Below are 56,089 nucleotides of genomic sequence, written 5' to 3' on the forward strand. Positions count from 1 at the left end.
GACGGCCGACGCGGCGCGGCGGCTGGAGAGGGGGCTTGGCCGGGGCCGCATCTTCGGTGTGCTGCAACGCGCGGCAGCGGTCGCGGCTTTCGTCGCCGCCGGCTGGCTGGCCAACGGCATCGTTGGGCCGATGTCGGTGACCGAGGTCGTCGCCTCGCCGCAGCCGCCCGCCTATGTCGATGAGGCGGTACAGGCACACAGGACGACGCTGCTGCGCGAAAACATGCCCTCGCAGACCGAGGCGCCCAATTACAATGCCGGCGAGATCCGCGCCGCCACCGCCATCGTCATGCCGGCGCTGCCGAAGGGCTGGAAGGTCCGCGACGTGCAAATCTATCCGTCGCGCTTCGGCCCGAGTGTCGAGATTGCGGTTGAAACGAAGGAGATGGGCCTGGTTTCGCTGTTCGCGATTCGGCCGGGCACTTTCGATGTGGTCAAGCCGACCGTCGCGCCCTCCGGCGACATCTCCTCGGCCTATTTCCAGATCGGCGATGTCGCTTACGCGGTTGTCGCGAAGAGCGAGGTTCATGACCTCGACCGCGCCGCCGAAACGCTCGCCAGAACGCTTTACTGACCAATCCACAAAGGAGACCTCGAATGAATACGCCCAATCTTGGATACCGCGTGGGCACAGGCGCCCGGACTGGAGCCGTCTACGACGAGGGCCTGCGCCAGCACATGCTACGCGTCTACAATTACATGGGCCTTGGCCTGGTGGTTACCGGCCTTGTCGCCTTCCTCGTGTCGTCGACGCCGGCGCTTTATGTGCCGATCTTTTCCAGCCCGCTGAAATGGGTGGTGATGCTGGCGCCGCTCGCCTTCGTGCTCCTATTTTCGTTGAAGATGCAGACCATGTCGGCGGCAAGCGCGCAGGCGATGTTTTGGGCCTTCTGTGCCGTCATGGGCCTGTCGCTGGCTTCGGTGTTCCTCGTCTTCACCGGCACCAGCATCGCGCGCACTTTCTTCATCGCCGCCACCATGTTCGGCGCCACCAGCCTCTACGGCTACACGACAAGGCGCGACCTGACGCAGTTCTCGTCCTTCCTGATCATGGGCTTGATCGGCGTGGTGATTGCCAGCATCGTCAACATCTTCCTCGGCTCGACCGCACTGCAGTTCGCCATTTCGGTGATCGGCATCGCCGTGTTCATCGGCCTGACGGCCTGGGACACGCAGACGATCAAGGAGCAATACGCGGAGAATTTCGATGCGGAGTCGCGCCAGAAGCTCGCCGTCTTCGGTGCCTTCTCACTCTATCTGAACTTCATCAACATCTTCCAGCTGCTCCTGAATTTCACCGGCGAGCGCGAATAGTCCGGACCGTGGCAGGCAGCAGCTTTGAGTCTTGGCTGGCCGGAGGGAAACCTCCGGCCAGCCTCTTTCAAAGGTCCACCATCAAGGTTCACCGCGATCGCGTGAATGCAAATGCGGTGCGCCACCTTGAGTTCACGCCCGGCCATTTGCTAGCCTGCCGTCCACGCCGGACGAACCGCGAGGACATATGGAACAGGACAGTCTGACGCTTCATGGCGATGGCATATCGGCAACCATCGTGGCCCACGGCGCAGAGTTGGTTACCCTGCGGGATGCACGAGAATTTGAGTTCCTGTGGCAGGCTGGACCGGCCTGGCGGCGCCATTCACCAGTGCTGTTTCCGATCGTCGGCCGGCTGAAGGGCGATCAACTGCACCATCGCGGCCAGGCCTATCCGATGACGCAGCACGGCTTCGCCCGCGACAAGCCTTTTATGTGGGCGCAGAGGGGACCTCGATCCTGCACGCTGGTGCTCACCGACGACGCGGAAACCCGAACGCACTACCCGTTCGCATTTCGACTGGCCGTGACCTATACGCTCGGCGAGGGGCAACTCGACATAGAATTCGAGATTACCAACTCGGGCGACGAACCGATGCCGGCGTCGATCGGGGCGCATCCGGCGTTCAACTGGCCGCTTCTGCCCGATATGGCGAAGGACGCCTATCGCCTGACGTTTGCCCAAGCAGAGCCCGCGCCGATCCGCCGGCTGAAGGATGGCCTGCTCATCGCAACGCGGCAGCCAACGCCGCTCAAAGGCAATGTGCTCGAGCTGTCCGAACGCCTGTTTGCCGACGACGCCGTGATCCTGGACCGGCCGGCCAGCAACAGCGTTCGCTATGGTGCCGATGACGGTCCGGCGATCGAGGTCTCATGGCAGGGATTTCAGGAACTGGGCATCTGGTCCAAACCCGGCGGCGCACCGTTCCTGTGCATCGAGCCCTGGCATGGCATTGCCAGTCCGCTGGATTTCGATGGAGAGTTCACCGACAAGCCCGGCCTGATGCTGATCGCGCCGGGCGCGAAGCGTTCGCTGAGTTACCGGATCAGCCTGGAGCAGGGGCCTCGGTAAGTTTTCCTGCAAGCCATGAAGCGGGCGCAAAGCCGGACCGGGCCGTATTCGCCGGGCTATCACGGCGGGATCGTTCATTGAAATCCGTCCGACTAAATAGCTGCTACAAATAAAAGTCGCATAAGATAGATTATGGAACTTACTCATTGGGTGCCACGGGCACTTCACGCATGCTCGAGCGTTCAGACGACGATTTGAAACGCCAACTGAGCAGCAGCCCCTACGGGTTTGACTCGTATGGGATTTCGATCACCATGCCATCATAGGCTGGTTCGACACTGTCGGGCGTCTCGGCCATCACGGCGGTGTAATCGAGCGGCACGTGCATGTGCGTCAGCACGGCGCTCCCAGGCGAAAGCGCCTCGATCCAGTCCAGCGCCTCGCCAAGCGAAAGATGGCTTGGGTGCGTGTTGTATTGCAAAGCGTCGATGACCAGCATGTCGAGGCCTCGCAGCCGTTCTACGGTGGTCTTGGGAAAGTCGCTGACATCGGGACAGTAGGCGAGCCCACCGATGCGGAAACCCAGCGAAATGATGTCGCCATGGATCTGAGGTAGCGGCTCGAAGGTGAGGGCACCCCCCTCTCCTTTGATCACGACCGGCCTGGTATGATCGATGATGTGGGCGTCGACGATCGGCGGATAGGAACTGCCTGCCGGCGTCTGGAAGCAATAGCCGAACGCCTCGCGCAGCCGCAGCATGGTCGGCTCGTCGGCATGGATTGCGATGCGATGCCGTTGTTCCTGCACATAGCCGCGCAGGTCATCGATGCCGTGGATGTGGTCAGCATGCGGATGCGTGTAGATGACCCCGTCGATGCGCCTGACTGAAGCCATCAGCATCTGCTCGCGGAAATCCGGGCCGGTGTCGATGACGACGGTGGTGCGGCCGCCATTGGCGGCAATGCGCTCGACAAGTGCCGCCGTGCGCATGCGCCGGTTCCTGGGATTGGTGGGGTCGCAATTCCCCCAGTCGCCGGTGATGCGCGGCGTGCCTGGCGACGACCCGCAGCCGAGAATTGTCAGGCGCAGCCGGTCGCTCATGTCTCGAGCGCCTGCTGGCGAGACATTTTTCCAAACAGCTGAAAGAAATTGTCGGTTGTCACCGCCGCGATCTCAGCCTCGCTGACGCCGATTGTCTCGGCCAGCACCTTGGCGGTTTGCGCGACGTAGGCCGGCTCGTTGCGCTTGCCGCGGAACGGTACCGGCGCCAGATATGGCGCGTCAGTCTCCACCAGCAGCCGGTCACGCGGCAAATCGGCGGCGATGGCGCGCAATTCGATCGAGTTCTTAAAGGTCAGGATGCCCGAGAACGACACATAGCCGCCTAACGACACGCCAACCTCGGCGAGTCGCCGTCCCGACGAAAAGCAATGCAGGATGAACGGGAAGGCGCCCTTCCCTGTCTCGTCCTCGAGAATGGCGGTCATATCGTTGTCGGCATCGCGCGAATGGATGACGAGAGGCAGCCCGGTCTCGCGGGCGGCGGCGATATGAGCGCGAAAACCCTGCGCCTGCGCATCGCGTGGTGCCTTGTCGTAGAAATAATCGAGGCCTGCTTCGCCGATCGCCACCACCTTTGGGTGAGTGGACAGGCGGACAAGGTCGGCGGTGGTGACATCGAGCTCCTCGGCGGCATTGTGCGGGTGGGTGCCGACCGAGCAATAGACTTCGTCGAAAGTTTCCGCGATCTCAAGAACTTGCTGGAACCGCTTCACGCGCGTGGAGATCGTCACCATCCGGCTGATACCAGCCGCCTTGGCGCGGGCGACAATGGCCGCCCGCTCTTCGGCAAAGTCTGGAAAATCCAGATGACAATGGCTGTCGACGAGCATCAGGCGTTCGCGTCCGTCTGCTCGACATAGCGCGGAAACACGCCCTCTGGCGGAGGCAGCGCCGTCCCGGACACAAGCGCATGGTCGGCATGGACATGCACGAAATCGCGATTGTCCGCCCGGACCGCCAGCAGGTCGAGCAGCTTGCCGGCCGAGCCCGGAATGTAGGGCTGGCATAGAACCGCTACGCGCCGGACCACCTCGGCCGTCGTCCACAGCACCGTTTCCATGCGCTCGGGATTGGTTTTCTTGAGCGCCCAGGGTTCCTGTCCGGCGAAATACCGGTCGGCTTCCGCAACCACGCCGAAGATTGCCGCCAGTGCCAGATGGATGCCCTGTTCGGCCATTGCCTTGCGCGCGGTGGCGAGAGCATCGACCGCTTGATCCAGGATCACCTTGTCGGCTTCCGCCAGGTCGCCGCGCTTCGGCACGACGCCGCCGCAATTCTTCGCGATCATCGACAGCGAGCGCTGCGCCAGATTGCCGAGACCGTTGGCCAGATCCGCATTGGTGCGGTTGACGATCGCCTCATGGCTGTAGCTGCCGTCCTGCCCGAACGGCACTTCGCGCAGGAAGAAGTAGCGCACCTGGTCGAGCCCGTAATGCTCGACCATGGCGAACGGGTCGATGACGTTGCCGACCGACTTCGACATCTTCTCGCCGCGGTTGAACAGGAAGCCGTGGCCGAAGACGCGCTTCGGCAGCGGGATGCCGGCCGACATCAGGAAGGCCGGCCAATAAACGGCGTGGAAGCGCACGATGTCCTTGCCGATGATGTGCGCATCGGCTGGCCAGAACTTCCATTTCTCATCTTTTTCATCGGGATAGCCGACACCGGTGATGTAGTTGGTCAGCGCGTCGACCCAAACATACATGACATGCTTTTCATCGCCCGGCACCGGCACGCCCCAATCGAAAGTGGTGCGCGAGATCGACAGGTCCTTCAGTCCCGACTTGACGAAGCTCATCACCTCGTTGCGGCGCTCGGCGGGGCCGATGAAGTCGGGCTGGCCTTCATAAAGCGCGACGAGCTTGTCCTGATAGGCCGACAGGCGGAAGAAATAGCTCTCTTCCTCGACCCATTCGACCGGCGTTCCCTGCGGCCCGTAGCGGACATTGTCAGGACGGACCTCGGTCTCCTCCTCGCCGTAATAGGCTTCGTCGCGCACCGAGTACCACCCGGCATAGCCGCCCTTATAGACGTCGCCATTGGCGGCCATCGCCTTCCAGATCGCCTGCGAAGCAGCGTAATGGCGCTCCTCCGTGGTGCGGATGAAATCGTCGTTGGAGGCGTTGAGCGCGGTCGCCATGTGCTTGAACTCGGCTGAATTGCGGTCTGCCAGTTCACGCGCCGAAATGCCTTCGCGCTTGGCTGTCTGCAGCATCTTGATGCCGTGCTCGTCGGTGCCGGTAAGGAAGAAGACCTGCTTGCCGTCGAGCCGCTGGAAGCGGGCAAGAGCGTCGGTGGCGATCAGCTCGTAGGCATGGCCGATATGCGGCTTGCCGTTCGGATAGGAAATCGCGGTTGTGATGTAGAATGTGTCGCGTGACATGGATGAACCGTCATGAATGTCTGAATGGAGGCCGTGGCGGTGGATATCGCATCGGAATGGCGATTGCCATCCCGAGACCATGCATGCCGCCCAAAAGTGGCCCCGGTTTCAGGGGCAACGGCATGCACCAGAAAGGCCGTCACATTCGCATTGCAGAATTCAGGCGGTCGATCATGGTCAGGGCGTGCTGCTTTTTGTCGAGATTGTAGGTGTCCGTCTCAGATATCGCGTCCAGCGCCTCATGCCAACTATCCGACAGCGTTTTGGCCCGCTTGAGATCGCCAGCCCGCGCCGCCTGGCTTGCCGCATCCGACAGAAGGTCCAGCGCCCGGCGGTTGAAGATGTCGAACTGTATCGCCTGGTCCTTGCCCGCGACCGCTTCGGCCAGGCGATAGGCGCCGCCAATATCGCTCTTTCCCGTCGCCACCAGGCCATCCAGCGTCCGCGCGATCTCCAGCCCGCCATACTGCGTCAATAGGATCGCGTTGCGGGCGCTTCCCCCTGCCCGCTCGACCAATGCGGCCCTCGCGGCCGGATCGTCCGGCGGCGGCGGCTCCGCTGTCTCCAGCACCGACATCAGTTCGTTGGCGTCAAGCGGTGTCAGCCGCACCACCTGGCAGCGCGAGCGGATCGTCGGCAGCAGACTGCCCGGTGCATGGACGATGAGAATGAACAGAGTCCGTGCCGGTGGCTCCTCAAGATTCTTCAGCAAGGCGTTGGCCGCATTGGCATTCATGTCGTCGGCCGGATCGACGATCACCACCCGGTAGCTGCCGTCGTGCGAAGTCAGCGACAGGAAGCGGCTGACCTTGCGGATTTCGTCAACGGTGACGACGGTCTTGAAACTCTTTGTCTTGTCGTTCAGCGGGCGGGTCAGATGCAGTACGCCGGGATGCGCGCCGGTTGCGATCTGGCGAAACAGCGGCGAGGCCGGATCGGGAACCGCCAGGTTGCCAGGCGCCTGGTCGAAGGCCGGATGCTTCAACAGGTGGTGGGCGAGATGGAAGGCGAGCGTCGCCTTGCCGATCCCGACCGGACCGGCGAAGATAAGCGCATGCGGCAGCTTTCCCGCACGATAGGCGGCGGCAAGCATGGTGACCGCCTGTCCGTGTCCGACCAGACGCGGTGTTTCGGAGGGTTCCGGCACACCGTCCAGCGTATCATGCTGTTCCGGCGCGATGCGTTCGAAGATCATACGGGTGCGACCTGCCTGTTGCGCTCGGACGCCCTTGCCCCCAGTGCCGAGAACACGGTCGCCGTGACGACATCTTCCACCGTGTCCGGATCGGCGGACGCATCGACGACGATGCAGCGTTCCGGCTCTGCCGCGGCGATCGCCAGGAACGCTTCGCGGCGAGCCTGGTGGATGGCAAGCGTCTCCTTTTCAAAGCGGTCGGCGGCGGCATCGCTGCCACGCCGCAATGTCGCGCGCTTCAAACCCTCGGCCGGGTCGATATCGAAGATCAGCGTCATGTCGGGCATCATGCCGTTGATCGAGACCTGTTCCAGCATGGCCATGAATGCCGGATCGATCCCACCCGTAACGCCCTGATAGACACGCGAGGAATCCAGGAAGCGGTCACAAAGCACAATGGAGCCGCGTTCGACCGCCGGACGGATGACCTGCTCGACGTGGTCGGAACGCGCGGCTGCGAAGAGCAGCGCTTCCATCTTGGGCCCGAACGGTTCGGCGGCACCTGAAAGCAGCACATGCCGGACCGCTTCGGCGCCCGGCGAGCCGCCCGGCTCACGTGTCCGTACGACATCATACTTCTTGGCGCGCATCTTGGTGGCCAGCCGCTCGATCTGTGTCGACTTGCCTGCGCCTTCGCCGCCTTCGAAGGTGATGAAAAATCCGCGCGCCAACCGAGGGCCTTTGTTCGTGTTCGAGTGGATTGTTGCGCTCTAGATAGTCCGCGTTCGGGAAAACGTCCATGCCGTCGGTGCTATCGAAGCCAGCCGATCGCCAGTTCCTTGACGGCATCGAGGGCGCGTTGCGGCAAACTGCCGACGCTGATCGACTCGGCGGCGAACAACGGTGTTTCCTGGCTCAGCGTGTCGCCGATCCAGACGCGCAGTGCGCCCACCGGCTGCCCCTCCTCCACCGGTGCCGCGACCGGGCCGGTGTAGATGATCCTGGCCGTCAGCTTGTCGCGGTTGGTGATCGGCAGGAAGATGTCGATCGGACCTTTTGCCTTAAGCGTCACGCCGGATTTCATGCCGCCAAAAACCTGGGCCTCTCCGACCACCTCGTCCTTGGCGAAGATTTCGGTCTTCTCGAACGAGCGAACGCCCCAATCGAGCAGTTTGCGTGCCTCTTCTGCGCGCTCCTTGTCATTTGCCAGCCCGCTCATCGCCGCGATCACCCGCGTGCCGTTGTGGCTGACCGAAGCGACGATGCCGAAACCGGATGTCTCGCTCGCGCCGACAGCAAGGCCGTCGGCGCCGATATCCATCGCCAGCAACGGGTTGCGGTTCCTCTGCGAGATCTTGTTCCAGGTGAAATCCTTNATCGCAGCGATCACCCGAGTGCCGTTATGGCTGACTGAACCGACGATGCCGAAGCCTGACGTCTCGCTGGCGCCGACCGCCAGGCCGTCGGCGCCGATATCCATCGCCAGCAACGGGTTGCGGTTCCTCTGCGAGATCTTGTTCCAGGTGAAATCCTTCAAGCCGTAATACCGGTAGAAATCGGGGTATTCGCGCCATAAATGAAGGGCGAGCTGCGCCAATTCCCGCACGTTTGTCTGCTGGCCGTCTGCCGGCAGGCCGGTCGAGTTGACGAAAGTCGAGGTCTTGAGGCCGATCTGGCGCGCGCGTTCGGTCATCTCTCCGGCAAAGTTGTCCTCGGATCCGGCCATGCCTTCGGCGATGACGATACAGCCGTCATTGGCGGCTTGCACGGTCACCCCCTGGATCAGGTCCTCGAGCCGGATCGCCGATTTGAGCTTGGCGAACATCGTCGAGGTCCCCGACGGTGCGCCACCTTTGCGCCAGGCATTTTCGCTGACCACGAACGTATCGTCGAGTTTGAGGCGGCCGGATTTGAGGGCGTTGAAAACCACTTCCATAGTCATCAGCTTGGCCATCGAAGCCGGCGGAATGGGTTTGTCGGCATCTTTCGAAAACAGCACCGTTCCGGTATCGGCATCGATCATGAAGGCCTGCGCGGCCTTGGTCTCGAAGAGCTGCGCTTGGGCCGGCGAAAGCGTAAGCAGGAGGCTGAGGAGAAAAAAAACGGCGAAAGGGTGTAGCAAGCGAAACTGCATGAAAATCGACCCGTTGGCCGGCCCCTCCGGCGTGCCGAAACTATCGAGCTTTTTCGGTGAGGGATCAACTGCCGGGCGCAAAACCGCCGCTGGATCAGTCGCGCACGACCAGCGCGTCGGGCGCGCCATGAGACCACGCCGCCTTCAGCAACTCGTCCAGGCCGCCATGGCCGTCCGGATAGAGGTTGACCGCATACCAGTCATTGCCGTCGAGATCGGAGCGCTGGATTTCTATTCTGCCGAAGGGCTTTAGCGCCGAGGCCACATGTGTGGCTTCGGTGACGTCGTCGAACGTGCCGGCGGCGACATAGTCGGCGCTGGACGGTGCCGCTTGGCGGCCGGTCTTTTTCCACGACCGCAGGATGTCCGCGGGCGACATGCCGCTGTTGTCCAGGGCGGCAAAGACATCCGCGCGACGGACGCGTTCATCCGCATAGGACAGCGAGGCCATGGCGAACGGCGACTGCGGCGGCAGGCTGATCTGCGGCCGTTCCGGCACGATCGGTCCAAAATCGGGCAGCGCCAGATCGCCGAAGGCCGGCTGCGCGGCAATCCGTCCCTGTACCGGAGCCGCGGCATCGGTCAGCTGACCTGGAAACGGCACGGCGGCCGCGCCGGCTGGAAGGCTCGGCGCAGGCCCGTTCATGGCCACCATGACGCCGGTCGGCAGGCCATCCGATGGATCAGGTACGCGGTTGCCTGGATGGTAAGAGGCCATCAGGTACTGGTCGTCATTGCCGTCGAGCGGCGCGCGGCCGACATATTCGACCTTCACCTTCGCGGTGCCGACCTTGTCGTAGTCGAGCATCTGCGCGGCTCGCTCCGAGACGTCGATGATGCGGCCCTCATGGTAAGGGCCGCGGTCATTGACGCGCACGATGACCGAACTGCCGGTTTCGAGGTTGGTGACGCGGGCATAACTGGGCAGCGGCATGGTCGGATGCGCCGCCGTCAGATGCGCCATGTCGTAGACTTCGCCATTGGCGGTCAGCCGGCCATGGAAGGCGTCGCCATACCATGAGGCCAGACCCACCTTCGCGTACTTCTTGTCTTCCTTGGGATAATACCACTTGCCGCGCACCTGATAGGGCTTGCCAAGCTGGTCGCGACCGCCGCCGCGGCGCATGAAGGCAACGCGCGGACTGGCCTTCACTCCGTATTCGGTCTCGGCGAAATATTCCTTGGAGCGGGTCTTCTTGTAGACCATCCCCTTCGGCTCGGGCTGCGACGCGCAAGCGGCGAGCAATGCAGCCGACGCCGCGAGCAACGCACCCGTGGCAACGCGACGAAGACGCGGATGCGTCACAGCCTGCATTCTTGATCGCCCCCTAAGTCTCGATGAAGACGTCGCATCCACCATCCGAGGAGCCAAAGCACTCGCTCGACAATGTCAACGACGCTTCGAACCCCCGATCCTTTTTGCGCAGGAATTGTTTATCACGGTATTAACCGATTGTGGCCGGAACCGGGCAAGATTGTGACGCTGTTTGCCCTGCCCCTAGGTTCAGGGGGCGACCTGCTCACCCAAGCCGGTTGACAGGCCTTTGTCGGGCACACTAGAGCAGTGGCCAGCAGTCGCTGGAGGGATGGCCGAGCGGTTTAAGGCACCGGTCTTGAAAACCGGCGTGGGCGCAAGTTCACCGTGGGTTCGAATCCCACTCCCTCCGCCAGAATTTCTGTTATCGACTTGAAAAACCATCGCTTTCTGACTTTGCCTCATTCGCTTCCTAACTTGGTTCCTAACGTGCGCAAACGATGAAGCCCGCCAGGGCGAACCGTGGCGGGCTTGGGGTCTGCGGAAGGATCTCACTTCGATTCGCGGGGCGCCCACGCCTCGTAATGAGCAAGCTTGGCATTGCGGGAAGCATTAGTTGCCATGCAGCCGACAAAAAACAGGCGTTTGGCCTCGGGGGCGGTAAGGACAACGTTGGCGCCTTCCCCCTGCGAAATGTCGTTCCAGCATATCCATCAACACGTCCATCGTGTTGTCAGCGTCGCAAATCAAGGGCTCCAACGCCGAGAAACGGGTTTTATAGTTGTCGGCGGCGGTCATTTTGTACCGCCTTTCCCGGTGTCGATCATCGAACGCAGCAAGGCCTGCAAGCTGATTGTCGAGCTCGCCGTAGCGCCATGGGTGGAATTTTCTGAGGTACCGGCCTTTCGCGGCAAGGTCGGGCGGAGTGCGAGCAGGGAACCGGCAGACGTGATAGAGCGCCGAATACTCGCCGTCGCTGCCATCTTCCCACGTCTGATGTTCCTGCGCGGTTGCCTCGCGGCCGAGGATAGCGCTGTCAGTGCAGGCGCAAACGCTTTGCCAATGAGCCCAAGCCTTCCTGTGGTCATTGATCACGGCGCGCAGATCGGGCGACATCTTCGGTCGCCTGTCTCGTGCTGTCGACCTGCGCTGTCGGCGCCTTGCCAGCGGCGCCGACAGTTGCGAGTGCAAGGCCGGCACCGGTCAGGTTGATCATCATCCGGCGGCGTTTGAGTGTGGGCATGCCTTCGGCGGCAGCCCGAATAGTGATGTTCGGCATGTGGGTTCTCCTAGTTGTGTCTCACACATGATGAGCTGTGTATCATTAACCTAAACGGATTTTGTCGCTTGTCAACGGCTTTCTATTTGTGATACACAATTTGCTCAAAGAGGAACTTGGATGCTCACCACTGGAAATCAGCTAAAAGCTGCACGCGCCCTCATCGGCATGGAGCAGCAAGAGGCCGCGAACGAAGCCGGCGTTCACGTCAATACAATCCGAAGCATGGAGGCGGCCGGAGCCTCTGCTATAGCTGGCCGAGCACAAAACGTTCAGGCGGTGCAGCGGGCGCTTGAAGCCGCAGGCATCGAATTCCTGAACCACGGAAGTCCAGGCGTTCGGCTAAACAGGAAGTGAAGAAGTCATGCTCAAAGTCCTGCTTATCGCGAGCGCTGTCCTGGTCAATCCCGCTCGCGCGGATGACATAATCTACAAGAACCTTGGCGCAGGGCTAAAAACATGCGGCGATTTTCTCCGCAGTAAGGAAACCACACGCACCTACTATGTCAGCTGGATATTAGGTTTTCTTACTGCAACGAACCTCACGCGAGCTGTAGCAGGCGGAGACGGCTCGATGCCAAAGTTAGGCAGCCCCAGCGACCTCGAGCTTTGGATGACAAATTTCTGTGCTTCCCACGCACTAGAGACGGTCGCGAATGCCGCAGTGAATTTGTCTATCGAGATCAGCAAATGACTGAACTGGTCGCTCGCCGCGCTATGTCGGCCAAGCCCCGGCAAGCCATCTTCAAGGAGCATTACATCAGCTGGGCGGAATCTTCAGTATGTGGCTGTGCGCCTGTGGATAAGTAACCGGTCATTCACCATGACGTTGTGTTGTGCATGAAGGCGTTGCATCGGGTCCCCAATCCCGGTGTGGCCCTGCCCTAAATGGCGACCGACGCTTTCAAGTGGTTACTCAGGCGTATGCGTCGGTCGCCAACTCTTTCAGTGCTTCATCATCCGAAAACGTCGTGCCGCCTCCGCCTTATCAGCGATTCCTCGTTCTGCTGGGTCCGCCTCGCAGTCGTGCTGCTCCTCGATTGTCTCGGGTTCGAAGTCGGCTTCGCCATCCATCTGAGCAAGCGTGTGAACAGGTGCTTGATCGCGCTTCGATTCGCTTGCGAAAGAACGCGCTCATTCATCACCCCATTGGACGCTGAGCGTTCCGCCAAGGACGCGAACGGCGCGGACTATGGCGGCGTAGTTTATGAAGCCTCGGGACCCGTTCCAATTTTTTCGTTTGAAATAGCCGCGCGCTCGAGCGTAGTGGTCAAGATCTACCATTGTAAAGCCCTGATGCCTGCTGCGCTCTCGTACTGCGTCGAGAAGAGGGTTTCCGGTGCTGCGGTCGGACCAGTCCTAGCCGCGCCCCTCGGTCGCGCAGCACTCTAGACCCCGTGTGTGGGAACGCCTTACGCATTTCTTCGGCACTGGCGGTGCGGTACATTTTTCTAAACTGTGTGTCTTCCCGAGCCGTCCATATGTGCCGCTTGATAGTTAGGTTTTCGGCTCGGCAGCGATGCTTCAACGCTTCTAGGGTGCGATGAGGGAGCGCCTTCCTCATCGCCTTGTAGTCAGGATAAAGCGACCGACACTTTTCAATTTCCGCGGTAGTCCAGATCGGAGATCCGCGGCCATGATTGCCGGCGTCAGTTCAAAGGAGCCGATGATTTCATCGGTGGTCGGCGTGGCGGTGCCGCTGAGGTCGACGACCTGGCCGTCGCGAACGTATTTGAGCGGGCGGCGATAATAGCCGGCGCGCCCGCCGTCGCCCGGGTAGAGCGGCACCTGGAACACCGTCTGGAAGGCGTCGTTCTGAAACGCATTGGTCTGGAAGGCGGTGAATGACATGGCCTTTAGCTTCCCTCAGTCGCGTCCGATGCACTCCATGTTCTGGCGATGCCGTTACCTAAGCCGGCAGGAATGCCAGATTTTTCGCCGGTTGTCGGATTGTCAGCCTCTGCCCGAGCCAAACGCCGCCTTGTTCAAACAAGCGCTCCGAGAAAGCTGCCAGCGGGATCGTGAGTAGTAGGACCACGGTCCCAACAACCATGCCGGTAAAAAGCGGGTGCGTCGTTTCCACGCCGAGTGGAACAACAATCGACCAGGCGACAAATAGCCATATGACGTTAAGCAGATAAAGGCTGTAGCTGATGCGGCCCAAAAACAGGACCGGATGCCAGTTCAAAAAGCGGACGACGGCCAACTTCGGCGACGCGTAGTAAACTGCGCCGACCAGAGCGCCGCAGAGCGCGGTTTGCCCTACGGCGCTCTGGATGCCATTCATGTCGGTTGCAGCTCTCAGGACGAAGAAGCCTACACAAAGCAAAACAAGTGCTGGCCCCGTCATCTCCGAGAAGAACGGCTTCAGCCGCTTATCAGCGACGAGCATTCCGACCATGAATGCGGACAGCCAGCTGTGCATGTTTGGAGCCCACAAGACCATTGCCGGATTGCCGAAGGCAAAGATCGAATAAGCGACGCAGGCGAGCACGGCGATCGGACCGAATGTTCGACCAATGAAGAACGCAGCCAAGATGAAGGGTACCGCCAGAAACTCTGCTTGAATGGTGCCTGACGGGCCGTGCCACGTAATCTTGAAAAGCGAAGCATTTACGAGCGCAGCCCCGAGGTTAGGTACCGGAAAGCCTGCCCAACCTAGCTGCTGATAGAGAATCGCTACCGCAAGGAAACAGCCCATGCAGAAGAACATGGCGGGGTAGAGCCGACATAGCCGACGAACGACAAAATTGACAACCACCACGATCGGCCTAGCTTTGTCTCGCTCCAGCGACAGCCGGAGCACAAACCCGCTAAGAACAAAGAACAGCAAGACTGCGCTGTTTCCGTTGACCGCCGCAAGTACTATCTTGGTCGCTACGTCGCCAAAGGTACTTAGGCTCTGGATCGGCGGGATTAGAATAGTATCTATTAGAACCTGATGGTGAAGGATTGCGTGGTAAAAAATCACCGACGTCGCAGCAATGCCACGGAGACCGTCGAGAGCGTTACTGCGATAAGATTCGCTATCCATGTGCTTGAAATATCGGCATTTAGCGAACCCGTCTAGCCCGCAGCAGACCATGCGCTGTACATGTGCTTGTTCCGAAGGAAGCCTGGGCTACCGCTCGAATGGTTGTCGTCGCGTGTATATCAGCAAACGTTGAAGGACTGAGGTTTAGAAGACACTCCCTCCGCCACAACGTCTATGAATCAGATAGGGACCACCGCTATCCCGCTGCGGTGGTACCAAAAGACCTTCACCAAATCATCTGCCGGGGCCATGGTCGAGTTCGAGACGGGCATCTGGGCCGATTTGAGGGATGCCGATAAGGGGTGACCGCAAGTGCCGCAAAGCGCCTCGCGGTCACCATCCACGTTGACTTTGAGCGTGGTGGGCACAGGGAACCGGTAGCTATCCACCGCGTTCTCTCGGCATGCTCAAGAAAATCGCCTTTGCCGCCGTGCTTGTTCAAGTTGCAGCCTTGTCAGCCCTGCTAACGCAAACATTCCTCCTTGCATCCACGCCCACCCAAGCGGCCAGTGTGCGAGGCGAGCCCGTGGTGGCCGTTACGGCATCGGAATGCGCCAAGGCGACATGGCCTGATATTCCCGTTCAGTGCCTTGAGAGGGTTGAGGCGAGAGTGCAATAAAACGGGAGAAATCCAAGCCGGCGGGCCGCTGCCGAAACACGGAATCGTTCCATTGCGTCCAAGGCGGTCATTGCTAAACGTCGCAAGTTACAGGTTACTGCTGACGCCCGGCCGGCGAAACTGTCACGATTAACGAATCGTTGACCGCGCTGTCCTATTCTGAGACAGCGCGGTCAAATCCCAACCGGACTGCGCAGGCGGCTCCGGCAACCCAGCCCCCGCCGCACTGTCGGAGCCGCCACCATACGATGAATAAATACCAGCAATGGTTGAATCAACCGTTACTGCAGTTGTTGCAACTAGAACGAACGACATCCACCGTTCCGCACCATTCCACCTTTTGCGCCTGGTTCAAAAAACCGCAGGACCTCATAAGGGCCAAAAAAGCCCGCCGGGCGGAGCCAGCCCGCTCAGCGTGACAAACAGAAGACTGATAGCGAATCCGTTTCGATTGATGCTCTGAGCATGGAATGCGCCTTCGATGGCATCGCCAGCGCCCAGACAGCCCGGCAAACGGCAATGGGAAGCGCTATAGCAGCGAGTTCTGCTAAATCTCTCTCGCAAGCGTGAGCCGTGCTACAGCCGGCTAACCACTCTACAGAAGAGCCGAGCAGTCTATCTGATCGCGCATCGAGGCTAGATCGTCGCGAACGAGCCATTCCGAGTAAGCCCTCAATCGCCTGAGGCCAGCAGTCTTGGCGTCTCGCTCGGTTCGCTCCGTTTCCAGCGTTGCGGACGCTGCGATCCACGCGATGCATTTAGGCTTCGGATGGTGTCGAAATGATCCGACAATTTGATCCTTCACCGGCCATTCCCCTCGTGCGACCTGTCAAGCTTTTCACATATGGCAGGGTACGTCGTCCGTCATTGTGATGATGTGGCACGGCCAACTGCGATGCTATGGCAATCGCTTGGTCCGTCTGAACTATCGCCGTGCCGACCGCATTGTTTCCCGGCTGTTTCCGATGGCGGCAGCTCCAGGCCGCGTGGCATGCAAAAAGGGCCTTCAGCCGGGGCAGGAGGCAATTCAAAAGGGGGGAACCGACAGCAGGGTAAGCCGACCAGTCCCGCACCTTCATGACCGGCACATATTTTCCAACCCACCCAGCAAAAGGCCCGCCAGGTGGGAACCGGCGGGCAAGTTCTGGAGTGCTGGGATCAACCAGCATAGGTCAACGATGGGCGGCGAAGTTGGTTGCGGGGACGACCCCAACCGTAGACGGCTATTTCGACTCCACGCCCGGCTCAGGCTGAATGTCGATCGTGTCGCCATCTCCATGCACGGCGTCACGGTCCCAGTCATTGGTCTTGTCAGGTGTTTCGGCAACCGCTTTTCGGGTGTCCCTTCCTCGGTCCTTGCGGGGTTCTGGACCTGGCACTTCGCGTGATGACTTCGGCTCCACATGCGCCTCCTGTTCTCGAACCAAAACAAAGTCGGGGGGCTCGGGTTCCAACAAAGCAAAGCCCGCCGCCTCCGGGAGGAGCGCGGCGGGCGATTCGGCTAGGAGTTGAGGGGACATCTCCAAGCTACCAAAACAACAGATCGACAGCCGCCGCGACCGCTCCGCCCCGGCTGCGAACGATTGGCGTTTGCTATTTGGCTTTTAGCCGGAGACATATCAGCCAGATTTTTTCGCTCGGTTTTTGAAGCCGCTTTTCGTTGCGCGCGTTCGTCTGGTGGCCCCGACGGTTGATGCAGCCCGGCCGTCTCCGCCGTTTGAATGATGCCGTTTCTGGAAGCTGGCGTATTAACGGTCAAGCTGGCGGGTAATCATCCCAACCCAACACCGCTGGTCAGGCCCGGCGGCGTCCCACCCCTCCTCGCCGGGCCGCCCGCATGTTGCACAAAGCGAAGGTCGCCACCTTGCTCAGTCGGACTGCTGTGTGCGCTCCGCGATGGCAAACGCCTGCAGGTTCCTGGCCTTGCCGATGTCCCGGTCGGCGTTTGCGATGATCGAAAAGAAGGCTGCTCTCGCAATATCCTTCTTGGAGGCCTTGGGGTGCGCTTTCCGGGCAGCTTTGACAAGCTGCTTGGGAGACATGTCGGGCGTGACGATCCTCATGAGGGTATCGCCGATCGCACTCATTTCGCTTGCATCCATGATGGGCGTCCCTGTGCTGACCGCAATGCCACGATAGCAAGGACAACTCGCGACCGACAATATGGTTCTGAAAATGAAAAACCCCGCCGGGGTTTGTCCTGGGAGGACCCGCGTTGAGCTGCGTTCGACAAGCGCGCGCCGACCAAGTAGCGCCAGATCGCGACTAGGATGTGACCCCCGGCGAGTGCGTTTGTCACATGGCAAGCCATGAGCACGGCAATGCAAACGCCCCTGTCGTGTCGCTTGATGGCAGCAGAAATTCCCTCGCGGGTTGGTATTGGCGGTTGCCGACGGTAAATCTAGGCGTGCGCGTTTGGAGGCTGTTAGGCAATGGATTATCGCGACGACGACCTGGCGAAATTCGAAGCGAATGGCGCCGCTCCTTTGCCGGCTGCGGCGGATGAAGGCCAGGTCGAGCACGAGGGTGCAAGGATCTGGTACGCGACGTTTGGGACGGGTTATCCCGTGATCCTGTTGCATGGTGGCCTTGGCCATAGCGGCAATTGGGGATTTCAAGTCCCTGCTTTGGTCAAGCACGGTTATCAGGTCGTCACCATCGACAGTCGCGGCCATGGGCGCAGCACCCGCGACGAACGGCCATACAAATACGAACTGATGGCTTCGGATGTCCTGGCGGTAATGGAACGCCTGCAATTGAACAAGGCTATCGCGGTGGGCTGGAGCGATGGCGCCTGCGTTGCCCTGATCCTTGGCATGAAGGCCGCCGATCGGATCGCGGGCGTGTTCTTCTTCGGCTGCAATATGGATCCCAGCGGCACGAAGGATTTTGAGGCCACTCCGGTCATCGAGCGGTGTTTCGGCCGGCACAAAAAGGACTATGCCGAGCTGTCGGCCACGCCAGGTGAATTCGACGCGTTTGTCGAAGCTGTGGGCCTGATGATGAAGAGCGAACCCAACTATGGCGCCGCCCAGTTGCGAGAGGTTCGCGCGCCCGTTGCGGTTGTCCAAAGCGAGCACGACGAATTCATCAAGGACGAGCACGCGATCTACCTGGCCCGCAGCATACCGGCATCGGAATTGATCGTGCTGCCTGGCGTCAGTCACTTCGCGCCCTTGCAGCGTCCCGACCAGTTCAATCGTGCGCTGTTGGCCTTCCTGGCAAAAATTCATTGTTGAGCCCTGCCGCATCGCTTCCGAAATCCGGCTCTGGGCAGGCACGCGCCACCATTCGCCTGCGAGGCTTTTCATCTCGAATCAGCTAGACCTTGCGCTATGAACGAGACCTCACTCTACGCGCCGGTGAAGCGTTTCCTCGAAAACCTCGACTTCGTCGTGAAAGGGGAAATCGGTGGTTGCGACATCGTCGCTTTGCGCGAGGGAGAGCCGCCGATTGTCGTCATCTGCGAGCTGAAGCTGCAGTTCAATCTCGAACTGGTTCTGCAAGGCGTCGACCGTGCGGCTGCTTGCGATGAAGTTTGGCTGGCGGCGCGCATGTCGGCGCGGGGCAAGGGACGCGAAAGCGATGCCAGGTTTCGCAATCTCTGTCGCCGGCTTGGCTTCGGCCTGCTCGGCGTGACCGCCAATGATAGGGTCGAAGTGCTTGTCACTCCGGTCGCCCCGGCGCCGCGCAAAAATGCGCGACGGCGTTCTCGCCTCGTCGACGAGCACCAGCGCCGCCGCGGCGATCCTGTCGCTGGCGGCGGATCGCGCACTCCGATCATGACCGCCTACCGGCAGAGCGCCCTCACCTGCGCCGCGGCGTTGGCGGACGGACCCAAGCGCCCGCGCGATCTGAAGGCGTTGACGCCGCTCGCGCCGAAAATTCTGCAGCACAATGTCTATGGCTGGTTCGCGCGCGTCGATCGCGGCGTCTACGACCTCACCGACGCCGGCCGCGCCTCCTTGATGCGTTGGCCGCAGGTCGAGCAGATGAAGGCCGACACGAGATTTTGATTGCGCCGGACCTCTGAATACCGGGTTTGCCGAGCATGAACCGCCGCTATTGGTTGATTCTTCAGACAAAACATGTTGCTTGTCCCGCCCATGAAGACACTCTGCATGATGGCCATTGCGTCCCTGACGCTGGCTTTTCCGGCCAGTGCGATGGACAACGCCTTGCGCGCCGGGCTGATGAAACTTGACCCGCAAACTCGCCTCGAACAGCGTTGCGATGCCGAAATCCTGGACCGGATCACCCACGATGATCGCAAGTTCAAGGCCGACCGCGTCGTCGCTTACGCCTTCGCGACGCCGGAGATGAGCGCCGACGCAATTCGGAGCTCCGGTGCGGCGTTCCGCAGCAAGGGGCAGTGGTACCGGCTGAAGTTCAAATGCCAGACGGGGCCGGATCATATGGAAGTTCTCCAGCTCCGCTATCGGATCGGGGACGAGATTCCGGAAGCCGACTGGCCGAAATACAATCTCTACGATTAGGTTCTCGCGAGCTTGCGACCGTCTCTGGCTTGCGCGCGGCGGCTGTTGAGAACCTCCTGTAAGTCCACCGCCACGAAAATGGTTTCCAGCGTTGCCCGTTGCCGCGACTTGACGCCAGTGGACCATGCCTTTAGGCCCGTTCGGACGATCGACGACGAACACTCGACGAAGGGCTTCCATGTCGATGGAAATATTTACCGCCGCGGGCTTTTCGGCTCTCCTTCAGGTCATCGCCATCGACCTTGCGCTCGCGGGCGACAATGCCATCGTTATCGGCCTTGCCGCGGCCGGCCTGCCGGCCAGCCAGCGTCAGCGAGCCATTCTTGTCGGCATCGCGGCGGCTACCGTTCTTCGCATTTTCTTCGCCCTGATCACGCAATGGCTGCTGACCATTGGTCCCATGCTGCTTATCGGCGGCGGCCTGCTTTTGCTGTGGGTTTGCTGGAAGATGTGGCGCGAATTGCGTGTCAGCCACGACGATGAGCGCGACGCCACCGAAGCGCTGTCGAACGGCGACTTCGACAAGGATGGCGTCATTGGCGGCAAGGGGCCGAGCAAAACCTTCTCGCAGGCCGCCTGGCAGATCGTCATTGCCGACGTCTCGATGTCGCTCGACAATGTTCTGGCCGTCGCGGGAGCGGCTATGAACCATCCGACGGTGCTGATTGTCGGACTGGCGCTGTCGATCGCGTTGATGGGTTTTGCCGCGTCGTTCGTCGCGCGCTTGCTGCACAAATACCGCTGGATTGCCTATATCGGCCTGGTCATCATCCTCTATGTCGCGGTCAAGATGCTGCTGGACGGGGCCGTGCAGCAATTCCCCGATCATTTCGCCTTCCTGTCACCCTGGTTCGGGTCAAGCGGGCACTGACACACATGCCGGGCCGCGGGGCTCCGTTTGCCTGATTGAGCAAGCCGTGCTATTGCGCCGCCCGAATTGAGCTCCTGCCAGGAGCCATGCAAACCGTCATATGTTGAGACTGCGGGCCGGATCGGTGTTTCCGGTTCGCGTCCATTGGAAAATTGCCCATGTCCGCCCCGCGCGTCAGCTTCGTCAGTCTCGGATGTCCCAAAGCCCTTGTCGATTCCGAGCGCATCATCACGCGTCTGCGGGCCGAGGGCTACGAGATCGCCCGCAAGCACGACGGCGCCGATCTCGTTGTCGTCAACACCTGTGGCTTTCTCGACTCCGCCCGCGACGAGTCGCTCAACGCCATCGGCTCGGCATTGTCGGAAAACGGCAGGGTCATCGTCACCGGCTGTCTCGGCGCAGAGCCGGACGTGATCCGCGAGAGGCACCCCAACGTGCTGGCGATCACCGGCCCGCAGGCCTATGAGAGCGTGATGGCCGCCGTCCATGAGGCAGCCCCTCCCTCACACGATCCCTACATCGACCTGCTGCCGCCGCAAGGCGTCAAGCTGACGCCACGCCATTACGCCTATTTGAAGATTTCGGAAGGCTGCAACAACCGTTGCACCTTCTGTATCATTCCGGCACTGCGCGGCGATCTCGTCTCGCGGCCGGCCGCCGATGTGCTGCGCGAAGCCGAGAAACTGGCCAATGCCGGCGTCAAGGAACTGCTCGTCATCTCGCAGGATACCAGCGCCTACGGCATCGACATCAAGTACCAGACGTCCATGTTCGGCGACCGCGAAGTGCGGGCGAAATTCCTCGACCTCTCGGAGGAATTGGGCAAGCTCGGCATCTGGGTGCGCATGCATTATGTCTATCCCTATCCGCATGTCGCCGACGTCATCCCGCTGATGGCCGAAGGAAAAATCCTTCCTTACCTGGACATCCCCTTCCAGCATGCCTCGCCACAGGTGCTGAAGAACATGCGCCGGCCCGCCCATGGCGAAAAGACGCTCGAGCGCATTCGCGGCTGGCGCGACGTGTGCCCGGATCTCGCCATCCGCTCGACCTTCATCGTGGGCTTCCCCGGCGAAACGGATGACGACTTCGAGATGCTACTCGATTGGCTGGATGAAGCGAAAATCGATCGCGCCGGTTGCTTCAAATACGAGCCGGTCAGAGGCGCCCGCTCCAACGAGCTCGGGCTCGAGCAGGTGCCGCAGGAGATCAAGGAAGCGCGCTGGCATCGCTTCATGCAGCGCCAGCAGAAGATCTCGGCAGCGCAGCTGGCCAGGAAGGTCGGCAAGCGTCTGCCGGTGCTGATCGACGAAGCGCACGGCAAATCGGCAAAGGGTCGCACCAAATATGATGCGCCCGAGATCGATGGCTCGGTCCATATCCAGTCGCGCCGCCCGATGCGCGCCGGCGACATCGTCACCGTCAAGATCGAGCGTGCGGACGCTTACGACCTCTACGGCTCGGCTGTCTGAGCCTTCCGTCAAGTTGTCCATCCAAATGAAAAAGGGCGCCTCGCGGCGCCCTCTCCCAATCGAGACGTGGCGTGCTGTCTATTGCGGCAGCTTGTCGTCGACGCCCTTGACGTAGAAATTCATGCCGAGCAGCGTCCCGTCGTCGGCGACTTCGCCGTCCTTCAGCCATGCCGAGCCGTCCTGCTTGGCGATCGGCCCGGTGAAGGGGTTCCAGCCTCCGGCGATCTTCTTTTCGGTCGCTTCGGCCATCGCCTTCACGTCGTCTGGCATGTTGGTGTACGGCGCGAGCTTGACCGCGCCGTCCTTGATGCCGAGCCAGACATTGTCCGGCTTCCAGCTGCCGTCGATGGCTGCCTGCACGCGGCTGATATAGTAGGGCCCCCATTCGTCGGTCAGCGAGGTCAGCTGCGCGTTGGGCGCGAACTTGATCATATCGGACGACTGGCCGAAGCCGTGCAGCTTGCGCTCCTCGGCCACCTGCAGGGCAGCGGTCGAGTCGGTGTGCTGGACGATGATGTCGGCGCCCTGGTCGAACAGCGCCTTGGCGGCGTCGGCTTCCTTGCCCGGATCGAACCACGAATTGACCCAGACGATCTTGGCCTTGAAGTTCGGATTGATCGACTGCGCGCCGAGCATGAAGGAGTTGATCCCCATCACCACTTCCGGGATCGGGAAGGAGACGATGTAGCCGGCGACGCCGGACTTCGATTCCTTGGCGGCGATCTGGCCGAGCACATAGCGGCCTTCATAGAAGCGGGCATTGTAGATGCCGAGATTGTCCCCGGTCTTATAGCCGGTGGCGTGCTCGAACATCACCTTGGGAAACTTCTTGGCGACCTTCACTTCGGCGTCCATGAAGCCGAACGAGGTGCCGAAGATGATCTTGCAGCCTTCGCGCGCCAGGCGCTCGAAAGCACGGTCGGCATCGGGGCCTTCGGAGACGTTTTCCAGGTAAGCAGTCTCGACCTTGTCGCCAAGCGCCTTCTCGACCTGGAGGCGGCCCTGGTCGTGCTGGTAGGAATAGCCGAAATCGCCGATCGGGCCGGTGTAGACCCAGCAGGCCTTCAACTTGTCGGCTGCCTCCGCGGACGCGGCTAGCGACAAAGCCGCTGTCGTCGTCATCAGGGCAATAAGCAGTTTTTTCATTGTGTTACCTCTCTGAGTTAAGCCTTGGAGCTTCCCGTCTTGTTCTTGTTGTCAACGATCCGGAACGAATGGCTGCCCCAGGGATGCCGGCGTGTTCATCATCGTCAGACGCTTGTTGCGCGAGATTAGAACGAGAACCACGACGGTTGCCAGATAGGGCAGAGAAGAAAGCATCTGCGAGGGCACTGGAATGCCAAAAGCCTGTGCATGAAGCTGGCCGATCCACACCGCGCCGAAGATGTAGGCACCGGCCAGCACCCGCCATGGCCGCCATGACGCGAACACCACTAGTGCGAGCGCGATCCAGCCGCGGCCCGCGGACATGTTCTCGACCCACTGTGGCGTATACACCAGCGACAGATGCCCGCCGGCCAGACCGGCGCAGGCACCGCCGAAGATGACCGAGAGATAGCGGTAGCGGATGACCTTGATGCCGAGCGCATGGGCCGAGGCATGGCTGTCACCAATCGAGCGCAGCGTGAGGCCAGTACGCGTCTTGAACAGGAACCACATCACCGCGGCCGTCAGCGCGATCGAAATATAGAAGATCGGATCCTGGCCAAAAAAGAGCCTGCCCACGATCGGAATGGAACTGAGGCCGGGAATATCGAGATTGGGCAGCCTGACGCCGGGCTGGCCAACGAAGCCTGTTCCCATCATGCCGGAAAGGCCGAGACCAAGCAGCGTCAGTGACAGGCCGGTTGCCACCTGGTTGGTGGCCAGCGACAGCGTCATCACGGCAAAAAGCAAGGAGAACAGCGCGCCCACGACGATCGCCGCCAAAAGGCCGATCCAGGGCGATCCCGTCAGATAGCCAGCCCCGAAGCCGCCGACGGCGCCCATGACCATCATGCCTTCGACACCGAGGTTGAGCACGCCGGAACGTTCGACCACCAATTCGCCAATCGCCGCTATCAATAGCGGCGTCGCCGCCGTGGCGATGGTCAGGAGGATGTTGACGGTAATGTCCATCAGCGGGCTTCCTTCAACTTTGGCGCGGTCTCGAGCTTCGCGGGCGTTTCCTGTTTCGTCAGCGCCAGACCGATCAAGCGAATGCGGTAGTGAATGAGCGTGTCGCAGCCAAGCACGAAGAACAGCAGCATGCCCTGGAACACCCTCGCCACCTTGTCGGAAATGCCGAGCGCGCTTTGCACGGCCTCGCCACCGAGATAGGTCAGGGCCAGCACCAGGCCCGCGGCGACGATGCCGAGCGGATTGAGGCGGCCGAGGAATGCCACGATGATAGCCGTGAAGCCGTACCCGGGCGAAATTACGGGCTGAAGTTGCCCGATGGCGCCGGAGACTTCAGAGATGCCGGCAAGGCCGGCCAGCGCTCCCGATAGCAGGAAGGCAAAGAACACCATGCGGTTGAGTCCGAAGCCGGCGAAGCGCCCTGCTCTCGGGCTGGAGCCCAGCACGCGGACCTCGAAGCCCTTGAGCATGCGGCCCATCAGGATCCAGATCAGCACCGCGGCCACCAGGGCGAACACAAACCCCCAATTGGCGCGTCCGGCATCAGGCATCAGTTCCGGCAGCACGGCCGAGTCGCCGAACTGGATCGTCTGCGGAAAGCCGTGGCCCTGCGGATCGCGCCAGGGACCCCGCACCAGCCAGTCGAGGAACAGCTGCGCGACATAGACCAGCATGAGGCTGGTCAGGATCTCGTTGGTATTGAACCGGGTCTTCAGCAAGGCCGGGATCGCCGCGTAGGCCGCACCGCCGACCATGCCGAGCAGAAGCATCAGCGGCAGCACCAACGGGCCTTCGAATTGCGGGAACAGCACGGGAATGATGGAGCCGAAGATCGCGCCGAAGATGAACTGGCCCTCGGCGCCGATGTTCCAGATGTTGGCCTTGTAGCAGACCGACAGGCCGACAGCGATCAGGATCAGCGGCGCCGCCTTGATCGCCAGCTCATGCAACTGCCAGACCTGGCTGACCGGCTCGATGAAATAGATCTGGAATGCATTCAGCGGATTGACGCCGAGCAGCGCGAACAGAACCGCGCCGGCAATGATGGTCAGCGCGAAGGCGATGAACGGCGACAGAGCCGAAAACAGCGCCGAGCGCTGCGGGCGTTTGACGAGTTCGAGGCGCATCATGCCGTCTCCAGCGTATGTTCGGCGTGGCCTGGCTCGGCGCCGCCCATCAGCAAGCCGACCTTCTCGAAAGTCGCTTCTGCGATCGGCATCGGCCTGGACAATTCTCCATTGTGCATGACGGCGATCGCGTCCGATATTTCGAACAGCTCGTCGAGATCCTGGCTGATCACCAGCACCGCCGATCCGCCGCGCGACAGTTCGATCAGAGCCTGACGGATGTGGGCGGCGGCACCGGCGTCGACACCCCATGTCGGCTGGTTCACCACCATCACGCTTGGGCGGCGGTCGAGTTCGCGGCCGACGATGAATTTCTGCAGATTGCCGCCCGAAAGTGCTGCCGCTTCAGGATCCGGCGCGCTCTTGCGCACATCCATCGCCTCGATGATGCGTTGCGAGGCGGCATAGACGGCGCCGCTCTTGACCATGCCGCCGGTGCCGACAAAAGCCTTGCCGTCCGTGGCATGGCGCGACAGCAGTAGGTTTTCCGAGAGCTTCATGCGCGGCGCGGCGCCATGGCCGAGACGCTCCTCCGGCACGAACGCAGCCCCCAACAGGCGCCTTCCGGTAATGGTGAGGCCGCCAGCGTTCTTGCCGCGGATGCGCACCGAAGCGGCATCCTGCTGCAAAACCTCGCCGGAGACGGATTCGAAGAACTCGCCCTGGCCATTGCCGGCGACACCGGCAATGCCGATCACCTCTCCAGCGCGGACATTGAGGCTGATGTTCTTGAGCGGAATCGAAAACGGCGTTGCCGGCTTGCGGTTGAGGTTGAGGATTTCGAGCAGCGGCTGCGCGGTTTCGATCCCTTCGACCGGCGCCCGCACCACGGCCTGTACTTCGTTGCCGACCATCATGCGGGCGAGCGATGAGGCTGTCTCCTCGCGCGGGTTGCAGTGACCAACCACCTTGCCGTGCCGCAGCACCGTGGCGCGGTCGCAGATGCGTTTGACCTCTTCAAGCCGGTGCGAGATGTAGAGGATCGATTTGCCTTCCGCGCGCAAGCGTTCCAGCGTCTCGAACAGCTTGTCCGCTTCCTGCGGGGTCAGCACCGATGTCGGCTCGTCCAGGATGATGAGCTGTGGCGTCTGCAGCAAGCAGCGGATAATCTCGATGCGCTGGCGCTCGCCGACGGACAGATCGCCGACCAGCGATTCCGGATCGAGCGGCAGGCCATAGCTGTAGGAAAGCGCCCTCGCCTTGGCCGCGATGCTGCCGATCGGCGAGCCGTCATCCAACGACAGCGCGATGTTCTCGGCGGCCGTCAGGGCTTCGAACAGCGAAAAATGCTGGAAAACCATGCCGATGCCCAGCTTTTTGGCAACGCCTGGGCTGGTGATCCGCACTGCCTGGCCGTTCCAGAAAATGTCGCCGGAATTGGGTTCCAGCGAGCCGAACAGCATCTTGACCAGTGTCGATTTGCCGGCGCCGTTCTCACCGAGCAAAGCGTGGATTTCACCTTTGGCGATGTTGAGATCGACATGATCGCACGCTGTCAGCGTGCCGAATATCTTGGTCAGGCCACGAACCTCGAGCAGGTTCGCCCCATCATGATTTGCACTCACAGTGCCTCCCATCCGGATTACCGGACATGTTCTGTGTTCCCGCAAGCATCGTATGCGCGGCCGCCTCTCGTGCGAAAGCAGCACCCAACTTGAAAGAGCTTCAAGAATTTCAGCGGAAACTCAAGGACAAAGATCAGCCTTCCTTCGCACAAGCATATGGCGGGCCGGCTTTTCGGGCAAACCATGCCTGCGGCTGCGGCAGCGCGCTGGAAACCCAGGCAGATTGTCGTCAGGGAACCAGGATAGTCGTACCTGTCGTTCTGCGGCCTTCAAGGTCCGCATGTGCCTTGCCGGCGTCTTTCAGCGCGTAGCGCTGATTGATCTTGATCTCGACGGCGCCGCTGAGCACGACCTCGAACAGTGCGGCGGCGGAGGCATCGAGGTCCTCGCGCCTGGCATTGTAGACGAACAGCGTCGGCCTGGTTGCGAACAGCGAGCCCTTCTGCGCCAGCAGCGACATCGAGAACGGCGGGATGGGTCCCGAGGACTGGCCGAAGCTGACGAACATGCCGAGCGGCCTCAGGCACTCGAGCGATGCCGGAAATGTGTCGTTACCCACCGAATCGTAGACGACGTCGCACTTCTTGCCGCCGGTGATGGCTGCTACGCCGGCGACGAAATCCTGCTCCTTGTAGTTGATGACATGGTCGAAGCCGTGCGCCTTGGCGAGTTCGATCTTGTCGGTGGAACTGGCGGTGCCGATGACAGTCGCGCCGAGATGCTTCGCCCATTGGCCGAGGATCAGGCCGACCCCGCCGGCCGCGGCGTGAAACAGGATGGTGTCGCCCGCCTTCACCTTGAAGGTGCGGCGCAGGAGGTATTCCGCGGTCATGCCTTTCAGCATCATGGCGGCGGCCTGCTCGTCGCTGATGCCGTCCGGTATCTTGACGACCTTGCTGGCATCAATGACGCGTTCTTGCGCGTAAGCGCCCGTCATCACGGCATAGGCAATCCGGTCGCCCGGCTTCAGCCAGTCGATGCCCCCGCCGACTTCCAGCACCACGCCGGCGGCTTCACTGCCCGGAACGAGCGGAAATCCGCCGGGCGGCGGATAAAGACCCGAGCGATGATAGACATCGATGAAATTGAGGCCGATCGCGGTATGCCTGATCAGGATCTGCCCCGAACCAGGTTGGCCAGGATCGGTGTCCTCATGGATCAGGACTTCCGGACCGCCATTGGCGTGGATGCGGATGGCTTTGGACATGGAGAGGATTCCTTGAAGAGCGGCGGGTCAGGCCTTTTTGGCGCCGAGGTTCGGAAAGAACTGCATGAGGCCACCAATGGTTGCGAGGTAGAGCCCGGTAACGGTGATGCCGATCTTGGTGAAAGTGCCGACTTGCTCGCCCAGCACGCCGATCTGGTCGTAGAAAGCGGCGAGTGCGGCCTGCGCAAGCGCGAGCGCGCCGAAAGCACACCACAACAGCGTCATGCCGAGATTGATCGGCCGCAGCCTCTTCACCCGCACCGGATGGATGAAGTTTATCGGGACAAAAGTCAGAATGCCGGCCACCACCACCACCGCGAACGAGACCCATTGTCCCGGTTCGATGACAAACAGCGTGAACACCACCATGTTCCAGACCACCGGGAAGCCCTTGAAGAAATTCTCCTTCGTCTTCATGCCGGTGTCGGCATAGTAGATCGCGCTGGAGACGACGATGATCGCCGCCGAAAGGAACGACAGGCCTTCGCCCATGAAGCCCCGTTGGTAGAGCGCGAAGGCCGGGATCAGCACGTAGGTCACGTAGTCGATGATGTTGTCGAGGAGTTCGCCGGACCAGGTCGGCAGGATTTCCTTGACCTCCAGCTTTCGGGCGATCGGCCCGTCGATGCCATCGACGAACAGCGCCAGGCCTAGCCACCAGAACATAGCCGTCCAGCGCTCCTCGCTCGCCGCCACCAGCGACAGGAAAGCCAGGAACGAACCCGAGGCGGTCAGCAGATGCACCGAAAACGCACGCGCTTGCGGCCAGGTGACCTTCTTCTTCGGCCGCGGAATCCGGTCGGTGATCTTCCCGGCGATCTTGCGGGCTTTTGTGTTCTTGCTCACGGGCCCCGCCAATCAAGCTTGCATATCTCGGCCGAGCGGCCGGCGAAGTTCCAGTTGCGGCCAAAGGCGCGCATCTTGCTCTTGTCGGACCTCGCCACGATGATCTCCGGTGCGATCCAGTATTCCGAATTCGTGATCACCGTATCCTTGTCGCGGTCCTTGCCCGCGATTGGCGTGACCGCTCCGTCGATGATCTTCGGAATCTGGAAGATGCGGGTCTTGTCCCGTGTCTCGTAGGTGATCGGCACCTGTTCGACGCCCAGGAATTTGCCGACGAGGATCGAGAGCAGCGACGTGGTCCCGCCGGCCTTGCCGGTGAAGATCCTGGTCAATGCCTTGACCGCGTAGACCGAGGCTCTGATGTCGATGAACAGGCCCGCGGTCCAATTGCCGCGGCTCATGTAACCGGGGATTTCCATGATCAGCCCAAGGTTGAGGCCGGAGAGGTCGACTTCGCCGAAGTGACCCGCATCGATACGGAAACCCGCCCATGTCTGGCAATAGCCTTCTGTTGGCGGGTGACTGCCGAGCGACAAGACGCAAGGGCAAAAAACCGTGCAATTGCAGGAGAGTACGAGCTCTCCTTTCATTGCCCAGCCCGGGTCAGTCATCGAATTCCCCCCCAATCACAGTGAGACTACTAGCAGCACGGCTGCCCAGACAAGCAGTATCGCACCGGCCAGCCGGGTTGGAAGACTGCCCGTCGTTTGTTTTTCGATCAGGGTGAACACGCCGATCAGCGCCATCCAGAAGACGTTCATGACGCCGACTGCGAACATCACCAGCATCAGTGCCCAGCAGCATCCCAGGCACCAGACGCCTTGCACGAAGCCCAGCCGAAAGATGCGGAAGATCTCGGCACTCCAGTTTGAAAACAAGGTCGAGAACGGGTTCCGGCATTTCGTCAGGCAGGCCTCCTTGAGGCCGCTGAACTGGTAGAGGCCGGCAACCAGCAAGGCCAGTCCACCCGCAACGCCAAGCACCGGATCGAATACCCCTCCGGACGCGGCGCCGGCGTGGACGGCAAGTGTCAGTGCCGCAAACAGCAGCGAGGCGGCGAGCCAGGCGCAGAGGTAGCCGGCAACCAGCACCAGCGGATGGACGACCGGCGCCCGCTTGATCCGCGCCGTATCGGCGATCTCGCAATAGGTGCGGATCATCGGCGCCGCCGACGGCAGCATCGCGGCGATCGCCATCAAGAACCACATGAGGATGAGTGCCAAAGCGCGCGGGCCGATGCTCGCGTCCAGCGGTGCTGGCGAAAGGCATAGAACGAAAAAACGTTCCAGGAAATCGGGCAGCGGCAGCTGTGGCAGGTTGCGCAGGAGACCGTCGCCCGGCGCGCTGATCCGCGCCTCGGCGCCGCGTATCGCCATCGCGGCAAGCAGCAGCCAGGCCACCCCGATGCTTGCACAGACGACGACATTGACCGTCAAACGCGGGTTGCGCGCGACATTTGCCGTGGCGCGGCCGGCGCGGTCGAGATGGCTGAAATCGTCCTGTTGGCCGGTCATGACACCCGAATGGGCCGAATCGCCGCGTTGATCAAGCCGCATCATCTGCCCTATATGCCTCTTTCGACTGGCGGGTCTGGTGGCCGCCTCTCAACTGCAGACCGGAAGCCGATCTTGGAGCATCAGGAAACAGCGCGGATACTGATTGCGGGCACGGGGCCGGCCGGGTTGATCGCCGCGCTTGCCTTCGCCGATGCCGGCTTTCGGGTGACGATTGTCGGGCCGGACATCTCGGCTCCCGACGGTCGCACGACGGCGCTCATGGCGCCTGCCCTGAAGATGCTCGAACGGCTGGGCGTGCTCGAGGGCATCAGGCCCAAGGGCGCGCCCCTAAAGGTGATGCGCATTGTCGATGCGACCAGCCGGCTGATCCGCAGCCCCGTCGTCACCTTCCGCGCCAGCGAGATCGACGAGGAACAGTTCGGCCTGAACCTCCCCAACGGCGTCCTTGGCCCGGCGCTTGCCGGCAAGGTGACCGCGCATTCCGGGATCGAATGGCGCAGATCCATGGTGAAGGCATGGCACCTCGGCGCCGTCAAAGCGCATGCCGCGCTGGCTGATGGCAGCGAGATCGATGCGTCCCTTGCGGTCGCCGCCGACGGCCGCCTGTCGCCCGCCCGCGAGGCCGCGGGCATCTCGACGGCGGCGCGCGCCTACCCCCAGGCGGCGCTCGTCCTCAATTTCGGCCACAACCGCGAACATGGCTTCACCTCGACGGAATTCCATACAGAGACCGGCCCGTTCACGCAGGTTCCACTGCCGGGCAATCGCTCCAGCCTTGTCTGGGTGGTCAAGCCCGAGACCGCCAAGGAGCTTGCCGCTTTGGACGATGCAACGCTCTCGCTCCGGGTCGAGCGACAGATGCAGTCGATGCTGGGCCGGGTAACCGTGGAGCCGGGCAGCCAGATCTATCCATTGTCGACGGTTACCCCCCTGCGTTTCGCCGCACGACGGGTGGCGCTTGTCGGCGAGGCGGCGCACGTGTTCCCGCCGATTGGCGCGCAAGGCCTCAACCTAGGGATCAGGGATATTGACGATCTGGTTGGAATCGCGCGGGAAAATCGTGAGGATCCGGGGGCTGTTGCGGCCCTTGCTGCATACGATTTCAAGCGCCGGCCCGATGTTCTGGCGCGCAGCAGCGCTGTCAATCTCCTCAACATGTCGCTGCTTTCGGACATGTTGCCGGCGCAGATGGCGCGTGGCGTTGGCCTGGGTGTACTTGGCGGCTTTACACCGCTGCGTGCCTTCTTCATGCGTGAAGGGCTTCGCCCGGGCAGCGGCTTTGCGGCACTTGCGGGTGGCCTTCGGAAGCCGGCTCGGCAGCGCTAGCGATTTTGGGGACTTTGCAGCGGTATCGCGACGTTCACCAGAACCTTTGTTGCGCGTACCGCGTATCTTGAAGGCGCTCAGACGCTCGGGATTGAATTGATGCGGAGTCTGCGCCAAATAAAGCCAAGGAATTCAGTGGTGAGTACGATGAAAACGGCCAAATTCGCGATCGGACAGGTGGTTCGCCACCGGCTGTTCCCGTTCCGAGGCGTTATTTTCGACGTCGATCCGCAATTCGCCAACACCGACGAATGGTACGAGGCCATCCCCGCCGACGTACGGCCGCCCAAGGACCAGCCGTTCTACCACCTGCTCGCCGAGAATTCTGAAACCGAATACATCGCCTATGTGTCCGAGCAGAATTTGCTCGAGGATCAGTCGGGAGAACCGGTCCGCCATCCGCAAATCAAGGAAATGTTCGACAAGAAGCCGGATGGGTGCTACGCGCCGAAACGGCAGTCCAGGCACTGACTTCCGGCATGCTGAGTATGGCCAGAAATGAAAAAAGCGGGGCATGACCCCGCTTTTTTGACTCGATATGTTGCCGACGCCGGATCAGTTGGCGGTCTTCGCCTTCTCCTGCTCGTCCTTGAGCTTCTTGGCGAAATCCTGGTTGTTCTTGGCGACGAAGTCCTGAAGCTTTTTCTGCCGGTCCTCGATGTCGGACTGCTGCAGCGGCGGTCCGTCATAGGCGCCGCTGAAGCCCTGCAGCGCGATCTTGATCGGGTTGGCCTGGTTCTGGAAATTGATCGAGGTCAGCGTGATCCCCTGACCCTTCTTGAACGAAGCGACGAGCTGATCGGTCAGCGGCACTTCCGCCACGCAGCGATCCGGGAAGCAGATGACATAGTCGAGCTTCTGCGCCTTGCCGGTGTCGATTTGCAGGCCAATGCCGGGAGGCACGAGGCGGCCGGTCGGGACCGTCACCTGGAACACTTTGCGGTTCACCTTGCCCTTGAGCTCGATCAGGCTGACGCCGGTGACGAGTTGGCCATTGCCAGCGGTGACGATGTTCTGGACATTGCAGATGTCGACGTCTTCCTGCTTGGTGCAGGCCTTGAACCAGCCCTGCGGAATCTGCGGCTGCTGCTGCGCGGAAGCAGAGGGAAGTCCTGCGCCGAGAAAGCCAACCACGCCTGCGGCCATGACCGACAGGCGGTACGCGTTGCTGTTCAGGCTCGTCATGTCGTGCACTTCCTCTCAATGATCCCGGGACCGGCTTCTTCGTGCCGTGTGGTCCAGCTACCTGTTGCCGAAATGAGGCAACAGAATGACTTCGGACGGCGTGTTACACTGCATGCGGCGTCGAATCCAGCCCGCCCACCGGTAATTCTTGACGACGCCATTGGCCGCCACGTAGGTGCCCCATGCTAGGGTGCGCACCGAATCATCAAGCCGACCTGTTAAGGAGACGGTCATGGGCCGCGTTCTTGTTTGGCTGGTCACCGCATTGTCGTTTTTCAGCCTGTCGTCGCCACCGGCGCTGTCGGAGCCGAAACACGCGATTGCGATGCAGGGCGAACCGGCCCTGCCGCCGAACTACGCCCATTTCAGCTACGTCAATCCCGACGCGCCGAAGGGTGGCAGCATTACCTATTGCGTCGTCGGCAGCTTCGACAATCTCAACCCTTTCATCCTGAAAAGCCTGCGCACGACCGCGCGCGGCATGATGGACACGATTTACGGCAATCTGGTCTTCGAACCGCTGATGCAGCGCAGTGCCGACGAGGCCTTTACCCTCTACGGGCTTCTGGCCGACACCGCCGACCTGGATCCCGAGCGCAAGAGCGTCGAATTCCATCTCAACCCGAATGCCAAATGGTCGGATGGTCAGCCAGTGACGCCGGAAGACGTGCTGTTCACCTACGATGCCTATGCGCAGAAAGGCCGTCCACCCTACAGCGACCGCATGGCCAGGATCGCCAAGCTCGAAAAGACGGGCGACCATAGCGTGCGCTTCACCTTCAATGACAAGGCCGATCGTGAGTTTCCCCTGATCATCGCGCTGACGCCGATCATCCCCAAGCACGCTTTCGACATCGACACTTTCGACAGGACGACGCTGAAGCCGCTAATCGGCAGCGGTCCCTACGGGATCGCACAGGTGACGCCCGGCCAGCGCATCGTCTTCAAGCGCAACCCCGATTATTGGGGCAAGGACATTCCCGCCAAGCGCGGTTTCGACAATTACGACCAGATCACCATCGAGTATTTTCTCAACGCCAACGCCAAGCTCGAAGCCTTCAAGAAGGGTCTTTGCGCCATCGACGACGACAGCGATCCGGTGAAACGCGAGCGCGATCTCGACTTTCCGGCGTTTCATAGGGGAGACGTTGTCTCTGAAACCTTCGATACAGGCATTCCACCCGTCGTGACAGGTTTTCTGTTCAACACGAGGCTGCCGAAGTTTTCCAACCCCGTGGTTCGGCGCGCGCTCGGCATGCTTTATGATTTCGAATGGGCCAACAAGAACCTGTTCGGCGGCAAGTACACCCGCACGATGAGCTACTGGCAGAACTCGGAGCTCTCCGCGCTCGGCCATCCGGCTGATGACAGGGAAAAGGCACTGCTGGCACCCTATCCCGGCCGCGTGCCGGCCGACGTCATGGATGGCACCTGGAAACCGCCGGTGACGGACGGTTCGGGGCAGGACCGCAAGGTGCTGAAGACCGCTTTCGATCTTCTGAAAAGCATCGGCTACCATGTGCAGGACGGCACGATGATCGATTCCGACGGCAAACCTTTCGGCTTCGAGATTCTGACCGCCTCGCAGGATGAAGAACGTCTGGCCGGCATCTATCAGCGCACGCTTGAGAAGATCGGCATCAATGTCAGCATCCGCGGCCTGGACGGCGACCAGATCCAGTCGCGCAAGCAGCGTTTCGATTTCGAGGTCCTGATCGGCTCCAGCGGCTTCAACAATTCGCTGTCTCCTGGGATCGAGCAGATCGGGCGCTGGTCGTCCGCCGCGGCCAGGACCGAGGGATCGTTCAACCTCGCCGGTGTCGCCGATCCGGCGATCGATGCGGCCATCGACGCAATGCTGCGAGCCCGTTCGAAAGAAGATTACGTCGCCGCGGTTCGCGTTCTCGACCGGCTGCTGATCTCCGGCAATTACATGGTGCCGATGCAGTACAATACGCAGCAGTGGCTTGCTTACTGGAATTATCTGGAACATCCGCGCAAGACGCCCATATTCGGTTATCAGCTGCCAACATGGTGGCGCAAACCGAACTGAAACCCGGAGATCGAGATGAGCGAAGCGAACGCCATAACCGTCGATGTGGTGTCGGATGTCGTCTGCCCGTGGTGCTTCATCGGTCAGAAGCGGCTGGACAAGGCGATCGCCGCGGCCGGCGATGTCGAAGTGCATGTACGCTGGCGGCCGTTCCAGCTCGATCCAACCATTCCGCCGCAAGGCAAGGACCGCCACGACTATATGCTAGCCAAGTTCGGCAGCGACGAGCGCATTCGCGAAATTCACGCCCGCATCGAACCGCTTGGCGACGCTGAAGGTATTTCCTTTGCTTTCGACGCCATTAAGGTGGCGCCGAACACGCTCGACGCGCATCGGCTGATCCGCTGGGCCGGTGCCGCCGGCGAGGACGTTCAGAACCGACTGGTGCGCCGCCTGTTCCAGCTGAATTTCGAGGAGGGCGTCAATATCGGCGATCACACCGTCTTGGTCGAAGCTGCCCGCGAGGCCGGAATGGACGCCGCTGTTGTTGAAACGCTCTTGCCGAGTGACGCTGATGTCGAGGCGGTTCGCACGGAAATCGCCACCGCGTCGCGCATGGGCATCACAGGCGTGCCGTGCTTCCTGCTCGAGGACAAATATGCCGTGATGGGCGCGCAGGATGCCGACACGTTGGCCGATGCGATCCGTCAGGTCGCGGCGGCCAAGGCGCGTGGCGAGTTGGAGAAGGTTGTCTGAGGGCCAGCGGACGCCACTTCTCCTCCATTTTGGCGTAGCTGATGAAAGAGCCGCTTGCCATTGGGCCGGTGCGGATCACCCATTTGATCGACGAATGGGCAAGAGAACGATCCTGCACTCCCGCTGTTCCAATGCGATACTGGCGACTTCGCCGCAGCACGGAATCGGCGTTGATCCCCGGCCCTCATGATTTTTTTAATCACGAAACCGTGTGCCAGGTTTCCCCAGGGGAAGATCGACAGCAGCCCCGTTCGCCGCGTCCAAGCTGCTGAAACCTTTCAAGATTTCTGATCGTTGGCCTTCCGTTTTGCTGGCGATTGATCTTCAATCTGTTGCCTCAGTGCAACGGCCGCGAGAGCAATCCCATAGGCCTGGTTTAAAAATTAATGGAAAATGATCAATTGGTGTTACCATCCGTAACAAAACAAAAAAGGTTTGGGCGGGATCGTGATTCGGATCGGCAGGCGATCGCAAGAGTCAGTACCGGATGGACTACGCAGCGACGCCGCAGGGCGGTCGCATTTGACGCCGGTATCCTCGATGCGCAATTTCTGGGGGCTCGTGCGAGCCTACTGGATCTCGGACCGCTGGAAGGAAGCCTGGGCGCTGACGCTGGTGATAGCCCTGCTCACAGCGCTATCCAGCAAGGCTAGCGTGTGGTTCGCCATGGCGTCGGGCGAATTGGTCAATTCGATCGCCTTCCTGCACGATGCGGCCAACACCAGCCCCTTGGAGACAATCCTGACCAACGCCGGCATACTGGTGCTGCTGGTCATGCTCAAGGATGTCGGCTTCACCGGTGTGCGCAATCTCGTCTCGGCAACTTTGCATCGCAAATGGCGTGGCTGGCTGAACGACCAATTCAACCAGGCCTTGCTCGACGGCAACCATACCCATTTTCACGCTCAACATGGTTCCGCGGACGGCGGCATCGTTGCGCCCGACAATGTCGACCAGCGCATCCAGGAATCGATCAAGGACATGACCGGCGGTGCGATCGGCCTCGCCATGGGCGTGCTGGGGTTGGCGACTTCGCTCTACTTTATAGGCCAGAACCTGTTGCAGTCGTCAGTGGAGGTCAAAGGCCTGGAGTTCCTTGGGAGCTATGGGAGCGCTGTTCTCGCCCTTCTCGCGGTTGCCACATACGTCCCCCTCAACACCTGGATCGCCGTCAAGCTCGGCAGCCTGCTGGAACGGCTCAATATTCGCATGCAGAAGGCCGAGGGAAGTTATCGTAGCGAACTGACGACGTTCCTGCGCCGCAGCTTCCATGTCGCCGCCTCGCATGGCGAGGGCGTGCAGAAGAGGATGCACGACCGGCTCTATGTCGACATCGATCGCACCTGGGGGCGGCTGAATGTCGTCAACACCAGCTATATGTCGTTCGAGCTGATCTACAACTTCGTCGGCGCCCGTATCGTCGCCTATGCTCCAGGCCTTGTGCCGTTCATCCACAGCCGCTTGGACTATAAAGGCTACATCACCGGCTCTGAAATGGTCGCCCAACTCATCAGCCAGTGTTCCTGGTTCATCCATGTCATGCCCGCCATCGCCACGCTGCGCGCCAACAGCCAGCGCGTGACGGAGCTCGCCAACGCGATCGAGAAAGTCCAGTACCCGCAGGAATTCTACAGCCAGAGCGGCCGTTCCGACTTCCACTACGCCAGCCAGAATCCGGTCTTCGGCCTGACCATCCAGAAGCTGGAGCTGGCGCATCAGGGTGAGGATGCGACACCGTTCCTAAGTTCCGCCAACCTGCGCTTCCGGCGCGGCGAATGGACCTTCCTGAAAGGCGAATCCGGGTGCGGCAAGACCTCGCTGATCAAGGCGATCAACGGCCTCTGGCCCTATGGCCGCGGCACCATCGTCTTCCCGGAGGGAGTCAAGAGCTTCTATGCCGCCCAGGAGGTCAAGCTGCCGCAGGTGTCGCTGAAACAGCTGGTCTGCCTGCCAGGCTCCGAAGGTGACCATGGCGATACCCAGGTCGCGTCGGCACTGCACAAGGCTGGCCTTGGCGATTTCATCGAACACATGGCCAATGAAAGCCGCGAGGGCAAGAGCTGGGATCAAGTCCTCTCGGGCGGCCAGAAGCAGAAGCTGGTGGTGGCTCGTATCATCCTGCAGCAACCGGGCCTGCTGTTCCTTGACGAGGCCACCGGGGCTCTCGACCCTGACGGCAAGATTGCCTTCCACCAGGCCATCAAGGACAACTGCCCCGATGTGACGGTGATCAGTGTCATGCACGAAGCCGTGGCACCGAGATCTGCGGCCGGGACCGAGTTCTACCACTCGATGGTCCTGATCGCCGACGGCGTCGCAACCAAGAGGCCGCTTGCCCCGAGCCTGCCGCTGGAACTCACCACGATCCTGGCCCAGCCAAGGCCGGTCGAGGACAAATGGACGCGTTTCTCGCGCCGGCTGAAGCAGAAATAACGGCGATGTCACCGTGGCTTGCCACGGTGACCGATCCACGGTGATCACAGTCTCGCGAATAGAGCCGTTCGGCACTGTTTCCTTCCTCACGGCGATTGACTCGGCAAGGCGCGCTCTTATGTTGCGCCGGCTTGCAGCAGTCAAAAGCGAACCCGCAAGCAGAAAGGTCACCGCGCCATGCCTGGCGACAGTCACAGTCGAACGCAACCGCCGTCCGCCTAGACGTGACCTGAATGGTTCATGTCCTGCCGGACGGCAAGGAGTGAGCCATGAACGATTTTTTCCCCGTAGCGGACGACGAGGCCGTCGCCATCGCCCGCATCCTTGCCAACGATCACGTCGCCGACCTTGTCGACGTGCTCAACCATGAATCGCGCGAAACCGCGACGGAGCTGCTTTGCGCCGTACCCTTCGAACGGCTGGTCGAGATTTTCGACCAGCCTGAGCTCGAAGGCGCGGCCGAACTGGCGGGGGCCCTGCCCCGTCCCAAGGCGAGCAAGCTGCTCACAGCCATGTCCGTCGACCGCGCGGCCGACATCCTGCGCGAGCTCGACGAGCCGGCACGCTCCGAGCTGCTCGGTGCGCTGGCGCCGCCGCTGCGCGCCACCCTGCTTTCCATTCTGGGCTATCCCGAAGGCAGCGCCGCCTCGATCATGACGACGGAGTTCGTCAGCGTGCCCTCCGACTGGACCGTCGGACGCACGCTCGACTACATCCGCAAGGTCGAACGGACGCGCGAGACCGTCTATGCAATCTACATCGTCGATCCGCGGACAAATCTCCTGGTGCGGTCGACGGGCTTGCGTCGGCTCATCACCGGTGAACCGGACGACCCGATCCTGTCGGTAGCGCCGGATCGCGTGCCGGTGACGGTCACTCCGCTGACGGATCGTGAACACCTGGCGCAGACGATCTCCAAATACGATCTGCTCGCCGTCCCGGTCGTCGACAACGGCAAGATCCTCGGCATCGTCACCATCGACGACATCATCGACGCGATGATCGAGGAGACGACCGAAGACGTGCATCGCTTTGGCGGCATGGAGGCTTTGGACGAGCCGTATATGAAGATGAGCTTTCTCGCCATGATCAAGAAGCGCGGTGGTTGGCTCTGTGCGCTGTTCATCAGCGAGATGCTGACGGCCAATGCCATGCAAAGCTATGAGGGCGAGTTGGAGAAAGCGATCGTGCTGACGCTGTTCATCCCGCTGATCATGAGCTCCGGCGGCAATTCCGGCTCGCAGGCGACCTCGCTGGTCATCCGCGCGTTGGCGCTGCGCGAAATCGGCCTTCGTGATTGGTGGCGGGTGGCGTTGCGCGAACTGCCTACCGGTCTCGTGCTCGGCGCCATGCTGGGCGTGGTGGGCGTCTGCCGCATCGCGCTCTGGCAGTATGTGGGCTTCTATGACTATGGCCCGCACTGGCTGCTGATTGCCGCAACGGTTGGTGCCGCACTGATCGGCATCGTCACCTTCGGTTCGCTGTCGGGATCGATGCTGCCTTTCGCCCTGAAACGGATCGGTTTCGACCCAGCCAGTGCATCCGCGCCGTTCGTCGCCACGCTGGTCGATGTCACCGGACTGGTGATCTATTTCTCGGTGGCGCTCGTCATCCTGCGCGGCACCTTGCTGTAGCGGTTCGACCGCCGCCGCCGGCCATGGCTGGCGGCGGCAGAGCCGCGTCAGGCACGTCAGACGCGCTCGCCGTCCTTCACCCGATAGGTCGGCTTGTACATGGTGACGAGCTCTTCGGAGGCGGTCGGGTGCACGGCCATCGTGCGGTCGAAGTCGTCCTTGGTCAGTCCGGCCTTCAGAGGGATGCCGAGCAGCTGTGCCATTTCGCCGGCATCCGGCCCCAATATGTGGGCGCCGAGAACCCTGCGCGAAGCGCCATCGACGACCAGCTTTATCAGCATCTTTTCGTCACGGCCCGACAACGTGTGCCGCATCGGCCGGAAGCTGGCGCGGTAGATTTCGATATCGGCGAAGCGCTTGACGGCTTCGTCTTCCGACAGGCCGACCGTGCCGATTTCCGGTTGCGAGAAGACAGCCGTTGCGATCGTGTCGTGGTCGGGCGCCGTCGGATTGTCCTTGAAGGCCGTCTCGACGAAGCACATGGCTTCGTGAATCGCCACCGGGGTCAGCTGCACGCGGTTGGTGACATCGCCGATCGCCCAGATATTGTCGATGTTGGTGCGGGAATACGGGTCGACCTTGATCGCACCGGTCGCGGCGGTCATCTCGATGCCTATGCCTTCGAGGCCCATATTCTCGGTGTTGGGGATGCGGCCGATGGCCAGCATCACCTGATCTACCGTCAGTACCTGCCCCCCGATGAGCTGCGCGTCGAGCCGCCCGTCCGGCCGCTTGCTGACCGATTCGGAGACGGAATGGCAAAGGATCTTTATCCCCTTCTTCTCCATCGTCTCATGCAGCGTGCGCCGCAGGTCCATGTCGAAGCGGCCGAGGATTTCCTTGCCGCGATAGACCAGCGTGGTGTCTACGCCGAGGCCATGGAAGATGTTGGCGAACTCGACCGCGATATAGCCGCCGCCCTCGATCATGATCGCCTTTGGCAGTTCCTTGAGGTCGAAAGCCTCATTGGAAAAGATGCAGTGTTCGTGGCCGGGCAGCGCCGGATGCGCCGCCGGACGGCCGCCGGTGGCGATCAGGATCTGATCGGCGGTGACGGTGCGATCCTCACGCAGGAGGTGGATCACGTGCGGGTCGACGATCATCGCCCGCGTGTGAAACGTCTCGCCACCCGAACCCTCGACATTCTTCTTGTAGATCGCTTCCAGGCGGCTGATCTCGCGGTCCTTGTTGGCTACCAGCGTCTGCCAGTCGAAACTGGCTTTCGGCACTGTCCAGCCATAGCCGACGGCATCGGCGAAATGCTCGGGAAATTGCGAGGCATAGACATAGAGCTTCTTCGGCACGCAGCCCCTGATGACGCAGGTCCCACCGAAACGGGATTCTTCGGCAATGCCGACGCGTTTGCCGAGCGCTGCGGCGACCCGCGCTGCCCTCACCCCTCCAGAGCCGCCGCCGATGACGAAGAGGTCGTAGTCATAACCGGCCATGAAGCGGCTCCTTGAACGCCAAAATGCGACTGACAGGTAGGCCGCAAACCGTCAAAAGAAAAGCCCGGACAAGCCGGGCTTCACAGATGGCCGCAAGGCCGTCGAAAAGATCTCGATCAGTTCTGCGTGCCGTCCGCGGGCGCAGAACCGTCGGCGGGGGCTGCGCTATCCGCCGGAGCAGCACCGTCCGCGGGAGCGGTCGCATCGGCGGGTGCGGCCGGCGCCTTGGCTTTTGCCGCCGCAGCCAGAGTCTCGCCGACTTGCTGGGCGAGATCGCGCGCTACGCCGTTCTGCCAGATGTCGGCGGCCTTGACGAGGTCACGCGTCACGGTCGGGCCGCTGTCGAGCAGCTTCTTGCCGGACTCGGAGCTGTAGAACGCCGCGATGTCGGAGAGCTCCTTTTCGGAAAACACCTTCGCATAGGCAAGAGCCGCTTCCTTCTCGAGATCCGCACGGCGCGAGGCCATCGCCAGTGCCTTCTCGTTGATCGTCTTGCCGATCAGTTCCTGCATGTCAGGGTTCTTCTGGATAAGCTGCGATTCGAGCGCCGCGGCGGCCTGCGGCAGGATGTTGTCGAACGGGTCGGTCGCATGGATCGCGGCGACCGCGGCGCGTGCGGCCTTCAGATGCGATTCCGTGACGTCCTGCGCGAAGACAGGCGAGGAGAACGCGAAGACGGCCGAAGCCGCCACAAGGACGGAAAGACGGCGAACCCGGTTATGCAACATCATGATCGGTAGAACTCCCTGGTTTTCGGGCGGCATGGACAGTTTGGATACCGTCGCCGCCGGCGATGATGGCCGCTGACGCCAGCCCGATGAAAAGACCATGCTCAACCACGCCAGGAATGGCGTGGAGAGCATTCGAAAGCGCTCTTGTATCCGGAATGCGGCCAAAAGATGCATCCAGGATAAAATGGCCGCCGTCTGTAACAAAAGGCTGGCTCCCCGTCATCCTCAATGTCACCGCACCGGAAAGGCCGAGATTTCCAGCCGCCATGGTCACGGCGATCTCGGTCGCGCGCAGGCCGAACCGGTTGACTTCGATCGGAAGCGGAAACCGGCCGAGTGTCTCGACCATCTTCGAACGGTCGGCGATGACGATCATGCGCTGCGAGGCCGCGGCCACGATCTTCTCGCGCAGCAGCGCGCCGCCGCCGCCCTTGATCAATGTCAGTTCCGGGTCGACCTCGTCGGCACCGTCGACGGTGAGATCGAGCTCGGGCGTTTCCCCCAGCGTCGACAGCGGCACGCCGAGTTCGCGGCACAGCGCGGCAGTGCGTTCAGAGGTCGGCACGCCTGTTATGGTCATGCCGGTGGCGACCTTGTCGGCAAGCAGCCGCACGAACTCCTCGGCAGTGGTGCCGGTGCCGATGCCGAGCCGCATGCCGTCGCTGACATGGGCAAGGGCCGCCCGCGCGGCCTCGACCTTCAATAGCCTCGCATCCATGCTGCTTTGCTGCCCCGAAACCGAATGCATGTCGCCCAAAATGACCTCGGCTTTGGGAAAACGACATGCATGAAAGATAAAGACCAGAAGCGCGCCGCATGAGTCCGTTCGACGCGACGCGCTTCAGCGTTTTCGGCTCCTAGCATTTTTGCAAGCCGGGTCAAAGCCCTTGGGGCCGTCTCGCCGGTCTGCTTGCCTTAACGCGTCGCAGCCGCTATCGCCTGCCCATGCACAAACCTGCGCAGGATGGATCATGACTCGCCCGATCATCGTGTTCGACCTCGATGGAACGCTGATTGACACGGCGCCGGACCTGCTCGACAGCCTCAACCACAGCCTGGCGGCCAGCGAACTGTCGGCGGTCGACGAAGCCGGCTTTAAACGCTTCGTCGGCCATGGCGGTCGGGTGATGATCGAACGGGCGCATGCCGCGCAGCAACGATCCCTCAAGGTCGAGGAGCACGACCGGCTGCTGAAACTGTTCCTCGATCACTACACCGACAACATTCCGGGCAAATCCCGCCCCTACCCCGGCGTGATCGAGGCGATTGCCCGTTTTGAGAAGGCCGGCTATCTGCTGGCCATCTGCACGAACAAATACCAGGCCAATTCGCTGGCGCTGATCGAAGCACTCGGCTTGACCAGGCATTTCGCGGCAATTGCCGGGCAGGACACGTTCGCGTTCCGCAAGCCCGATCCGCGCCACCTGATCGAGACCATCAAACTCGCCGGCGGAGATCCGCACCGCGCCCTGATGGTCGGCGATTCGCAAACCGATATCGACACCGCCAAGGCCGCCGGCATTCCTGTCGTCGCCGTCGATTTCGGCTACACCGACCGTCATGTGCGCGAGTTCGAGCCCTCGGCGGTGATATCGCATTTCGATGCGTTGACACTCGATCTGGCGCAAAGGTTGATCGGCGCCGCCGCACACTGAGCGCCGACGATGAAAACTCTACGGAACGGGCCTTGGCGAGACCGCAAATCCGATCTGTGTGACAACACCAGACGCTGCCTTGACTTAATGGGTCGGCCTCCCTTATATCGCGGCTCGCTTGGCCTTCGGGCAACGAGCGGGCGATTAGCTCAGCGGGAGAGCACACCCTTCACACGGGTGGGGTCGCAGGTTCAATCCCTGCATCGCCCACCATCTTTGCTGAACATCACATCGGCAGCTACAGCCCGTCTTTTCCCTTTGGCGCGGGGCCTTTCTGCACAGGCGCTCAACGCCGGGACACCCACGTGCGGAACAAACCTGCATGACAGCGAGTTTCCTTGCGTCGAAACTTGAGGGAAAACCATGTCCAGATTTCTGCTTGCGGCCTCCGTCGCCGTTCTTTTCGCCGCCGGACCCGCCTTTGCCGCGGACGAAACTGCACTGCCGCCACCCAATGCCAAGAAGCTGTCGGAGATCATCGCCAAGGTCGAGCAGCGTGACGGGTTTCGCTACGTGAAAGAGGTCGACTGGGACAAGGACGGCTACACCGTCACCTACTATACCTCGGACAAGGCGAAGGTCGAAATCGTCTTCGATCCTGTGACGGCCGAACCAAAATAAGGTTCGTATGACATCCCCGTCGCGAATGCGCTGCGTCCGCGTATTCTCAAAGACGAAACCAGCGTCAAAATTGTCCATCCCTGGAGTATGTTAGGCTCCGGCGCCGGGTCGCGCCTTGGGCAATCCTGCTGGCTTGGGGGCCATGATGCGATGTTTCGTTAGACCCTATCTTCTGTCTGTATTGGCCATCGTCCCAGCCGGCGGCTTCCTTGCCGTTTCTCCGGCATCGGCGGACGGGCCGTCCTTCGACTGCGGCAAGGCAAACCTGCCGGCGGAAAAGGCGATCTGCGCCGACACGCAATTGTCGGCGATCGATCTGCTGGTTTCGAAGGCCTACAAGGAATTCGAGCCGGCGTTCGGCGGCGACAAGCGCAAGATTGCCCGCGGGCTGATCGCTGATCGCAATGCTTGCAAGAGCGATACCGCCTGTATCGCCAGCGCGCTCAACAACGCCTTGCAGACCTATGGAAATGTGCCGTCTTGGATGCAGGACTACACCATCGCGCTGATCGGCAAGAAGGCGCTGGACGCCGCCGCGCGGAACCCCGGCAATAAGGACCAGCCCCTGCCCTCGGTGATCGGCCAATGCGCGTCGACGCATATCGAGACGCTGACCACGCGGCTTGGCGACGATCCGCTGGAAACGGCTACTCCCGAAGCGGGCAGCGCGGCCACATTCACCAATGGCGGCGGGGCCGTGTCCTATGATCGCGAGGCTGGCCTTGCCGCCTCGAAGGTGGGTGAACCCGTCGTCATGTGCTTGATCTCCATTCCCAGGAACTGTCCCAAGGACGACGACCGTGGCCGGGTTTATTATTCCGTCGACCTCGTCGCGAAAGGCTCCTGGGCTCTCCCGGATTCGCAGCATATGTGCGGCGGCGCCTGAGCTGCGGGATTTCACCAGCGGGCCCAGGCGTGTTCCGTCTCCCCTTGCGTCAATTCGCCATTGATGGCTGATTGTGGAAGGACCGGGCTTCAGGGTGGGGTGGGCATGTCGACTGCGAAGCACTTGATGAAGCGCGTCCTCATGATGCTGGCCGGCTATCTCGTCGCCATACTGGTTGGTCTGATCGCCGTCGTGGCGATCTATGCCGCGTTGAGTTCCCTGCCCAACGCGCCAGCCTATTTCGACCTCTTGGGGGTCTCGCCGATCGCCGCCTTTGTGGTACCGCCGCTCGGCATGTTCATCTATTTCCTGACCATCGTGGTAACCGCGCCTCAGACGCTGATTTTTGCGCTGATCGCTGAATTCTTCTCTCTTCGCAGCGCTCTGCTGCACATGGTCTTCGGCGCTGCGGCTGCGGCCGGAGGTTTCTTCCTGATCTGGCCGAGCGCGGCGGAGGCAGTGGATCTGGAGCGCTGGGCCGACATCGGCATCATAGCCGCCGCCGGTCTGGTTGCCGGGCTGATCTATTGGCTGATCGCCGGGCGCGACGCCGGTTTCAGGCGCTCGCTGTCGGAGCGATAACGACTAGCTCGAGGGTGAGCGCACCGCCTCGGTTGCGTCCAGGGCCTGCTTCAGCCGGGAATCGCGATCGTAGACGTCGCTGAAATACTCTACCTTGCCGGACATGTCGGGCCAGGCGGTGAAATAAGCGACATAGACTGGGATATCGCGTGTCACATCCTCGGTCGAGTGTCCATGCTTCAGCTTCTCCGCGATATAATCGACCGAGGTGCCGAGCACTGCAGCCGCCATGCCGCGCGGATCCTGCAGGCGCACGCAGCCATGGCTGAGCGCGCGCATATCCTGCTTGAAGAACGATTTCTGGGGCGTGTCGTGCATATAGATCGCATGCTTGTTGGGGAACAGGATCTTCAGTTCGCCCAGCGCATTGGCCTCGCTCGGCTGCTGGCGCACATTATAGGGAATGTTGGCGCCATAAGCGCCCCAGTTCACCGCCGACGAAGGGATGCGCTTGCCGCGTGAATCCGTCACCTCGTAGCCGGCCCGGTCAAGATAGCCGGGATCGCCGCGCAACCTCGGCAGCATTTCGTTGACGATGATCGACTGCGGCACGCCCCAGTAGGGGTGGAAATCGACCTGCTTGATCTGGTCGTAGAAGAAGGCGGTCTGGTTGGTGACGCGGCCGACGACCGCGCGCGTCTTCAATTTTTCCTGGCCTTCGTCGATATAGCTCGCGGTGAAAGCAGGCTGGTTGATGAAAACACGCGGGCTGCCGAGATCGGAAGGCAGCCAGCGCAATTCTTCCAGCGCCACCTCCACCTTCAGCAGCCTGTCGGCCTTCGACGTCCCGGCTAGTGTGGCGACCGTGCGTGGACCGATGACGCCGTCGCCCTTCATGCCTTCCTTCTGCTGCACCGCCTTGATCAGCGGCACCAGCTCGGGAACGTAGACTTCGCTGGTTGCCAGCCGCGACAGGACCTCGCCATATGTGCCGCCCATTTCGTCATCGAGATTACGCGCGATCAGCGACAGCAGCTTCGGCAATTCGGGGCTGGTTTCGCCTGGCTTCAACAGCAGCTTGGGATCGACGACGATTTCGTTCTCGGCGCTCGCCTGCAGCGCTTCCAGTTCGACGCGCAGCGCCTGATATTCCGCATTCTGCGGATGGCGCGATTCCAGATAGGTGCGAACCTCCTGGGTATGCGCCAGAGTCTTCAGCGCGCCGATCATGTCGAGCGGCTTGGCCGGGAAATCGTAGTAGCCGGTCATGCGGTTCGGCTCGACACGGCCATTCTGGGCGTCATGCGCATAGCGCAGGGCACGTGCCGACAGCGCCATCTCGAAACGCACGAGCTCCTTCAGCTTGGCTGCGTCATCCGCCGAGGACGAACTGGCGGCTGGCACATCGACCGTGTAGTCGGCAGGCGTGAGGCCGTAGCTTGCAGCCTCGCCAAGCACCCGCACCGCATCCTGCGCGCGGTTGTTCGGGGTGGTCCCGGTCACCCAGATGAAATCCGGGTTGGCGGAGTAATAGGCGATCAGCGCCTTGGCAATGTCGGGCTCGGCATAGAGTTCATAGTCGGCGAGCCCGGCAATGGCTTCATGGAAGGCAGCACCCGTGGCCGAAGGCACGAAAGCGGCGTCTTGCGGCGTAGCCGGCTGCGGCGCCGTCGCCAGCGTCGAGAAGTCGACACGCACCAGCTTGTCGGCTTTGTAAGTATAGTAGGACGGACTGCTGATCCTCACGCCGCCGCCGGCCGGAGCGTTCGGCTGGGGTTTGTGCTTTGGCGGAGGAGGCGGAAACTCGCCTTTCGGCTCATGCCTGATGCCACCGCCGAATAGCATGTCGAAAAATCCCTGGGCCCCTGCCTGAGGCATGCCGAAAGCCAGCGTCGCCGTAATCGCCACCAGCGGCATCACGGTTGCTTTTTTACCGAGGAATTTCATCGATCACCCGCTCCGGTCGTAACCGGTTCCCGTTCCGCACGCTAGACCGTCCCGCTCACCGCATGGCGGATGTAAGGCGCGACTATACCGATTCATACCGATTTCGTTAAGCTTTCATAAATTTCGGCTGGGCTGTTGCCGAACGGTTTCACAACATCGTGACGGCTGGCGCGACCGAACTGTCGCGCCGGCCGCGGGAATCCCGGCGCCTCACGCGTTTGCGCCTCTGTCGATGGTCAGCGCGGCTCCGGTGACGAACCGGCCCTCCGGCCCGGCGAGCCACGCAAACATGCCGGCGATATTGTCCGCTTCGCCGAATCGCGGGGTGGCCATCTTCTGGCGCTGATGCTCGGCATGCGGGCCGTCGGCCGGGTTCATGTCGGTGTCGGTCGAACCGGGATGGACGACATTGGCGGTGATGCCGCGTGACCCGAGGTCGCGGGCCAATGCCTTGGTCAGGCCGACCGGCGCCGCCTTGCTGGCCGAGTAGGCTCCCAGGCTGGAGCCTCTATGCCGCCTATGGCAGCAAGGAGGCCCTGTTCCTCGAGGCGACCGACCTCTATCCCCGCGTGGAGGGCGCCGACATCTGGCTCGCGCTGGAAAAGGCGCCAACGGCACGGCTTGCGATCGAGCGGTTCTTGCGCCGGACCGCGAAGGCCTATTCGCAAAGCGATCGTCCGCAGGGCTGCCTGATTACGCTGGGGTGCGCTGCACGAAGACTCGAGCCGAGGCGCGATCTGCGCGGATTTGCGGCGCCCGCGCGCCGAGAATCTTACCGCGCTGAAGAAGCGTCTGGAGCGCGCAGTGGCCGAGGGTGAATTGCCTGCCGACTTCGATTGCCGTGCAGCCGCGATCTTTTTCGCAACGGTCCAGCATGGCATGTCGATTCAGGCGCGTGACGGCGCTTCCCGCTCCGCCCTGATGGCGACGGTAGCCGGGGCACTGGCCGCTTGGAAGACCATGGCCGGCACCGTCGAGGCGTGACAAACACCATCCGTTGTGCTCGAAATCCGTCTTGCAGCAAACCCGCGGCCGGAGGGGACCATGTGAAAAAAGGATATCGCGAACTGCTGGATGAGGCCAACGCCGAGATCGAAGTGGTTTCGCCCGAGGAAGCGGCAGGGCTGCTTGAGGACGAAGACACCATTTTCGTCGATCTGCGCGATCCTCGTGAAATCGAACGCGACGGCGGAATTCCCGGCGCCAAGCACGTCACGCGTGGCATGCTGGAGTTCTGGATCGATCCCGAAAGCCCCTACCACAAGCCCTTCTTCGCTTCCGGAAAAAGCTTCGTCTTCTTCTGCGCCGGCGGCTGGCGTTCAGCGCTGGCCACCAAGACGGCGCAGGACATGGGTCTTTCCCCGGTCAAGCACATCCTCGGCGGCTACACGGCCTGGAAGGCAGCTGGACTGCCTGTAGCACCCGGAGACAAGAAGAAATAGCCTGATGACCGCTCAGTTGAGCAGCGACGGGTTCTGCTGCGTGGTCATGAAGCCGACGGCGCGTTCAACCACGCCCTTGTCGGTCAGAATGCGGCGGTGGCCGAGCCCCTCGGCCCAGTGCAGCCGCACATGGTCGCCGGCGCCGGCATAGCGTCGTGCATGTTCAGCCGGCACCTCCCGGTCGTCGGGCGCGTGGATGACCAACGTCGGCACGGGCGCCTGGGCGAGCTGCCGGTCACCGGTGAACTCGTGCAGCGGCCGGCCGGAGAGATATTCGACGCGGTCAGCCATGGCGACCTGCGAGCGGGGACCGACATTGAGCATCCGGCTGAAGTCGGCGAAGATTGCCGGCAGCGAGCTTGGTGCCGCGATTAGCACAAGACGTGCGGCCGACAGCGGTGGGATGTCCTTGACGGAGCCGGCGATCGCATTGGCTGCAACGGCGCCTCCGAAGGAATGGCCGACGGCAGCCACGAACGGCCCAAACCATTCGCCGGCCATTGTTGCGGCCTCGACGGCATTGACCATGTTCAGGTGCCTGCCCTGCGAATGGCCATGACCGGGAAGATCGAGCGAGACGACCTTGTAGCCGGCAGCGCGAAAACCTTCGATCAGCACGCGCATATATTCGGTACGCGAGCGCCAGCCATGGATGACGAGGACGGTGCCGGCGGACTCGCGGCCCGGCTCGGGGCGGAATTCATGAACCATGACGCAGCCGGTCGCGGTCTTCAGCCGGTGATGGCGCGCCTCGGCCATGAACTCCGCGGCGCGGTCGATGGCGCGGCGCTCGCCGTCGGTCAGTGTCCTGGTGCTTGGCGTACGGCAGAACAATTCGAAAGCCGCGCGCCCGGTGATGCGCGGCGCGACATGTTCGGCCGCACCAAACACACCTCGGATGACCTTCAGCCCGAATGATGCCATAGTCAGAATCCATCCATACGTTCAAGCATGAACATAATAGTTCAAAGATGAACAATAAACAAGAGCTACCCTGGGACAACCCGCGTTTTCGCAACTGGGTCGCGGTGGCGCGCGCCTGCCATGTGCTGGAGCGCACGCTCGCGGTGAAACTTGCGCCGCTCGACCTGAAGCCGGCGCAGCTCGACGTGCTGATGAACCTCTACCGTCACCCAGGCATGTCGCAGCACGACCTCGCCCGCAAGCTGCTCGTGGGCCGCTCCAACATCACCATGCTGTTGCCGCAGTTGGAGACGCGTGGCCTGCTGCGGCGCGAAGGCGATGAGAAGGACAAGCGCATCTTGCGGCTTACGCTGACCGAAACCGGCGAGGCGCTGCTGATGCGGGCGCTGAAAGTGCATATGGCGCTGATCGAGAAGGCGATGAGCCAGTCGACGCCGGAACAATGCGACATGATCGGCGAGCAGATGCGCAAGATCTATGACGTGCTGAACGAGGCGTGATCGCCCTTTCAGGCGATCACCACATCGACTTCTTCGCCCGCTCCGGCCACTCCCTGTCGTAGGTTTCGCCGTCGATATTCTTGCGGCTGGTGATTTCCAAAATCCTTCCGGGTGTCGGCAGCGACTTCGGGTCGACATGCTTGGCGGGGTCCCACAGTTCCGACCGCACGATGGCGCGAGCGCACTGGAAATAGACCGAATCGACATCGATCACGGTGACCGAACGCGCCGGCTTGCCGTCGACCATGAACGACGCGCACAGCGCTGGGTCCGTGGTGATATGGGCTCGTCCGTTGATGCGCAGCGTCGTGCCGGAGCCCGGCACCAGGAACAGCAGGGCGACGCGCGGATCCCTGATGATGTTCTTCAGCGAATCGGCACGGTTGTTGCCGCGCCGGTCCGGCATCATCAGCGTTTTCGCATCGACGATGCGCACGAAGCCCGCGAGATCGCCGCGCGGCGAACAATCCAGCCCCTCCGGACCGCTGGTGGCTAGCGCGACAAAGGGCGAGGCTTCGATAAAGGCGGCGTATTCTGGGATGACATGGTCGAGTTCCTTGACCACCGAGGCCTCGCCCGGCAATCCGTAACTGGCTTCGAGTTGTTCGACTGTGGTGATGACCGACATTTTTCGTCTCCCGTTCCGCCGCCCTACTCCCGATCGGTGACGTTTTGACGACGCAATGGCGGCTAACGATCGCGGCTCAAGCCCTTCTCGGCGAGTTCCGCGAGATAGCCATTCCAGCGCGCATGCTTCTCGTGGCCGAGCGTGTGCAGGTAATTCCAGGTGAAGATGCCGGTGTCATGGAAGTCGTCAAAGGTGATGCGCACCGCGTAATTGCCGACCGGCTCGATCTTCAGGATGGCCACATCGCGTTTGCCGGGAACCGTCACCCGCTGTTCGGGCGAATGGCCCTGCACCTCCGCGGAAGGGGACGCCACGCGCAGCAGTTCCGCCGGCAGCTCGAACGGCTGATGGCCGGGAAAGGTCACGGTGAGCAGCTTGCGGTCCTTGGAGACCCTCAGTTCTTTCGGCGCCGTCATGGTCGATCCTGCATGAATTTGCCCTTCCCTACGCTGCTTCGCGCCGTGCGAAAAGGTATGGGATCGTGCCGACACGCGATGTCGGTCGCGGAATGTTACCAAAGATCTAGGCCGGCTATCTTGAATGGCGGGCTGCATCGTATCACATAGCTGTATATAACGGCGCCGTTAACGGCCACGGAAACGCTCGAACATGAACATGATCGACCCCTTCGGTCGCACGATCAGCTATCTCAGAGTGTCGGTCACCGACCGCTGCGATTTCCGCTGCACCTATTGCATGGCCGAGGATATGGCCTTCCTGCCCAAGAAGGACCTGCTGTCGCTAGAAGAACTCGACCGGCTCTGCACCGTGTTCATCGAAAAGGGTGTCAAACGGTTGCGCCTCACCGGCGGTGAGCCGCTGGTGCGCAAGAACATCATGCATCTGGTGCGCCAGCTTTCGCGGCACCTCGACAGCGGCGCACTGGAAGAACTGACGCTGACCACCAACGGTTCGCAGCTTTCGCGCTTCGCCGCCGAGCTCGCCGATTGCGGCGTCAAGCGCATCAATGTTTCGCTCGACACGCTCGATGCCGACAAGTTCCACGCCATCACCCGCTGGGGTCATCTTGGCAAGGTCATGACGGGCATTGATGCCGCCCAGGCGGCTGGACTGAAAGTCAAGCTCAACGCGGTGGCGCTGAAGGATTTCAACGACGCCGAACTGCCCGAAATGATGCGCTGGGCGCATGGCCGCGGCATGGACCTGACCGTCATCGAAACCATGCCGATGGGCGAGATCGACGCCGATCGCACCGACCAGTACTTGCCGCTGTCGCTGCTGCGTGCATCGCTCGAGCGCCAGTTCACGCTGACCGACATCCCCTTCAAGACCGGTGGCCCGGCCCGCTATGTCCAAGTCGCCGAGACCGGTGGAAAACTCGGCTTCATCACGCCGATGACGCATAATTTCTGCGAAAGCTGCAACCGGGTCAGGCTGACTTGCACGGGCACGCTCTATATGTGCCTTGGCCAGGAAGACGCAGCCGACCTGCGCACCCCGTTGCGCGCGTCCGAAGGCAATGAACTGGTTGGCGACGCTATAGACGAAGCCATCGGCCGCAAGCCAAAGGGCCATGACTTCATCATCGACCGCCGCACCAGCCGTCCGTCGGTGTCTCGGCACATGAGTGTCACGGGCGGCTGACCTTGTCGCCTGTCCGTGCGAGAACGCCTTGCAATGATCGGCTCCGGGGTAAGGCATGCGACGGCTCTACTCAATCGTCATATCTCTTGCCGCGGTCTCGGCGAATACCGCGTTTGCCGCGCAATTCACCTACGTGAACGAGCGCTTCGGCACCGTTTGCACCTTCCGCGACGATATCTTCACCGATCGCCAGCCCGAGCCTGAGAACGGCGACGGCCAGGTATGGCTGAGCGCGGACGGGGCCAGCCTGACATGCTCCGGCATCCCAGACATCGACCATGAGACGCCGAAAGACTTTGTCGTCGGCGAAAAGACGAGCAATGAGCCTGGCTACAAGGTCACCTATGGCAAGGCCGGCAAGGATTGGGCCGTGCTGTCGGGCGTGAAGAACGGAAAGATTTTTTACGAGCGGCGGCTGTTTGGCGGGGATGGCGTCATCCGCACGGTCTGGATCGACTATCCGCCGGCGCTGAAATCGAAATATGACCCGCTGGTCGGCGCCATCGCTGGCAGCCTTAAGGGGCCATGAACCGTTCGGGCCAAGAGTATTTTAGCCACACCGCAAACAAATATCTGTCGGCAAATGTCGGTCTGATTTACTGGTCATGGTTTCCCGCCTACCCTCCGCTCCGTAGCGATTCATCGCGTTCTCGGGGGATTACATCATGCGCAAACTCCTTCTCGCTTTTGCCTTGCTCGGCTTGGCTACCCTGCCGGCGGCTGCCCAGTCGATCGGCGGCACTTACACCGTCGCCGGCACCAATTTCGATGGTTCGTCCTATGGCGGCGAAGCCACCATCGCGCTGACCAGCGGCACCACCTGCACGATCCATTGGGAGACGGGCGGTTCTTCTTCCGATGGCATCTGCATGCGCAACGACAACGCGTTCTCAGCTGGCTACGCAATGGGCAAGGATATCGGCCTCGTCGTCTACAAGGTCGAGGATGACGGGTCGCTGCATGGTTTGTGGACCATCGCCGGCAAGGAGGGGAACGGCACCGAGGTGCTGACACCCAAGAAGTAGACAATCCCTCATCTGCACCATGTCGGGAGGCGATGCCGCCTTCCGACAGAATTCGTATCTCGCCCAGAAGATTCACGCCGGCGAAGATAGATATCCGGTCCTGGCCCAGCCCTTTGCCGTTGCTGTTTCGTGGTGGGCTGTTACAGGCTTGCTTGCCAAAGCAACGGTAGATGTCTTGCCCCTTTCCCCAAATCTTCGCGGCGCGTTGTTCATGGTGGTGGCGATGGTTGGCTTTACGCTCAACGACGCCATCACCAAATACTCTTCGGAGTCGATGAACATGGCGCAGGTCATGTTGATCAGAGGGGCGTTCGCCTCGCTGTTCGTCGGACTGCTGGCTTGGCAACGTGGCGCACTTTTTCAGCCGCGCCTGATGCTGCAGCCGCTGGTGGCGGTCCGTGTCCTGGGCGAGGCGGGCGCTACCGTGTCCTTCCTGGTCGCGCTCGCCCATTTGCCGATCGGCAGCGTTTCAGCCGTTCTCCAAGCGCTGCCGCTGGCGGTGACGATGGGCGCGGCGCTGTTTTTCGGTGAAGCGGTCGGCTGGCGGCGCTGGCTGGCGATCGCTATCGGGTTTGCCGGGGTCATCATCATCGTGCGGCCGGGTTTCGAGGGCTTCAGCATTTACTCGCTGGTGGCGCTGGCATCCGTCGCCTGCTGCACGGTGCGGGACCTTGCCACCAAGCGCATCCCCCAGGCCATCCCGACGATGCTGGTCTCGACCGCCACCGCGCTGGCCATGACCGTCGTCGGTGCGTTTCTGTTGACGCCGATGGGTGGCTGGACACCGATGACCGGCAAAAGCACGGCGCTGCTGGCGCTGGCCGCGGTGCTGGTGCTCATCGGCTACCAATTCATCATCATGGCGATGCGATCGGGTGAGATCTCCTTCATCGCTCCGTTCCGCTACACAGCGCTCCTCTGGTCGATACTGCTTGGCTTGACTATTTTCGGTGACATACCGGACGTGCCGATGATTGCCGGCGCGGCAATAGTTGTTGGCTCGGGGCTCTATACGCTTTATCGCGAGCGGATGGTCGGCCGGCGGAAGATCGTCGCCGAAAGCACCGGCCCGGCCATGGCGCCGGAAGGACTCTAGCACCCCCTTGAAGCCGCTTGCGATTTCCCCCGGCTGGCGTACAGGCTGGATGGCATGAAGCGGGATATCGCTGGGATCATCCTGGCAGGTGGCCAGTCGAGGCGGATGGGCGGTGGCGACAAGGCGTTGTTGCCGCTGGGCGGCGGCTGCGTGCTCGACAAGGTGCTGTCGCGATTTGGCCCGCAGCTCGAGATCCTGGCGCTCAGCGCCAATGGCGATCCGGCGCGGTTCGCCCGGTTCGGGCTGCCGGTGCTTGCCGATGCCATCGAAGGCTTTGCCGGGCCGCTTGCCGGAATCCTGACCGGCCTGGAATGGGCCGCCGCCGGACTGCCTTGCAAGGCGATCGTCACCGCGGCCGGCGACACGCCTTTCCTGCCGCTGGATCTCGTCGACCGTCTGGCGGCGGCGGCGGATGAACATCCCGGTTCTATCGCCGTCGCCTCTTCGGCGGGCCGGCGGCATCCGACCTTCGCGCTGTGGCCAACCGGATGCCGCGATGCCTTGCGGCATTTACTGGTCGATCAGGACAACAGGCGCGTGTCGGCCTTTATCGAACAACACGGCCATGTCGACGTGGAATTCCCTGTCCGGCAATCCGTCGGAATCGATCCTTTCTTCAACATCAATGTCCCGGACGATCTTGCCCAGGCCGAACAGCTGTTGCAGAGCATGTCGCCATGAACAGACGCATCTTCGGCATCACCGGCTGGAAAAACTCCGGCAAGACCACACTGACGGAAAGGCTGGTCGCGGAGCTTGTGCGGCGCGGCTGGAAGGTCTCGACGGTCAAACATGCTCATCATCATTTCGACATCGACAAGCCCGGCGCGGACAGCTTCCGCCACCGGCAGGCGGGTGCTACCGAGGTTGCGATCGTATCGGGCAATCGCTGGGCGCTGATGCACGAATTGCGTGGCGAGCGAGAGCCGCCGCTGGACGCCATCCTGTCGCGGCTCGCCCCCTGCGACATCGTGCTGGTCGAAGGCTACAAGCGCGAATCCCACCGCAAGATCGAAACGAGGCGGCTGGAAGCGAAGGACCGGACGCCGCTTGCGGTGGGTGATCCCAATATTGTCGCCGTCGCCGCGGATTTCGCTATCACCGACCAGAGCCTGCCGGTGTTCGACCTCGACGACGCAAAATCCATAGCCGACTTCATCGAGCGCACGACCGGCCTCGTTGCTTGAGAAGTAACGTAACGGTAGAAGCCCATTACCGGTTTCGGCGGTTTTGCGGTTGCTTTTTTCTTGGAAAGAGTGGGAGTATCGGCTCAGCGGGCGGTCAA

General features: G+C 61.6%; 57 protein-coding genes, 2 tRNA genes and 1 pseudogene. 31 read left to right on the forward strand and 29 right to left on the reverse strand.

The window, feature by feature from the left end; all coding sequences use genetic code 11:
- From X739_RS146580 to X739_RS146570, 3 genes are all read left to right on the forward strand, one after another.
- On the forward strand, positions 1-574 hold a 574-nt coding region (locus tag X739_RS146580), incomplete at its 5' end, for an anti-sigma factor (protein WP_023795146.1).
- A 23-nt stretch (positions 575-597) separates the two neighbouring features.
- The gene (locus tag X739_RS146575; protein ID WP_023795147.1) at positions 598-1,314 is read left to right on the forward strand and encodes a Bax inhibitor-1/YccA family protein; all 717 of its coding nucleotides are present in this window, start codon (positions 598-600) and stop codon (positions 1,312-1,314) included.
- Between the two features lie 187 nt (positions 1,315-1,501).
- The gene (locus tag X739_RS146570; RefSeq protein WP_023795148.1) at positions 1,502-2,386 is read left to right on the forward strand and encodes an aldose 1-epimerase family protein; all 885 of its coding nucleotides are present in this window, start codon (positions 1,502-1,504) and stop codon (positions 2,384-2,386) included.
- Positions 2,387-2,606: 220 nt separating this feature from the next.
- On the opposite strand, the gene X739_RS146565 is transcribed toward X739_RS146570, so the two are convergent.
- The 7 genes from X739_RS146565 to X739_RS146540 all read right to left on the reverse strand — a co-directional run bounded on the left by X739_RS146565 (position 2,607) and on the right by X739_RS146540 (position 10,356).
- Complete coding sequence (locus X739_RS146565; protein WP_023773690.1) at positions 2,607-3,428, reverse strand: MBL fold metallo-hydrolase; 822 nt, start codon at positions 3,426-3,428, stop codon at positions 2,607-2,609.
- Positions 3,425-4,219, reverse strand: a complete 795-nt coding sequence (locus tag X739_RS146560) for a TatD family hydrolase (RefSeq protein WP_023773691.1) — start codon at positions 4,217-4,219, stop codon at positions 3,425-3,427. Before X739_RS146560 ends, X739_RS146565 begins: the two co-directional genes overlap by 4 nt.
- A complete protein-coding gene (gene metG, locus X739_RS146555) occupies positions 4,219-5,772 on the reverse strand; it encodes a methionine--tRNA ligase (protein ID WP_023795149.1) in 1,554 nt (517 codons plus the stop codon). The genes X739_RS146560 and metG overlap by 1 nt, the downstream gene beginning before the upstream one ends.
- Before the next feature lie 139 nt (positions 5,773-5,911).
- On the reverse strand, positions 5,912-6,967 hold the full coding sequence (locus X739_RS146550) for a DNA polymerase III subunit delta' (protein WP_023795150.1): 1,056 nt from the start codon (positions 6,965-6,967) through the stop codon (positions 5,912-5,914).
- Complete coding sequence (gene tmk, locus X739_RS146545; protein ID WP_023773693.1) at positions 6,964-7,638, reverse strand: dTMP kinase; 675 nt, start codon at positions 7,636-7,638, stop codon at positions 6,964-6,966. Before tmk ends, X739_RS146550 begins: the two co-directional genes overlap by 4 nt.
- Before the next feature lie 80 nt (positions 7,639-7,718).
- Positions 7,719-9,041 (reverse strand): D-alanyl-D-alanine carboxypeptidase family protein, encoded by a 1,323-nt coding sequence (locus tag X739_RS1000000170635; RefSeq protein WP_023795151.1) that lies wholly within the window; start codon positions 9,039-9,041, stop codon positions 7,719-7,721.
- Between the two features lie 94 nt (positions 9,042-9,135).
- Positions 9,136-10,356: a septal ring lytic transglycosylase RlpA family protein gene (locus tag X739_RS146540; RefSeq protein ID WP_023773695.1), complete on the reverse strand. Its 1,221-nt coding sequence runs from the start codon at positions 10,354-10,356 to the stop codon at positions 9,136-9,138.
- 265 nt (positions 10,357-10,621) lie between these two features.
- Here X739_RS146540 and X739_RS146535 point away from each other — a divergent pair.
- Positions 10,622-10,711: transfer RNA gene (locus tag X739_RS146535), tRNA-Ser, on the forward strand.
- Between the two features lie 197 nt (positions 10,712-10,908).
- Here X739_RS146535 and X739_RS146530 read toward each other — a convergent pair.
- Both X739_RS146530 and X739_RS146525 read right to left on the reverse strand, forming a co-directional pair.
- Positions 10,909-11,412, reverse strand: coding sequence for a hypothetical protein (locus tag X739_RS146530; RefSeq protein ID WP_023795152.1), 504 nt, complete (start codon positions 11,410-11,412; stop codon positions 10,909-10,911).
- A complete protein-coding gene (locus tag X739_RS146525; protein ID WP_023773697.1) occupies positions 11,381-11,575 on the reverse strand; it encodes a hypothetical protein in 195 nt (64 codons plus the stop codon). Before X739_RS146525 ends, X739_RS146530 begins: the two co-directional genes overlap by 32 nt.
- A gap of 120 nt (positions 11,576-11,695) precedes the next feature.
- On the opposite strand from X739_RS146525, the gene X739_RS1000000168235 reads away from it, so the two are divergent.
- Complete coding sequence (locus X739_RS1000000168235) at positions 11,696-11,932, forward strand: helix-turn-helix transcriptional regulator (RefSeq protein ID WP_023773698.1); 237 nt, start codon at positions 11,696-11,698, stop codon at positions 11,930-11,932.
- Positions 11,933-11,939: 7 nt separating this feature from the next.
- Entirely contained in the window at positions 11,940-12,269 is a 330-nt protein-coding gene (locus tag X739_RS146520; RefSeq protein ID WP_023773699.1) for a hypothetical protein, read from the forward strand.
- A gap of 866 nt (positions 12,270-13,135) precedes the next feature.
- Here the strand turns inward: X739_RS146520 and X739_RS146515 are convergent.
- The 3 genes from X739_RS146515 to X739_RS146495 form a co-directional block, all read right to left on the reverse strand.
- A complete protein-coding gene (locus X739_RS146515; RefSeq protein ID WP_023773701.1) occupies positions 13,136-13,426 on the reverse strand; it encodes a hypothetical protein in 291 nt (96 codons plus the stop codon).
- 58 nt (positions 13,427-13,484) lie between these two features.
- Positions 13,485-14,609, reverse strand: a complete 1,125-nt coding sequence (locus X739_RS146510; RefSeq protein WP_198019227.1) for an acyltransferase — start codon at positions 14,607-14,609, stop codon at positions 13,485-13,487.
- Between the two features lie 2,487 nt (positions 14,610-17,096).
- Positions 17,097-17,330, reverse strand: coding sequence for a hypothetical protein (locus tag X739_RS146495; RefSeq protein WP_023784107.1), 234 nt, complete (start codon positions 17,328-17,330; stop codon positions 17,097-17,099).
- 330 nt (positions 17,331-17,660) lie between these two features.
- Between X739_RS146495 and X739_RS146490 the strand changes: the two genes are divergently transcribed.
- The 5 genes from X739_RS146490 to rimO all read left to right on the forward strand — a co-directional run bounded on the left by X739_RS146490 (position 17,661) and on the right by rimO (position 22,067).
- Positions 17,661-18,467 carry an alpha/beta hydrolase gene (locus tag X739_RS146490; protein ID WP_023773707.1) on the forward strand — a complete coding sequence of 269 codons (807 nt, stop codon included), beginning with the start codon at positions 17,661-17,663 and terminating at the stop codon, positions 18,465-18,467.
- A 96-nt stretch (positions 18,468-18,563) separates the two neighbouring features.
- On the forward strand, positions 18,564-19,244 hold the full coding sequence (locus X739_RS0134780) for a DUF2161 domain-containing phosphodiesterase (RefSeq protein WP_031248184.1): 681 nt from the start codon (positions 18,564-18,566) through the stop codon (positions 19,242-19,244).
- A gap of 72 nt (positions 19,245-19,316) precedes the next feature.
- Complete coding sequence (locus X739_RS146485; protein ID WP_032922542.1) at positions 19,317-19,724, forward strand: DUF930 domain-containing protein; 408 nt, start codon at positions 19,317-19,319, stop codon at positions 19,722-19,724.
- A 184-nt stretch (positions 19,725-19,908) separates the two neighbouring features.
- A complete protein-coding gene (locus X739_RS146480; protein WP_023773709.1) occupies positions 19,909-20,595 on the forward strand; it encodes a TerC family protein in 687 nt (228 codons plus the stop codon).
- A 158-nt stretch (positions 20,596-20,753) separates the two neighbouring features.
- Positions 20,754-22,067: a 30S ribosomal protein S12 methylthiotransferase RimO gene (gene rimO, locus X739_RS146475; RefSeq protein WP_023773710.1), complete on the forward strand. Its 1,314-nt coding sequence runs from the start codon at positions 20,754-20,756 to the stop codon at positions 22,065-22,067.
- 78 nt (positions 22,068-22,145) lie between these two features.
- On the opposite strand, the gene X739_RS146470 is transcribed toward rimO, so the two are convergent.
- The 8 genes from X739_RS146470 to X739_RS146435 form a co-directional block, all read right to left on the reverse strand.
- Positions 22,146-23,213 (reverse strand): BMP family ABC transporter substrate-binding protein, encoded by a 1,068-nt coding sequence (locus X739_RS146470; protein WP_023795154.1) that lies wholly within the window; start codon positions 23,211-23,213, stop codon positions 22,146-22,148.
- A gap of 51 nt (positions 23,214-23,264) precedes the next feature.
- Positions 23,265-24,185 carry an ABC transporter permease gene (locus tag X739_RS146465; RefSeq protein WP_031252133.1) on the reverse strand — a complete coding sequence of 307 codons (921 nt, stop codon included), beginning with the start codon at positions 24,183-24,185 and terminating at the stop codon, positions 23,265-23,267.
- A complete protein-coding gene (locus tag X739_RS146460) occupies positions 24,185-25,315 on the reverse strand; it encodes an ABC transporter permease (protein WP_031248185.1) in 1,131 nt (376 codons plus the stop codon). Before X739_RS146460 ends, X739_RS146465 begins: the two co-directional genes overlap by 1 nt.
- Positions 25,312-26,889, reverse strand: a complete 1,578-nt coding sequence (locus X739_RS146455; protein ID WP_023773714.1) for an ABC transporter ATP-binding protein — start codon at positions 26,887-26,889, stop codon at positions 25,312-25,314. The genes X739_RS146460 and X739_RS146455 overlap by 4 nt, the downstream gene beginning before the upstream one ends.
- Before the next feature lie 217 nt (positions 26,890-27,106).
- The gene (locus X739_RS146450; RefSeq protein ID WP_023795156.1) at positions 27,107-28,084 is read right to left on the reverse strand and encodes a quinone oxidoreductase; all 978 of its coding nucleotides are present in this window, start codon (positions 28,082-28,084) and stop codon (positions 27,107-27,109) included.
- A gap of 27 nt (positions 28,085-28,111) precedes the next feature.
- Positions 28,112-28,930 (reverse strand): phosphatidylcholine synthase, encoded by an 819-nt coding sequence (pcsA, locus tag X739_RS146445; RefSeq protein WP_015317886.1) that lies wholly within the window; start codon positions 28,928-28,930, stop codon positions 28,112-28,114.
- A complete protein-coding gene (locus X739_RS146440; RefSeq protein WP_023795157.1) occupies positions 28,927-29,541 on the reverse strand; it encodes a DUF1326 domain-containing protein in 615 nt (204 codons plus the stop codon). The genes pcsA and X739_RS146440 overlap by 4 nt, the downstream gene beginning before the upstream one ends.
- 15 nt (positions 29,542-29,556) lie before the next feature.
- Positions 29,557-30,486, reverse strand: a complete 930-nt coding sequence (locus X739_RS146435; RefSeq protein ID WP_023795158.1) for a DUF2182 domain-containing protein — start codon at positions 30,484-30,486, stop codon at positions 29,557-29,559.
- Between the two features lie 72 nt (positions 30,487-30,558).
- Between X739_RS146435 and X739_RS146430 the strand changes: the two genes are divergently transcribed.
- Both X739_RS146430 and hspQ read left to right on the forward strand, forming a co-directional pair.
- Positions 30,559-31,773 carry a UbiH/UbiF family hydroxylase gene (locus X739_RS146430; protein WP_023795159.1) on the forward strand — a complete coding sequence of 405 codons (1,215 nt, stop codon included), beginning with the start codon at positions 30,559-30,561 and terminating at the stop codon, positions 31,771-31,773.
- 147 nt (positions 31,774-31,920) lie between these two features.
- Positions 31,921-32,244: a heat shock protein HspQ gene (hspQ, locus tag X739_RS146425; protein ID WP_023795160.1), complete on the forward strand. Its 324-nt coding sequence runs from the start codon at positions 31,921-31,923 to the stop codon at positions 32,242-32,244.
- A gap of 84 nt (positions 32,245-32,328) precedes the next feature.
- Here the strand turns inward: hspQ and X739_RS146420 are convergent, their stop codons facing one another.
- The gene (locus X739_RS146420) at positions 32,329-32,958 is read right to left on the reverse strand and encodes an invasion associated locus B family protein (protein ID WP_023773720.1); all 630 of its coding nucleotides are present in this window, start codon (positions 32,956-32,958) and stop codon (positions 32,329-32,331) included.
- A gap of 232 nt (positions 32,959-33,190) precedes the next feature.
- Here X739_RS146420 and X739_RS146415 point away from each other — a divergent pair, with 232 nt between their 5' ends.
- The 4 genes from X739_RS146415 (at position 33,191) to mgtE (ending at position 39,774) form a co-directional block, all read left to right on the forward strand.
- Positions 33,191-35,011, forward strand: coding sequence for an extracellular solute-binding protein (locus X739_RS146415; RefSeq protein WP_023795161.1), 1,821 nt, complete (start codon positions 33,191-33,193; stop codon positions 35,009-35,011).
- A gap of 15 nt (positions 35,012-35,026) precedes the next feature.
- A complete protein-coding gene (locus tag X739_RS146410; protein ID WP_023784098.1) occupies positions 35,027-35,707 on the forward strand; it encodes a DsbA family protein in 681 nt (226 codons plus the stop codon).
- Positions 35,708-36,247: 540 nt separating this feature from the next.
- Positions 36,248-38,140 (forward strand): ABC transporter ATP-binding protein/permease, encoded by a 1,893-nt coding sequence (locus X739_RS146405; protein ID WP_023784097.1) that lies wholly within the window; start codon positions 36,248-36,250, stop codon positions 38,138-38,140.
- A 269-nt stretch (positions 38,141-38,409) separates the two neighbouring features.
- Positions 38,410-39,774 carry a magnesium transporter gene (mgtE, locus tag X739_RS146400; protein WP_023773723.1) on the forward strand — a complete coding sequence of 455 codons (1,365 nt, stop codon included), beginning with the start codon at positions 38,410-38,412 and terminating at the stop codon, positions 39,772-39,774.
- Between the two features lie 56 nt (positions 39,775-39,830).
- Here the strand turns inward: mgtE and gor are convergent, their stop codons facing one another.
- From gor to rpiA, 3 genes are all read right to left on the reverse strand, one after another.
- Positions 39,831-41,222, reverse strand: a complete 1,392-nt coding sequence (gor, locus tag X739_RS146395) for a glutathione-disulfide reductase (protein ID WP_023773724.1) — start codon at positions 41,220-41,222, stop codon at positions 39,831-39,833.
- Between the two features lie 116 nt (positions 41,223-41,338).
- Complete coding sequence (locus X739_RS146390; protein WP_023773725.1) at positions 41,339-41,953, reverse strand: DUF2059 domain-containing protein; 615 nt, start codon at positions 41,951-41,953, stop codon at positions 41,339-41,341.
- Positions 41,940-42,671, reverse strand: a complete 732-nt coding sequence (gene rpiA / locus X739_RS146385) for a ribose-5-phosphate isomerase RpiA (RefSeq protein WP_023773726.1) — start codon at positions 42,669-42,671, stop codon at positions 41,940-41,942. Before rpiA ends, X739_RS146390 begins: the two co-directional genes overlap by 14 nt.
- Positions 42,672-42,924: 253 nt before the next feature.
- Between rpiA and X739_RS146380 the strand changes: the two genes are divergently transcribed.
- The 5 genes from X739_RS146380 (at position 42,925) to X739_RS146360 (ending at position 45,697) form a co-directional block, all read left to right on the forward strand.
- Positions 42,925-43,608, forward strand: coding sequence for a phosphoglycolate phosphatase (locus X739_RS146380; RefSeq protein ID WP_023773727.1), 684 nt, complete (start codon positions 42,925-42,927; stop codon positions 43,606-43,608).
- 138 nt (positions 43,609-43,746) lie between these two features.
- Positions 43,747-43,821, forward strand: a tRNA-Val gene (locus X739_RS146375).
- A 150-nt stretch (positions 43,822-43,971) separates the two neighbouring features.
- Positions 43,972-44,229, forward strand: a complete 258-nt coding sequence (locus X739_RS146370) for a PepSY domain-containing protein (protein WP_023773728.1) — start codon at positions 43,972-43,974, stop codon at positions 44,227-44,229.
- 145 nt (positions 44,230-44,374) lie between these two features.
- On the forward strand, positions 44,375-45,115 hold the full coding sequence (locus X739_RS146365) for a lysozyme inhibitor LprI family protein (protein WP_245273903.1): 741 nt from the start codon (positions 44,375-44,377) through the stop codon (positions 45,113-45,115).
- 105 nt (positions 45,116-45,220) lie between these two features.
- Positions 45,221-45,697: a hypothetical protein gene (locus tag X739_RS146360; protein ID WP_023795163.1), complete on the forward strand. Its 477-nt coding sequence runs from the start codon at positions 45,221-45,223 to the stop codon at positions 45,695-45,697.
- A 3-nt stretch (positions 45,698-45,700) separates the two neighbouring features.
- Here the strand turns inward: X739_RS146360 and X739_RS146355 are convergent, their stop codons facing one another.
- The gene (locus X739_RS146355) at positions 45,701-47,584 is read right to left on the reverse strand and encodes a murein L,D-transpeptidase (protein ID WP_023795164.1); all 1,884 of its coding nucleotides are present in this window, start codon (positions 47,582-47,584) and stop codon (positions 45,701-45,703) included.
- A 210-nt stretch (positions 47,585-47,794) separates the two neighbouring features.
- Positions 47,795-48,088: pseudogene (locus X739_RS0134785) on the reverse strand (SDR family oxidoreductase); the annotation flags it as partial.
- A 300-nt stretch (positions 48,089-48,388) separates the two neighbouring features.
- On the opposite strand from X739_RS0134785, the gene X739_RS1000000170640 reads away from it, so the two are divergent.
- Complete coding sequence (locus X739_RS1000000170640; RefSeq protein ID WP_245273904.1) at positions 48,389-48,568, forward strand: hypothetical protein; 180 nt, start codon at positions 48,389-48,391, stop codon at positions 48,566-48,568.
- Between the two features lie 62 nt (positions 48,569-48,630).
- Positions 48,631-49,026 (forward strand): rhodanese-like domain-containing protein, encoded by a 396-nt coding sequence (locus X739_RS146350; protein WP_023773735.1) that lies wholly within the window; start codon positions 48,631-48,633, stop codon positions 49,024-49,026.
- A 12-nt stretch (positions 49,027-49,038) separates the two neighbouring features.
- Here X739_RS146350 and X739_RS146345 read toward each other — a convergent pair whose 3' ends face one another.
- A complete protein-coding gene (locus tag X739_RS146345; RefSeq protein WP_023795167.1) occupies positions 49,039-49,950 on the reverse strand; it encodes an alpha/beta fold hydrolase in 912 nt (303 codons plus the stop codon).
- Between the two features lie 47 nt (positions 49,951-49,997).
- Between X739_RS146345 and X739_RS146340 the strand changes: the two genes are divergently transcribed.
- Positions 49,998-50,450 (forward strand): MarR family transcriptional regulator, encoded by a 453-nt coding sequence (locus X739_RS146340; protein ID WP_023773737.1) that lies wholly within the window; start codon positions 49,998-50,000, stop codon positions 50,448-50,450.
- A gap of 16 nt (positions 50,451-50,466) precedes the next feature.
- Here X739_RS146340 and X739_RS146335 read toward each other — a convergent pair whose 3' ends face one another.
- Positions 50,467-51,078, reverse strand: coding sequence for a pyridoxamine 5'-phosphate oxidase family protein (locus X739_RS146335; protein WP_023795168.1), 612 nt, complete (start codon positions 51,076-51,078; stop codon positions 50,467-50,469).
- A 62-nt stretch (positions 51,079-51,140) separates the two neighbouring features.
- Complete coding sequence (locus X739_RS146330; RefSeq protein WP_023784086.1) at positions 51,141-51,494, reverse strand: DUF971 domain-containing protein; 354 nt, start codon at positions 51,492-51,494, stop codon at positions 51,141-51,143.
- Between the two features lie 193 nt (positions 51,495-51,687).
- Here X739_RS146330 and moaA point away from each other — a divergent pair, with 193 nt between their 5' ends.
- The 6 genes from moaA (at position 51,688) to mobB (ending at position 55,991) form a co-directional block, all read left to right on the forward strand.
- On the forward strand, positions 51,688-52,683 hold the full coding sequence (gene moaA, locus X739_RS146325) for a GTP 3',8-cyclase MoaA (protein ID WP_023795169.1): 996 nt from the start codon (positions 51,688-51,690) through the stop codon (positions 52,681-52,683).
- Between the two features lie 55 nt (positions 52,684-52,738).
- On the forward strand, positions 52,739-53,212 hold the full coding sequence (locus X739_RS146320) for a hypothetical protein (RefSeq protein WP_023784084.1): 474 nt from the start codon (positions 52,739-52,741) through the stop codon (positions 53,210-53,212).
- Between the two features lie 136 nt (positions 53,213-53,348).
- Positions 53,349-53,708 carry a hypothetical protein gene (locus X739_RS146315; RefSeq protein ID WP_023773741.1) on the forward strand — a complete coding sequence of 120 codons (360 nt, stop codon included), beginning with the start codon at positions 53,349-53,351 and terminating at the stop codon, positions 53,706-53,708.
- Between the two features lie 175 nt (positions 53,709-53,883).
- Positions 53,884-54,804 (forward strand): DMT family transporter, encoded by a 921-nt coding sequence (locus X739_RS146310; protein WP_023795170.1) that lies wholly within the window; start codon positions 53,884-53,886, stop codon positions 54,802-54,804.
- 54 nt (positions 54,805-54,858) lie between these two features.
- Complete coding sequence (gene mobA, locus X739_RS146305; protein WP_023784081.1) at positions 54,859-55,485, forward strand: molybdenum cofactor guanylyltransferase MobA; 627 nt, start codon at positions 54,859-54,861, stop codon at positions 55,483-55,485.
- On the forward strand, positions 55,482-55,991 hold the full coding sequence (mobB, locus tag X739_RS146300; RefSeq protein ID WP_023773743.1) for a molybdopterin-guanine dinucleotide biosynthesis protein B: 510 nt from the start codon (positions 55,482-55,484) through the stop codon (positions 55,989-55,991). Before mobA ends, mobB begins: the two co-directional genes overlap by 4 nt.
- The last annotated feature ends 98 nt before the right edge of the window (positions 55,992-56,089 follow it).

This window comes from Mesorhizobium sp. LNHC209A00 (assembly GCF_000502915.1).
In the GTDB taxonomy this organism is placed as follows: domain Bacteria; phylum Pseudomonadota; class Alphaproteobacteria; order Rhizobiales; family Rhizobiaceae; genus Mesorhizobium.

Coding starts and splice junctions, on each gene's coding strand:
- X739_RS146330 (WP_023784086.1), bottom strand. CDS start 51,494: ATGACGGCGCCGAAAGAACTGAGGGTCTCCAAGGACCGCAAGCTGCTC.
- X739_RS146345 (WP_023795167.1), bottom strand. CDS start 49,950: ATGGCATCATTCGGGCTGAAGGTCATCCGAGGTGTGTTTGGTGCGGCC.
- mgtE (WP_023773723.1), top strand. CDS start 38,410: ATGAACGATTTTTTCCCCGTAGCGGACGACGAGGCCGTCGCCATCGCC.
- gor (WP_023773724.1), bottom strand. CDS start 41,222: ATGGCCGGTTATGACTACGACCTCTTCGTCATCGGCGGCGGCTCTGGA.
- X739_RS146570 (WP_023795148.1), top strand. CDS start 1,502: ATGGAACAGGACAGTCTGACGCTTCATGGCGATGGCATATCGGCAACC.
- X739_RS146530 (WP_023795152.1), bottom strand. CDS start 11,412: ATGTCGCCCGATCTGCGCGCCGTGATCAATGACCACAGGAAGGCTTGG.
- X739_RS146435 (WP_023795158.1), bottom strand. CDS start 30,486: ATGCGGCTTGATCAACGCGGCGATTCGGCCCATTCGGGTGTCATGACC.
- X739_RS1000000168235 (WP_023773698.1), top strand. CDS start 11,696: ATGCTCACCACTGGAAATCAGCTAAAAGCTGCACGCGCCCTCATCGGC.
- X739_RS146420 (WP_023773720.1), bottom strand. CDS start 32,958: ATGACGAGCCTGAACAGCAACGCGTACCGCCTGTCGGTCATGGCCGCA.
- X739_RS146485 (WP_032922542.1), top strand. CDS start 19,317: ATGTTGCTTGTCCCGCCCATGAAGACACTCTGCATGATGGCCATTGCG.
- X739_RS146525 (WP_023773697.1), bottom strand. CDS start 11,575: ATGCCGAACATCACTATTCGGGCTGCCGCCGAAGGCATGCCCACACTC.
- X739_RS146320 (WP_023784084.1), top strand. CDS start 52,739: ATGCGACGGCTCTACTCAATCGTCATATCTCTTGCCGCGGTCTCGGCG.
- X739_RS146355 (WP_023795164.1), bottom strand. CDS start 47,584: ATGAAATTCCTCGGTAAAAAAGCAACCGTGATGCCGCTGGTGGCGATT.
- rimO (WP_023773710.1), top strand. CDS start 20,754: ATGTCCGCCCCGCGCGTCAGCTTCGTCAGTCTCGGATGTCCCAAAGCC.
- X739_RS146465 (WP_031252133.1), bottom strand. CDS start 24,185: ATGGACATTACCGTCAACATCCTCCTGACCATCGCCACGGCGGCGACG.
- X739_RS146450 (WP_023795156.1), bottom strand. CDS start 28,084: ATGTCCAAAGCCATCCGCATCCACGCCAATGGCGGTCCGGAAGTCCTG.
- X739_RS146360 (WP_023795163.1), top strand. CDS start 45,221: ATGTCGACTGCGAAGCACTTGATGAAGCGCGTCCTCATGATGCTGGCC.
- hspQ (WP_023795160.1), top strand. CDS start 31,921: ATGAAAACGGCCAAATTCGCGATCGGACAGGTGGTTCGCCACCGGCTG.
- X739_RS146380 (WP_023773727.1), top strand. CDS start 42,925: ATGACTCGCCCGATCATCGTGTTCGACCTCGATGGAACGCTGATTGAC.
- X739_RS146405 (WP_023784097.1), top strand. CDS start 36,248: ATGCGCAATTTCTGGGGGCTCGTGCGAGCCTACTGGATCTCGGACCGC.
- X739_RS146315 (WP_023773741.1), top strand. CDS start 53,349: ATGCGCAAACTCCTTCTCGCTTTTGCCTTGCTCGGCTTGGCTACCCTG.
- rpiA (WP_023773726.1), bottom strand. CDS start 42,671: ATGGATGCGAGGCTATTGAAGGTCGAGGCCGCGCGGGCGGCCCTTGCC.
- X739_RS146560 (WP_023773691.1), bottom strand. CDS start 4,219: ATGCTCGTCGACAGCCATTGTCATCTGGATTTTCCAGACTTTGCCGAA.
- X739_RS146510 (WP_198019227.1), bottom strand. CDS start 14,609: ATGGATAGCGAATCTTATCGCAGTAACGCTCTCGACGGTCTCCGTGGC.
- X739_RS146470 (WP_023795154.1), bottom strand. CDS start 23,213: ATGAAAAAACTGCTTATTGCCCTGATGACGACGACAGCGGCTTTGTCG.
- X739_RS0134780 (WP_031248184.1), top strand. CDS start 18,564: ATGAACGAGACCTCACTCTACGCGCCGGTGAAGCGTTTCCTCGAAAAC.
- X739_RS146415 (WP_023795161.1), top strand. CDS start 33,191: ATGGGCCGCGTTCTTGTTTGGCTGGTCACCGCATTGTCGTTTTTCAGC.
- X739_RS146575 (WP_023795147.1), top strand. CDS start 598: ATGAATACGCCCAATCTTGGATACCGCGTGGGCACAGGCGCCCGGACT.
- X739_RS146565 (WP_023773690.1), bottom strand. CDS start 3,428: ATGAGCGACCGGCTGCGCCTGACAATTCTCGGCTGCGGGTCGTCGCCA.
- X739_RS146460 (WP_031248185.1), bottom strand. CDS start 25,315: ATGATGCGCCTCGAACTCGTCAAACGCCCGCAGCGCTCGGCGCTGTTT.
- X739_RS146520 (WP_023773699.1), top strand. CDS start 11,940: ATGCTCAAAGTCCTGCTTATCGCGAGCGCTGTCCTGGTCAATCCCGCT.
- X739_RS146550 (WP_023795150.1), bottom strand. CDS start 6,967: ATGATCTTCGAACGCATCGCGCCGGAACAGCATGATACGCTGGACGGT.
- X739_RS146370 (WP_023773728.1), top strand. CDS start 43,972: ATGTCCAGATTTCTGCTTGCGGCCTCCGTCGCCGTTCTTTTCGCCGCC.
- metG (WP_023795149.1), bottom strand. CDS start 5,772: ATGTCACGCGACACATTCTACATCACAACCGCGATTTCCTATCCGAAC.
- X739_RS146410 (WP_023784098.1), top strand. CDS start 35,027: ATGAGCGAAGCGAACGCCATAACCGTCGATGTGGTGTCGGATGTCGTC.
- mobA (WP_023784081.1), top strand. CDS start 54,859: ATGAAGCGGGATATCGCTGGGATCATCCTGGCAGGTGGCCAGTCGAGG.
- moaA (WP_023795169.1), top strand. CDS start 51,688: ATGAACATGATCGACCCCTTCGGTCGCACGATCAGCTATCTCAGAGTG.
- X739_RS146440 (WP_023795157.1), bottom strand. CDS start 29,541: ATGACTGACCCGGGCTGGGCAATGAAAGGAGAGCTCGTACTCTCCTGC.
- X739_RS146455 (WP_023773714.1), bottom strand. CDS start 26,889: ATGGGAGGCACTGTGAGTGCAAATCATGATGGGGCGAACCTGCTCGAG.
- X739_RS146365 (WP_245273903.1), top strand. CDS start 44,375: ATGCGATGTTTCGTTAGACCCTATCTTCTGTCTGTATTGGCCATCGTC.
- X739_RS146335 (WP_023795168.1), bottom strand. CDS start 51,078: ATGTCGGTCATCACCACAGTCGAACAACTCGAAGCCAGTTACGGATTG.
- X739_RS146540 (WP_023773695.1), bottom strand. CDS start 10,356: ATGCAGGCTGTGACGCATCCGCGTCTTCGTCGCGTTGCCACGGGTGCG.
- mobB (WP_023773743.1), top strand. CDS start 55,482: ATGAACAGACGCATCTTCGGCATCACCGGCTGGAAAAACTCCGGCAAG.
- X739_RS146515 (WP_023773701.1), bottom strand. CDS start 13,426: ATGTCATTCACCGCCTTCCAGACCAATGCGTTTCAGAACGACGCCTTC.
- X739_RS146340 (WP_023773737.1), top strand. CDS start 49,998: ATGAACAATAAACAAGAGCTACCCTGGGACAACCCGCGTTTTCGCAAC.
- X739_RS146390 (WP_023773725.1), bottom strand. CDS start 41,953: ATGATGTTGCATAACCGGGTTCGCCGTCTTTCCGTCCTTGTGGCGGCT.
- X739_RS146490 (WP_023773707.1), top strand. CDS start 17,661: ATGGATTATCGCGACGACGACCTGGCGAAATTCGAAGCGAATGGCGCC.
- X739_RS146480 (WP_023773709.1), top strand. CDS start 19,909: ATGGAAATATTTACCGCCGCGGGCTTTTCGGCTCTCCTTCAGGTCATC.
- X739_RS146495 (WP_023784107.1), bottom strand. CDS start 17,330: ATGGATGCAAGCGAAATGAGTGCGATCGGCGATACCCTCATGAGGATC.